The 57,671-nt window shown below is 41.4% G+C and carries 60 protein-coding genes and 3 pseudogenes (1 of these 63 running past the window's edge); 29 read left to right on the top strand and 34 right to left on the bottom strand.

Annotation, left to right across the window (positions count from 1 at the left end; genetic code table 11):
• The 17 genes and pseudogenes from HY035_10380 to HY035_10300 all read right to left on the bottom strand — a co-directional run.
• Positions 1 to 453, bottom strand: partial view of a methyltransferase domain-containing protein gene (locus HY035_10380; protein MBI3378783.1) — the 5' portion only. 501 nt of this gene lie to the left of the window's left edge; the window shows 453 of its 954 coding nt (coding positions 1-453); its start codon is at positions 451 to 453; its stop codon lies beyond the left edge, outside the window.
• Positions 450 to 1,736 (bottom strand): glycosyltransferase, encoded by a 1,287-nt coding sequence (locus tag HY035_10375; protein ID MBI3378782.1) that lies wholly within the window; start codon positions 1,734 to 1,736, stop codon positions 450 to 452. The genes HY035_10380 and HY035_10375 overlap by 4 nt, the downstream gene beginning before the upstream one ends.
• 131 nt (positions 1,737 to 1,867) lie before the next feature.
• Positions 1,868 to 2,239 carry a class I SAM-dependent methyltransferase gene (locus tag HY035_10370; GenBank protein MBI3378781.1) on the bottom strand — a complete coding sequence of 124 codons (372 nt, stop codon included), beginning with the start codon at positions 2,237 to 2,239 and terminating at the stop codon, positions 1,868 to 1,870.
• Positions 2,240 to 2,405: 166 nt separating this feature from the next.
• Positions 2,406 to 3,371: a class I SAM-dependent methyltransferase gene (locus HY035_10365; GenBank protein MBI3378780.1), complete on the bottom strand. Its 966-nt coding sequence runs from the start codon at positions 3,369 to 3,371 to the stop codon at positions 2,406 to 2,408.
• Positions 3,361 to 4,422, bottom strand: a complete 1,062-nt coding sequence (locus tag HY035_10360; protein ID MBI3378779.1) for a radical SAM protein — start codon at positions 4,420 to 4,422, stop codon at positions 3,361 to 3,363. The genes HY035_10365 and HY035_10360 overlap by 11 nt, the downstream gene beginning before the upstream one ends.
• Positions 4,423 to 4,448: 26 nt before the next feature.
• A complete protein-coding gene (locus HY035_10355; GenBank protein MBI3378778.1) occupies positions 4,449 to 5,393 on the bottom strand; it encodes a GNAT family N-acetyltransferase in 945 nt (314 codons plus the stop codon).
• Positions 5,390 to 6,682, bottom strand: a complete 1,293-nt coding sequence (locus HY035_10350) for an oligosaccharide flippase family protein (protein ID MBI3378777.1) — start codon at positions 6,680 to 6,682, stop codon at positions 5,390 to 5,392. Before HY035_10350 ends, HY035_10355 begins: the two co-directional genes overlap by 4 nt.
• Position 6,683: 1 nt before the next feature.
• Positions 6,684 to 7,838, bottom strand: a complete 1,155-nt coding sequence (locus HY035_10345) for a DegT/DnrJ/EryC1/StrS family aminotransferase (protein MBI3378776.1) — start codon at positions 7,836 to 7,838, stop codon at positions 6,684 to 6,686.
• A 146-nt stretch (positions 7,839 to 7,984) separates the two neighbouring features.
• Entirely contained in the window at positions 7,985 to 8,473 is a 489-nt protein-coding gene (locus HY035_10340; protein ID MBI3378775.1) for a hypothetical protein, read from the bottom strand.
• Between the two features lies 1 nt (position 8,474).
• On the bottom strand, positions 8,475 to 9,140 hold the full coding sequence (locus tag HY035_10335; protein ID MBI3378774.1) for a winged helix-turn-helix transcriptional regulator: 666 nt from the start codon (positions 9,138 to 9,140) through the stop codon (positions 8,475 to 8,477).
• A 175-nt stretch (positions 9,141 to 9,315) separates the two neighbouring features.
• Positions 9,316 to 10,713 (bottom strand): cobalamin B12-binding domain-containing protein, encoded by a 1,398-nt coding sequence (locus tag HY035_10330; protein MBI3378773.1) that lies wholly within the window; start codon positions 10,711 to 10,713, stop codon positions 9,316 to 9,318.
• 10 nt (positions 10,714 to 10,723) lie between these two features.
• Complete coding sequence (locus tag HY035_10325) at positions 10,724 to 11,749, bottom strand: glycosyltransferase family 2 protein (GenBank protein ID MBI3378772.1); 1,026 nt, start codon at positions 11,747 to 11,749, stop codon at positions 10,724 to 10,726.
• Positions 11,750 to 12,211: 462 nt separating this feature from the next.
• Positions 12,212 to 12,298 (bottom strand): annotated as a pseudogene (locus HY035_10320) (prepilin-type N-terminal cleavage/methylation domain-containing protein).
• 62 nt (positions 12,299 to 12,360) lie between these two features.
• The gene (locus HY035_10315) at positions 12,361 to 14,307 is read right to left on the bottom strand and encodes a tetratricopeptide repeat protein (protein MBI3378771.1); all 1,947 of its coding nucleotides are present in this window, start codon (positions 14,305 to 14,307) and stop codon (positions 12,361 to 12,363) included.
• Between the two features lie 625 nt (positions 14,308 to 14,932).
• Positions 14,933 to 15,025: pseudogene (locus tag HY035_10310) on the bottom strand (prepilin-type N-terminal cleavage/methylation domain-containing protein).
• Between the two features lie 587 nt (positions 15,026 to 15,612).
• Positions 15,613 to 15,702 (bottom strand): annotated as a pseudogene (locus HY035_10305) (prepilin-type N-terminal cleavage/methylation domain-containing protein).
• Between the two features lie 447 nt (positions 15,703 to 16,149).
• The gene (locus tag HY035_10300) at positions 16,150 to 16,713 is read right to left on the bottom strand and encodes a Uma2 family endonuclease (protein ID MBI3378770.1); all 564 of its coding nucleotides are present in this window, start codon (positions 16,711 to 16,713) and stop codon (positions 16,150 to 16,152) included.
• Between the two features lie 86 nt (positions 16,714 to 16,799).
• Here HY035_10300 and HY035_10295 point away from each other — a divergent pair, with 86 nt between their 5' ends.
• Together HY035_10295 and HY035_10290 are read left to right on the top strand one after the other, a co-directional pair.
• Positions 16,800 to 21,170 carry a CoA protein activase gene (locus HY035_10295; protein ID MBI3378769.1) on the top strand — a complete coding sequence of 1,457 codons (4,371 nt, stop codon included), beginning with the start codon at positions 16,800 to 16,802 and terminating at the stop codon, positions 21,168 to 21,170.
• A 4-nt stretch (positions 21,171 to 21,174) separates the two neighbouring features.
• Positions 21,175 to 21,273: an AURKAIP1/COX24 domain-containing protein gene (locus tag HY035_10290; GenBank protein MBI3378768.1), complete on the top strand. Its 99-nt coding sequence runs from the start codon at positions 21,175 to 21,177 to the stop codon at positions 21,271 to 21,273.
• 83 nt (positions 21,274 to 21,356) lie between these two features.
• Here HY035_10290 and HY035_10285 read toward each other — a convergent pair whose 3' ends face one another.
• Positions 21,357 to 22,172 (bottom strand): hypothetical protein, encoded by an 816-nt coding sequence (locus tag HY035_10285; protein MBI3378767.1) that lies wholly within the window; start codon positions 22,170 to 22,172, stop codon positions 21,357 to 21,359.
• A 156-nt stretch (positions 22,173 to 22,328) separates the two neighbouring features.
• Positions 22,329 to 23,321: a tryptophan--tRNA ligase gene (gene trpS, locus HY035_10280; protein MBI3378766.1), complete on the bottom strand. Its 993-nt coding sequence runs from the start codon at positions 23,319 to 23,321 to the stop codon at positions 22,329 to 22,331.
• A gap of 352 nt (positions 23,322 to 23,673) precedes the next feature.
• Between trpS and HY035_10275 the strand changes: the two genes are divergently transcribed.
• The 7 genes from HY035_10275 to glgX all read left to right on the top strand — a co-directional run bounded on the left by HY035_10275 (position 23,674) and on the right by glgX (position 31,754).
• Positions 23,674 to 25,947: a glycosyltransferase family 39 protein gene (locus tag HY035_10275; protein ID MBI3378765.1), complete on the top strand. Its 2,274-nt coding sequence runs from the start codon at positions 23,674 to 23,676 to the stop codon at positions 25,945 to 25,947.
• On the top strand, positions 25,947 to 26,894 hold the full coding sequence (locus tag HY035_10270) for a glycosyltransferase family 2 protein (protein MBI3378764.1): 948 nt from the start codon (positions 25,947 to 25,949) through the stop codon (positions 26,892 to 26,894). Before HY035_10275 ends, HY035_10270 begins: the two co-directional genes overlap by 1 nt.
• Positions 26,875 to 27,774: a flippase-like domain-containing protein gene (locus HY035_10265; GenBank protein ID MBI3378763.1), complete on the top strand. Its 900-nt coding sequence runs from the start codon at positions 26,875 to 26,877 to the stop codon at positions 27,772 to 27,774. The genes HY035_10270 and HY035_10265 overlap by 20 nt, the downstream gene beginning before the upstream one ends.
• A 20-nt stretch (positions 27,775 to 27,794) precedes the next feature.
• Positions 27,795 to 28,253 (top strand): MOSC domain-containing protein, encoded by a 459-nt coding sequence (locus HY035_10260; protein MBI3378762.1) that lies wholly within the window; start codon positions 27,795 to 27,797, stop codon positions 28,251 to 28,253.
• A gap of 63 nt (positions 28,254 to 28,316) precedes the next feature.
• Positions 28,317 to 28,802 carry a MogA/MoaB family molybdenum cofactor biosynthesis protein gene (locus HY035_10255; GenBank protein MBI3378761.1) on the top strand — a complete coding sequence of 162 codons (486 nt, stop codon included), beginning with the start codon at positions 28,317 to 28,319 and terminating at the stop codon, positions 28,800 to 28,802.
• A gap of 73 nt (positions 28,803 to 28,875) precedes the next feature.
• Positions 28,876 to 29,604: a sulfite exporter TauE/SafE family protein gene (locus tag HY035_10250; protein MBI3378760.1), complete on the top strand. Its 729-nt coding sequence runs from the start codon at positions 28,876 to 28,878 to the stop codon at positions 29,602 to 29,604.
• A gap of 14 nt (positions 29,605 to 29,618) precedes the next feature.
• Positions 29,619 to 31,754 (top strand): glycogen debranching protein GlgX, encoded by a 2,136-nt coding sequence (gene glgX / locus HY035_10245; protein ID MBI3378759.1) that lies wholly within the window; start codon positions 29,619 to 29,621, stop codon positions 31,752 to 31,754.
• Positions 31,755 to 32,088: 334 nt separating this feature from the next.
• Here the strand turns inward: glgX and HY035_10240 are convergent, their stop codons facing one another.
• Positions 32,089 to 32,676, bottom strand: a complete 588-nt coding sequence (locus tag HY035_10240; GenBank protein ID MBI3378758.1) for a peptidylprolyl isomerase — start codon at positions 32,674 to 32,676, stop codon at positions 32,089 to 32,091.
• Between the two features lie 247 nt (positions 32,677 to 32,923).
• Positions 32,924 to 33,538, bottom strand: a complete 615-nt coding sequence (locus tag HY035_10235) for a threonylcarbamoyl-AMP synthase (protein ID MBI3378757.1) — start codon at positions 33,536 to 33,538, stop codon at positions 32,924 to 32,926.
• Positions 33,539 to 33,738: 200 nt separating this feature from the next.
• Between HY035_10235 and HY035_10230 the strand changes: the two genes are divergently transcribed.
• From HY035_10230 to HY035_10220, 3 genes are all read left to right on the top strand, one after another.
• Positions 33,739 to 34,149, top strand: coding sequence for a pyridoxamine 5'-phosphate oxidase family protein (locus HY035_10230; GenBank protein MBI3378756.1), 411 nt, complete (start codon positions 33,739 to 33,741; stop codon positions 34,147 to 34,149).
• A gap of 130 nt (positions 34,150 to 34,279) precedes the next feature.
• Positions 34,280 to 34,522, top strand: coding sequence for a ribbon-helix-helix protein, CopG family (locus HY035_10225; GenBank protein ID MBI3378755.1), 243 nt, complete (start codon positions 34,280 to 34,282; stop codon positions 34,520 to 34,522).
• The gene (locus HY035_10220; GenBank protein MBI3378754.1) at positions 34,507 to 34,845 is read left to right on the top strand and encodes a type II toxin-antitoxin system PemK/MazF family toxin; all 339 of its coding nucleotides are present in this window, start codon (positions 34,507 to 34,509) and stop codon (positions 34,843 to 34,845) included. Before HY035_10225 ends, HY035_10220 begins: the two co-directional genes overlap by 16 nt.
• 38 nt (positions 34,846 to 34,883) lie before the next feature.
• Here HY035_10220 and hisD read toward each other — a convergent pair whose 3' ends face one another.
• A complete protein-coding gene (gene hisD, locus HY035_10215; GenBank protein MBI3378753.1) occupies positions 34,884 to 36,224 on the bottom strand; it encodes a histidinol dehydrogenase in 1,341 nt (446 codons plus the stop codon).
• 114 nt (positions 36,225 to 36,338) lie between these two features.
• Here hisD and HY035_10210 point away from each other — a divergent pair, with 114 nt between their 5' ends.
• Entirely contained in the window at positions 36,339 to 37,676 is a 1,338-nt protein-coding gene (locus HY035_10210; protein MBI3378752.1) for an HD domain-containing protein, read from the top strand.
• A 94-nt stretch (positions 37,677 to 37,770) separates the two neighbouring features.
• Positions 37,771 to 38,547, top strand: a complete 777-nt coding sequence (gene truA / locus HY035_10205) for a tRNA pseudouridine(38-40) synthase TruA (protein MBI3378751.1) — start codon at positions 37,771 to 37,773, stop codon at positions 38,545 to 38,547.
• 40 nt (positions 38,548 to 38,587) lie between these two features.
• On the opposite strand, the gene HY035_10200 is transcribed toward truA, so the two are convergent.
• The 7 genes from HY035_10200 to greB all read right to left on the bottom strand — a co-directional run bounded on the left by HY035_10200 (position 38,588) and on the right by greB (position 42,693).
• A complete protein-coding gene (locus HY035_10200) occupies positions 38,588 to 39,142 on the bottom strand; it encodes a TraR/DksA C4-type zinc finger protein (GenBank protein ID MBI3378750.1) in 555 nt (184 codons plus the stop codon).
• Positions 39,142 to 39,303, bottom strand: coding sequence for a hypothetical protein (locus HY035_10195; protein MBI3378749.1), 162 nt, complete (start codon positions 39,301 to 39,303; stop codon positions 39,142 to 39,144). Before HY035_10195 ends, HY035_10200 begins: the two co-directional genes overlap by 1 nt.
• Position 39,304: 1 nt before the next feature.
• A complete protein-coding gene (gene frr, locus HY035_10190; protein ID MBI3378748.1) occupies positions 39,305 to 39,862 on the bottom strand; it encodes a ribosome recycling factor in 558 nt (185 codons plus the stop codon).
• Positions 39,831 to 40,583 (bottom strand): UMP kinase, encoded by a 753-nt coding sequence (locus tag HY035_10185; protein ID MBI3378747.1) that lies wholly within the window; start codon positions 40,581 to 40,583, stop codon positions 39,831 to 39,833. The genes frr and HY035_10185 overlap by 32 nt, the downstream gene beginning before the upstream one ends.
• Before the next feature lie 6 nt (positions 40,584 to 40,589).
• Positions 40,590 to 41,189: a translation elongation factor Ts gene (gene tsf / locus HY035_10180; GenBank protein MBI3378746.1), complete on the bottom strand. Its 600-nt coding sequence runs from the start codon at positions 41,187 to 41,189 to the stop codon at positions 40,590 to 40,592.
• Positions 41,189 to 41,965, bottom strand: coding sequence for a 30S ribosomal protein S2 (gene rpsB / locus HY035_10175; GenBank protein ID MBI3378745.1), 777 nt, complete (start codon positions 41,963 to 41,965; stop codon positions 41,189 to 41,191). The genes tsf and rpsB overlap by 1 nt, the downstream gene beginning before the upstream one ends.
• Before the next feature lie 197 nt (positions 41,966 to 42,162).
• Positions 42,163 to 42,693, bottom strand: a complete 531-nt coding sequence (gene greB / locus HY035_10170) for a transcription elongation factor GreB (GenBank protein ID MBI3378744.1) — start codon at positions 42,691 to 42,693, stop codon at positions 42,163 to 42,165.
• Between the two features lie 175 nt (positions 42,694 to 42,868).
• On the opposite strand from greB, the gene HY035_10165 reads away from it, so the two are divergent.
• Positions 42,869 to 43,117, top strand: a complete 249-nt coding sequence (locus HY035_10165; GenBank protein ID MBI3378743.1) for a hypothetical protein — start codon at positions 42,869 to 42,871, stop codon at positions 43,115 to 43,117.
• A 9-nt stretch (positions 43,118 to 43,126) separates the two neighbouring features.
• Positions 43,127 to 43,420: a hypothetical protein gene (locus HY035_10160; protein MBI3378742.1), complete on the top strand. Its 294-nt coding sequence runs from the start codon at positions 43,127 to 43,129 to the stop codon at positions 43,418 to 43,420.
• On the opposite strand, the gene HY035_10155 is transcribed toward HY035_10160, so the two are convergent.
• Positions 43,417 to 43,539: a hypothetical protein gene (locus HY035_10155; GenBank protein ID MBI3378741.1), complete on the bottom strand. Its 123-nt coding sequence runs from the start codon at positions 43,537 to 43,539 to the stop codon at positions 43,417 to 43,419. The genes HY035_10160 and HY035_10155 overlap by 4 nt on opposite strands.
• 342 nt (positions 43,540 to 43,881) lie before the next feature.
• On the opposite strand from HY035_10155, the gene HY035_10150 reads away from it, so the two are divergent.
• The 8 genes from HY035_10150 to HY035_10115 all read left to right on the top strand — a co-directional run bounded on the left by HY035_10150 (position 43,882) and on the right by HY035_10115 (position 51,194).
• Positions 43,882 to 44,403: a hypothetical protein gene (locus tag HY035_10150; GenBank protein MBI3378740.1), complete on the top strand. Its 522-nt coding sequence runs from the start codon at positions 43,882 to 43,884 to the stop codon at positions 44,401 to 44,403.
• 57 nt (positions 44,404 to 44,460) lie between these two features.
• Complete coding sequence (locus HY035_10145) at positions 44,461 to 46,119, top strand: ATP-binding protein (protein ID MBI3378739.1); 1,659 nt, start codon at positions 44,461 to 44,463, stop codon at positions 46,117 to 46,119.
• Entirely contained in the window at positions 46,119 to 47,123 is a 1,005-nt protein-coding gene (locus HY035_10140; GenBank protein ID MBI3378738.1) for a hypothetical protein, read from the top strand. The genes HY035_10145 and HY035_10140 overlap by 1 nt, the downstream gene beginning before the upstream one ends.
• The gene (locus tag HY035_10135) at positions 47,124 to 48,233 is read left to right on the top strand and encodes a Fe-S oxidoreductase (GenBank protein ID MBI3378737.1); all 1,110 of its coding nucleotides are present in this window, start codon (positions 47,124 to 47,126) and stop codon (positions 48,231 to 48,233) included.
• A 76-nt stretch (positions 48,234 to 48,309) separates the two neighbouring features.
• Positions 48,310 to 48,546: a hypothetical protein gene (locus tag HY035_10130; GenBank protein ID MBI3378736.1), complete on the top strand. Its 237-nt coding sequence runs from the start codon at positions 48,310 to 48,312 to the stop codon at positions 48,544 to 48,546.
• 259 nt (positions 48,547 to 48,805) lie between these two features.
• A complete protein-coding gene (locus HY035_10125) occupies positions 48,806 to 49,030 on the top strand; it encodes a hypothetical protein (protein ID MBI3378735.1) in 225 nt (74 codons plus the stop codon).
• Positions 49,030 to 49,452 carry a hypothetical protein gene (locus HY035_10120; GenBank protein MBI3378734.1) on the top strand — a complete coding sequence of 141 codons (423 nt, stop codon included), beginning with the start codon at positions 49,030 to 49,032 and terminating at the stop codon, positions 49,450 to 49,452. Before HY035_10125 ends, HY035_10120 begins: the two co-directional genes overlap by 1 nt.
• 503 nt (positions 49,453 to 49,955) lie before the next feature.
• A complete protein-coding gene (locus HY035_10115; protein ID MBI3378733.1) occupies positions 49,956 to 51,194 on the top strand; it encodes a replication-associated recombination protein A in 1,239 nt (412 codons plus the stop codon).
• Here the strand turns inward: HY035_10115 and HY035_10110 are convergent.
• Both HY035_10110 and HY035_10105 read right to left on the bottom strand, forming a co-directional pair.
• Positions 51,191 to 51,523 carry a ferredoxin:thioredoxin reductase gene (locus HY035_10110; GenBank protein ID MBI3378732.1) on the bottom strand — a complete coding sequence of 111 codons (333 nt, stop codon included), beginning with the start codon at positions 51,521 to 51,523 and terminating at the stop codon, positions 51,191 to 51,193. The genes HY035_10115 and HY035_10110 overlap by 4 nt on opposite strands.
• 1 nt (position 51,524) lies before the next feature.
• Complete coding sequence (locus tag HY035_10105; protein MBI3378731.1) at positions 51,525 to 51,776, bottom strand: glutaredoxin family protein; 252 nt, start codon at positions 51,774 to 51,776, stop codon at positions 51,525 to 51,527.
• Between the two features lie 196 nt (positions 51,777 to 51,972).
• Here HY035_10105 and HY035_10100 point away from each other — a divergent pair, with 196 nt between their 5' ends.
• Both HY035_10100 and HY035_10095 read left to right on the top strand, forming a co-directional pair.
• Positions 51,973 to 52,599 (top strand): HD domain-containing protein, encoded by a 627-nt coding sequence (locus tag HY035_10100; protein MBI3378730.1) that lies wholly within the window; start codon positions 51,973 to 51,975, stop codon positions 52,597 to 52,599.
• Positions 52,600 to 52,631: 32 nt separating this feature from the next.
• Positions 52,632 to 52,901 (top strand): hypothetical protein, encoded by a 270-nt coding sequence (locus HY035_10095; protein ID MBI3378729.1) that lies wholly within the window; start codon positions 52,632 to 52,634, stop codon positions 52,899 to 52,901.
• An 8-nt stretch (positions 52,902 to 52,909) separates the two neighbouring features.
• On the opposite strand, the gene HY035_10090 is transcribed toward HY035_10095, so the two are convergent.
• Positions 52,910 to 53,251, bottom strand: coding sequence for a histidine triad nucleotide-binding protein (locus HY035_10090; GenBank protein MBI3378728.1), 342 nt, complete (start codon positions 53,249 to 53,251; stop codon positions 52,910 to 52,912).
• Between the two features lie 308 nt (positions 53,252 to 53,559).
• Between HY035_10090 and HY035_10085 the strand changes: the two genes are divergently transcribed.
• Complete coding sequence (locus HY035_10085; protein ID MBI3378727.1) at positions 53,560 to 54,699, top strand: alanine--glyoxylate aminotransferase family protein; 1,140 nt, start codon at positions 53,560 to 53,562, stop codon at positions 54,697 to 54,699.
• 262 nt (positions 54,700 to 54,961) lie between these two features.
• On the opposite strand, the gene HY035_10080 is transcribed toward HY035_10085, so the two are convergent.
• Positions 54,962 to 55,246 (bottom strand): rubrerythrin, encoded by a 285-nt coding sequence (locus HY035_10080; GenBank protein MBI3378726.1) that lies wholly within the window; start codon positions 55,244 to 55,246, stop codon positions 54,962 to 54,964.
• A gap of 354 nt (positions 55,247 to 55,600) precedes the next feature.
• Here HY035_10080 and HY035_10075 point away from each other — a divergent pair, with 354 nt between their 5' ends.
• Positions 55,601 to 56,602 (top strand): potassium channel protein, encoded by a 1,002-nt coding sequence (locus tag HY035_10075; protein ID MBI3378725.1) that lies wholly within the window; start codon positions 55,601 to 55,603, stop codon positions 56,600 to 56,602.
• A gap of 10 nt (positions 56,603 to 56,612) precedes the next feature.
• Positions 56,613 to 57,500: a hypothetical protein gene (locus HY035_10070; GenBank protein ID MBI3378724.1), complete on the top strand. Its 888-nt coding sequence runs from the start codon at positions 56,613 to 56,615 to the stop codon at positions 57,498 to 57,500.
• Positions 57,501 to 57,671: the final 171 nt, after the last annotated feature.

Here is a 57,671-nt window from a genome sequence, read left to right as displayed (position 1 = left end):
CTGTATGATATGAACATTTTCTCTTTCCCCGATGTTCTTATATGCCGCATCCACAGCAAAACTCAAATCAATGCCTATCACCTCCGCGCCCCAGCGAGAGGCAATGTCGGCAAACCTTCCTGCTCCGACACCGACATCAAGAACGAGTTTCCCCTTCAGGTCTTCAGGCTTCCACCCCGTTTTCCATAAAAAAGTCTTCTCTGATTCATCGGTATTGTTAAGAATATCCATCTGCACATCGTAGAACTTGTTCCACTCAAAGCTGAAACTGTCCACATACTTATCAGTGTCGACAAATCTTGGAATAAAACCTTTAATAGGGAATGCTAAATTACATGTTTTACATTCCAGATTGCCTTCTTGTATTTCCTCTTTTACAATAACAGCATCCTGTAACTCTATTTTTTGTTTGCATTGTGGACATGCAAGAATATCTAAAAGTCTTTTTTTCATAGGTATCTCTTTAACAATCCTTTTTTATAAATAACAACTCTAATGTAAACACCCTCTATAAATTTATAGATAAAGAATCCTAATGATATAAAAATAAAGACTCCATAAAAATATAATTTTCTTAACACCTTTTTTATAAAGCTGTACTTTGGCCTCATGGATATCTGGTACATATAAATATCTTCCAAACTTTTGATACTCTTTTCCAATATTAATCCGCACTTTTGAATTTCTTTCAATCCTTCATTCCCAATCCTCATAGCATAATCAGGGTTATTCAATAGGTAGTTTACTGAGTTAGCTATTTCTGGTGAATCTCCTGGTAGAATAAGGATTCCTGTTTCTCCACCTTTAAATATTTCACATATATCACCCACATTAGTAGCTACAATAGGTCGTGCCATAGCCATTGCTTCCAGCATGGTTTTGGTAATGCTCTCCCATTGAACAGAAGGAATAACAAGAATATCAATTATTGAAAAAATATTTGCTAAATCTGTTCTGAAGCCAGCAAAGACAACCTTATTTCTTACACCAATCTCTTCAGCCAAACTTTTCAGATACACCCTGTCAGCCCCATCTCCAACTATCAGAAAATTCGTATCAGGAAATTCTTTAAGGATTAAAGGAATCGCCTTTATAAAATAGGACTGCCCTTTGTGTTCATCCTGTAATCTTGCAACAACACCGACAATAGGAAAATTATTTAATATGCCAAGCTCTTTTCTCAATTGATGGATATCTTTTGAAGGTTTTAAAGATAATATATCTACCCCATCGTAAATAGTTATAATATTATCTGGAATAATCCCCTGTTGAACCATAGCAAAGCTTCGAGCGCCCTCGCTATCTGCGATATAAAGAGTAACAAATGGCCTGATTAGTCTGTCTAATAAAATATGCTCTTTGCCTTTCCATGTGTCCAATGCCTGTATAGCAACTATGATATTTGGAATTCCAACTAACCGCCCAAGTAAAACGCCAAAATATGTAGTGGGGTATCCAAAACAATGCACTATATCAAAATCATTTTTTTTAAGCGCTTTCAAAGCCCTCCAGTAAACTCTGAAATCAAATATCCGTCCAAAATTCCCAAAGGAGTAACGAATACCAGCATCCTTCAACTCATCTTCCAATGGGCCGCTACCAAAAAGGCAGAAAATCTCTACATCGAATCTTGTTTTGTCTACATGCTTTGCTATTTTAACAATATTCCTTTCAGTGCCACCGATGTTTAAGGAGCTACAGAAAAGAAGGATTTTTATCTTTTGATTATTTAACATTTACTTTTTACCTATAAAATAAACAACTGAAGGTATTTTATAATTCTGAGAATCCTTCACAAGAAAATAATCAAAGTATTTTATCCAAAAAATCAACCAACCAAAAACAAAATAAAAAATGTCTTTAAAACTCAGAAATTGGGAATAAAAGATAACAAAAATTCCCTAACAATCCATGCAGCAGCTGATGCAGGGCCTCCTCCTATGCCAGATTCTATTTTGGTAAATCCTCCTACCGACTCGCAGAGATAATCTAATCCTGTGGTTGTAAACCGATACATATCCATTTTTGTACCTGGTGCTGGATGGTAGCCTTGGATAAATGGTACGCCAATAAAAACCATTCCCTCTTTTTTAATTACTCGGTATATTTCTTTAATAATATACCATGGCCTATGGGTATGCTCCAGTACTCCAAATGAAACTACTCCATCAAAAGAATTATCTTTGAATGGAAGAAAATGAGCATCTCCGATCACGTTAACATTGGTAAAGGTCTTAATATCAAAACAAACTGCTCTTTTGTGAAGTTTTTGGGTACCGGCGCCTAAGTCTAAAAGTCTTGTATCATCGCCATTTTTTAAAAAAAATCATTTTTTCTTTTTTCAGCATATGGTCATAATAGGAGGAAGGATATTCGATAATCTTTTCTAATAACCTTCTTATCATTTAAGCCTTGCGGGCATATACAGTTATATCATGCTTACCGATTATTCGGCCTTTTATCTGGCATAAGAAATCGTATATTGGAATCAAAATAGGCTTAAGGGGTCTGAGAATTTTAATGACAAAATCTTTTATCCTAATTGATGTTTCAACTGATTGCCTGTTGGGCATTTTAGAATTATTGTATTTCACCAGAGTGCCATAATCCATTGGTGCAAAAAGCGGTATCCTCATATCAAATTTCAGAACCTTAAACCCTGAGCTCTCAAGATACATCTTCATGGTTTTAGGTGAAAAATAATAAAGATGTCCCGGTGGGGTAAATTGGACCCATTTTTCTTTCTCCTTTTTTGCAATCCTGTTATCAATGTTTACCGTGTTAAGACATAATATGCCATTAGTTTTTGTCACCATGGCAATAGACTTGAGAAAGGACATAGGATCTTTTACATGTTCAATTGCATCAAAAGAGAATACTGCATCAAAAAAACTATCTTCGTAAGGAGCAGACTCTATCGTCCCATAATGAAAGTGAACTAAAGGATTTTTCTTATGGTATTTGTAAGCCTTTGCAGAAACATCCAACCCGTACATTTTCCACTTGCTATGGTCAGCCAACCTGAATAAAGGGCCGTCGCCACAACCAACATCAAGCAAATTTCCACCCTTAACAAACATTTCAACATGTTCCATGTATGTTCTATAGCCAGCGAGCCCAGCCTCGGTTCGAAACTCATAATAATTGGCATTTAAAGAAGAGGGGAATTGAGATAGCCATTCTCGCGAGTTTAGGATAAAGTCATTAAAATATTTCAAACTTTCACCAGTTGGCTGCGGGTTGATGTATTTCAGATGACAATTGTTACATTCCACTAAAAAGAACACATCTCCTTTATATTCCTTGCTGTATAGCTTTGTATAATTATTGTTGTTACATAAATTACAATTCGTTTCTGCATCAAATTCCATATGATCTCTTTCTCTTTGTGTAGGCAATACACAGGGAATTCTCACTTTTCACGAGACTCCGGCCCCTGAAATTTACTTTTTCGCTTTTAAGAACATATCCACGCCAGTAATCACATCCTAAACAGGGTTTTTTATCTTTTATATCATTTCTTATATGTTTACGGCGAAGCCTGTTATATTGTTCAGAGTGCCAAATATCATATAAAGATTGCGTTGTAACATCACCCATCGTCAATATTCCAAAGTCGTCCGGCGGACATGTAGTCACCTGCCCGTCACAATATACAACCATCAATTGCCATAGATAATAGCAAGGCTTCTTTTTTCCTTTATCCAGTTGAAACGCATCTCTTGCGGATATCTGTCTTCCAATTCCGCCTTCTCTGTCTTCAAATACCCTTTGAAAATAGACTTGGTCCACTTTGTCAATCCATGTATCAATAAAATCTTCATATTCACTCTGATTTTCTTCCTGTATAACCATTGATGTTTGAATTATCGGAAATTGAGCGTTCAACTTTTTCTTTTTATCAATCAAGTAGTTAATATTTTCCTGAACACGATTGAAATCTGAATTTATTCTTATTTTGTCGTAAGTCCCTTGAGTAACAGCATCTATGCTAAAGGTAATACGGTCGAGTTGCATCTCAATAAGTGCATCCGCAATCTCCTTATTCAGAAGGCAGCCATTTGATATTAAGCTTGCATTTAATCCCTTCCCCTTTGAGTATCTAACCATATCCAGAACTTTCTTATGCATCAATGGCTCTCCAAGAAATGTCAACAAGACTGATGGTTGGGGATTGAACTGACTGATTTCATCAATGCATTTTTTGAAGAGATCAAAGTTCATATCCCCGAGTTTACGATTTAAATGGCGTCGTGGGCACATGACACAATTTAGGTTACAATTGTTCGTTATCTCAATATAAACCTCAGAAGGATATTCAGGAGTAACATTAATTAATAATTTTTCACGAATTATTTGCATAGTGTCTTTTCTAAATTTATTTGCTTGATATGTAATATACTTTTTGAATTTTAAAACCATTACTTCCTCTTTTGTTTACTTTTTTCTTAAGACTGTAATCCTTTAAACTTCCTTAGCATATTTAATAATTTTCCTTGAAAGTTATAAGCAAAATATTCATGTTTTTCTGCCCCAAAATTCTCCTTAAACTTCTCCACCCCTTCAATTCCTGCACTTGGAAGGAAATCAAAATATCTATACCCTTTTTCACATGCATCCTTTATCGCTTCAATCATAAGAAGGTTATTTGGTCTGAGCCTCCCATATTCGTACAAAAAGGCTCCTCCCCAGTAAACAACTATCTCATTAAAATATCCAAGTATTATACCTGCTATATCCTTTTCATTATGCCTTGCAAGCCAGAGATTTATCCTGTTGCTTCCTAAATTATAGAGATTTTCATAAAGCTTAAGAGGTTGACATTCTTTCAAACCCCAACGCTTAGCAGAATCAGAATACATTTCATCGTATATTCTGAAGTCATTAATAGTTTCTCCTAACCTGATTGTCACTCCTTCCTTCCTTGCCTTCCTTGCCTGATCCTTATCTTCATACTCAAACCATATGTACTCAAAGCCCTGAATGAGATCTAAAATATGTGTTGAATACTTATCCGCGATGTATTCCGCTGGATACTTAACTCGCGAAAGTGGATGGGGACAAATAGTCACGCCCATTGTGAGGCCGTTTGTAAGGTATTTTATTATTTTTTCCACTTTTATCTCTGAAATTTCTTCATTTGAAAAAAAACCTCCATAATTATGAAACGGCACAGAGAGATGTTGAGAAAAAATACCATACACTTTATTAGTCCTCACAAGAGGGCATAGCACTTTCTGCCCATCCTCAAATACAAATAGTTTTGTAACGTTCTTATAGTCATAGGTTTTTTCAACAACCTCTGCCCACTCAGGCGTTGCAAAAAAAGTCGCATCAGGACACTTCTCCAATATCTCTAACCATTCTTCTTTAGATAGCATTTTTATTTTCATCTTTTAAATACAGCTAATATTTCTCGATAAATCGTAAAGTCTGCACGTTTAGGAATAAAAAGACTCGATATGTCTCTGCTTATATATTTCCAGTACAAGAGCAGTCCGATAAAACTTGACAGTGCATACGTCATGGTCGTTGCAATAGCTGCACCTTTTGCTCCAAATCCTGATATAAGTAAAAGATTTAGTATAAGACTTAAAACAGCCATACCTGTTGCAATAAATGTGAGCGGTAAAAACCATCCCTTACGTACCCAGAGGGTTGAAAGTATCTTAGGGATTACAAACATCACCACTCCTGGCAGAAGTAAAATTAGAGGGGTTACAGATGGAAGAAACGCTTCTCCGCCATAAATCAAAACTATGTATTTTGAAAAAGCCGCCATAATCAGAGCGGCTAAAGCTGTTATAAGAAGTATTTGTCTTGTTGCTACTTGAATAAGCTCAACTGCTTCTTCCATGGTAGCATGTGCCATTTTTGGATAAAGCCCTATTTCCAGAGATATGGAAAAGAAAAAAATGATATTTGCAAGGCTAAATGCAACAGAGTAATAACCAACTTCAGATGGTACCGCATAATAATTGAGTATAAAAAAACTGGCCTGATTAAATATAAAAGTAGCTATTGCGCCTAAGTGAATCTTTGCTCCGTCTTTTATAAGGACACCAGCAAGTTTTTTATTAAAAGAAATTCCTCCTGCTCTTTTAATTGCCTTACAGAGAGAAAATACCCCCCCTAACACGATTCCACTTATTCCGGCAATTACTGCCTCCAATGCTGTAAATCTCCACAAAAAAATAAATATTAATATAAAAAAAAGATTCGAGAATGATGAAAGCTGATTAGATATGTTATATCCTTTAATGTCCATACTTCCTTGAAGTATCGAAGAAAAGTAATAAAGCATTAGATAAAAAGGGACTGAAATACCTGTAATTGTTAGATACTTTATCTCTATTCCCTTGTAAAGAGTTTCTCTGAAAAGGCCAACAGTAACAAAGAAAACAGACATAGATAAAACACTCATCGCGATTAAAATAATCAGTGCACTGCCAGAGAAGGTCTTTACACCATATTCCATTTTGCCCATGTGGTGCATTATGCTCAGTCCAAAAGTGAGATTGAATATAGTAAAAAAAAACGATGGATAAAGAAGTGCTATAGCGACTATTCCTTTATTAGAAGGTCCTAATGCTCTTGCTATAATTATCCCTGCAACAGTTGCGCATATAAAGCCTGAAATCTGAAATACAAGTGTATAGAAACTCTCTTTTGCGAGGTTCATTTTATAGATTTACAATGATAGCACTTACTGCCTCTATCACATCCTCCACATCCTCATCTGTCAGCTTTGCTGAAATAGGGAGAGAGACTGTCCTGTCTGAAATCCATTCTGCATTTGGAAAATCACCTCTTTTATAACCGTAAGTATTTTGATAATAAGGATGCAAGTGCAAAGCAATATAGTGCACGCCAATCCCAATATTTTGTTTTGTCATTTCATCTAAAAATTTATCTCTGGTAATTTTTAAGTTGTCTATATCAAGCAGTAGAGTATATAAATGATAAGCGTGACGAGTATTTGGTTCTACTGGTGCAGGGGTAAAAACTGGTAAATCCTTAAAGGCTTCATTGTATCTGTTCCATATTTTCTGCCTCCGTTTCCAATATTTCTCTATCCTGGGCAATTGGTGAATTCCAATCGCTGCCTGAATATCCATCATGTTATATTTAAATCCTGAATAAACCACTTGATAATGTTTGTATCCCTCATCACTGAATCTCCTCCATGCGTCTTTACTCATTCCGTGAAGCGCCAATATCTTAATTTTATTAGCGTAATCTTCATTATCTGTAATAACCATTCCCCCTTCCCCAGTCACAATATTTTTTGTGACATAAAAGCTAAAACAACCCAATTCTCCAAAAGTACCTGTCGTTTTACCTTTATACTCTGATTCTATAGCATGTGCGCAATCTTCTATTACTCTCATATTATGCCTTTTAGCAATATTCATTATGGCATCCATATTACCTGCCCGACCTGCAAAATGAACTGGAATTATAGCCTTTGTTTTTGAAGTAATCTTTCGCTCGATATCTTCTGGATCAATGTTCATCGTATCTTTTTCGCAGTCAGCAAAAATAGGAATTCCGCCTGTATGTATAACTGCGTTGGCTGTTGCTGCAAATGTCATTGCTGGAACAATAACTTCATCCCCGGGTTTTATTCCTATGACGAGCATAGAAAGGTGTAATGCAGATGTACAAGAGTTTAATGCTATGGCAAATCTCCTCCCCTTATACTCCTTGAACATTCCTTCAAACTTGTGAACTTTCGGTCCTGTACCGATCCAACCAGACTTCAAAGAGGCAACCACCTCGTCTATTTCTGGCTGTTCTATCATTGGACTTCCAAATACTAAAAACTTTTTTCTCATTGATTTCCCTTTAAAAAGTCCTTATTCTAAAATTCTTCATTGACATCTTTATCTTTGCAGGCTACCGCCATTCAGGGGGACATTCCCTTCCGTCAGAAAAAAATACATACTGATTGTTCATCGGCTACACACAACTGATGCCGTCTTTAAGCCATGACAAGAAACGTCTTATCTACAACAGCCCTTGCCTGATACTCAACTGCGCTCAGCAACAAAACCACACGCTCTTGTCCGTTCAACTCTTTTTCAAATATCCCTCTCAGCCCTGACAGAGGCCCGTCGTTTATGGACACACTGTCGCCGTATTTGAGTTGTGGGGGTTTTATGGTAACAATCCCGTCTTCCTCTTGATCCCTTATTACGTCAACAATCTCATCTGAAACAGGCCATGGCAAATCTCCACCGACAACCCTCTTGACTCCCCGCGTATACTTAATCATGTGTGAAGTAGTTTCGGGTTCAAATTTTACAAATATATAACAGGGGAAAAGCGGGCTGATTTTATTTCTATAAGCGCCTTGCACGTATTTTTTCTGTTTTAATCTTGGATTAAAGACCTCAATGCCTGCATTCTCAAGAGAACCTGCCACAACATCCTCTCTCTTTGGCTTTGTATATACAGCATACCACTGCATTTTATTTTCTCCCGGATTCATTATTCAAGGCATTAGGGCTTTTATACGTCAGCGTGAATATGCACTTCACTTTTTCCGGATAGATACCTTCTTCTATAAGCTTCCTATAAACCTCATCTCTCTTCATAAATGAACTCACAATCACAAAATCAGCATCGATCTCCTTTATCTTTTCAAGCGGCATTATTTTGTATTTGAAGAAATCTTTGCCCGCGCGCTCTATGTCAACAATCCCTGCAAACCTTATATCAAACTCCTGCAAGGAAAGATATGCTATCTCTGCAGACTCGTCTGCGCCTGCAAAAACAACGCTCTTCACGCCCTCTTTATACAGGTTGCTGAATAACTCCTTAAAATCTCTTCTGGCTTCCCTGTAGAGATTTGTGAAGTTCTGTAAATGGTGATATGTTAACCGCGTTTTTTCTGCAAAACCTTTCGATGTGAGATAGTAAGCATATCTTTTTGAAGGTATCGTCTTTATGGTTATATAGCCCTTTGAAACAAGATTTTTTATATATGAATTTACAAGACCGAGGGCTACGTTGAGTTTCTTGCTAAGGTCACGCTGCGACATGGGCTCCCATTTTGAGATTTCATCAAGGAGCAGGAGTGACTTATAAGTATCAGGAGTTTCGCTATTCCTGCCGTTCAAATCCTGAACGTTCATAATCTGAACTTATCACACAGACATCTGTTCTGTCAATAAGAAAATGCAGTTGAAAGGGGTATAGGAGACTGAAAAGTCTTTTGCAGTTCTAATCGGCTAATCGGACAACACCTTTGACATGCCATAATCAATTCTTAACGCGCATAATTCGGGCAGTTGCCTTATTTAAAAACATTTAATCCTCTTGCCTCTTGCCTGTCTTACTTCTCAAATACCACATGAAGAGCTTAAATCCTGCCATTGCCTTTCTGATGAAATCTTTCAAACTTGTTGCTTCTTTAATTCTCTCCATTATATACCATGGACTCATGTAAAACCTTCTGTGCGCCTCCCTCAGGATGCGGACTAATTTTTCCTCATCCCAGTTTTCATTTATTATAGCCGGCCTGTTAACGTCCTTGTCCATAGGGTTTTTTGCCTCAACTTCTTTATACCACCCCATTCTAACAGCATCATCATAGAGTTTTGTGCCCAGCACAGGTGACAGAACACTGAACTGCGCATACGCAGGTTTTATTTCCTTTGCAAAGCCTATTGTCCTCAGCTCATCGTCATACGTCTCAACGGGAATCCCTAAAACAAAATATGCCATAGGCCTTATGCCAGCCCTTTTTGTCAACTCAAATGCATTTCTTATCTGTTCAACTGTTGTGCCCTTATTCAGGTAATCAAGCCCTTTCTGATTCCCGCTCTCAACCCCATAGGCTATCATCGAACAGCCTGCTTTCTTCATCCATGCGAGAGCCTCTTTATCTGCCAGATTTACCCTGCCCTCGCACTTCCATTCAATCTTAAGTTCCCTGTCAATAATTCCCCGGCATATTTCCAGAACTCTTTTCTTATCAAGAGTGAATAAATCGTCATAAAAGATTATTGAGTCAATTCCGTAATCTCTTCTCACAAGTTCTATTTCGTCAAGGACATTTGCCGCGCTCCTCGCCCTCCACTTAGAGCCGAAAACAGCCTTATCACAGAACACACAATGGTACGGGCATCCTCTTGATGTAAACATTGTTGTAACTTTTCCTGATGACAATATATATCTGTATCTCTCATTCGGCAGCAAATGCCTTGCAGGAAAAGGCAGGCTGTCAAGCTCGCCTATTAAGGGAGAAGGCGGATTGCTGAAGTCTCTGGTAATAACCCCGGGGACATTGCTTATATCCTTATTGCGTTCCAACGCTTCTACCAGAAGCGGGAAACTGATTTCACCTTCGCCTTGTACCGCGTAATCTAAATCAGGACATTGCTCAAATACCTTAGCGCCAGCAACAGATACGTGAGGGCCGCCTATTATTACGTAACGCGCATATCTTCTTGCTATTTTTGCAACCCTGTATGCACTATCTATTACAGGCGTCATGCCTGTAATAGCAACAGCATCTGGAGAGAGTAACTTTACTCTTTCTTCAAGAGAATTAAAATCAAGCATCTCGGCAAAGGCATCCAGAACACAAACCTTGTGTCCCTTTCTTTCCAGCACAGCCGCGAGATACGCTATGCCCAGTGGAGGAACAACAATATCTTCCCTGGCAATATGTCTGGCTGGAGGCTGTATAAGAAGAACCTTCATAAATATACCATCATTCCTTTAACGCAATCTCCGCAGCGCTTATCCTGAACTTTTTTAGCCATAAAGCAAATTCTTTGGCGCCGGCATGTTTAATCCTGTTCATTCTCAGTCTTTTCCTTATCATCCCAGGCAATCCCAGCACTGCATCAAAATACGCTTTTATAAAAACACCGGCAAGCATTAAAAATGAATACTCCTCGGTAAACCTTCCTGCTGCTCCCTTTCCGGTCAGTGCGCCATAGAGCTGCAGTATCAATCTTAATACCGTATAAAAAGGACTAAGCAGTATATATCTCAACGGGAAATATTTTATTAAGACCCACAATCTGTTTCTTTCTACGAGATATGCCTTCAATGGTGAATATTTTCCGCTTGCAGCAGATGAATGGTGGCAGACGACGGACTTCGGCACATAAATGCACTTCCAGCCTGCAATCCTTGCTTTCATCCCTAAATCAGTATCGTCTCCATATGCAAAAAAATCAGGGTCAAAAAAACCGATAATATCCAGCATCTCTTTGCGATATATGGCCGCGCAGCCACTCGGGAAAAAAACTTCCTCTTCCTTATCATATTGTCCTTTATCCTTTTCTCCCTTGCCGCGCCCCCTGTTCAGGCCATCAGGATATATAAGATGGCCGGCTGTATCTATAATCTCACGGTCATCATAAAAAAGTATCTTGCTGGCCCACATGCCGAAGGTCCCATCGCACCTGCTAACCGCAGACATAAATTCCTCTATCCATCTCCTGTCCGCAACAGCATCATTGTTAAGAAGTGCAATAAACTCTCCTTTCGCATAATCTAATGCCAAATTATTCCCTCCGGCAAAACCAAGGTTGGTATTACTTTCAATGAGCTTAATCTTCGATGAATATTTTTCTTTTAATATTTCCAGAGAACTGTCGTTGGATGCATTGTCAACAACGATAATCTCCAGAGGCTCATAGGTCTGAGCAAGAACAGAATCGAGGCATTCTTCTATGTAATCTTTTCCATTATAATTAAGAATTATTACTGAGATTAATGAATCCATGACCATGTATTCTTGAAATCTCCATCTAAAAAACAGGGAATTTTTAAACGGGCTTAAGGATTAGAAGTTCCTGTTGTTATTACAGTCTATAGCAAACACATCACCTGCTACCCTTGTGCCATCAACGCCTGTGGCAACGGCAACAAAGCAAGGGGTTAGAGCAGCCGTAACCCCAGTATACGGGACAGCCACAGGAGGGACAAGCGCTACATTTTGTATTATTCTATAGCTAAAATTTGTCCCTGTTCCAGGACGAAAACCTCGCAGCTCATCAATATCTGCATCATTTGCTGTATCCTGAATTAAAGCAAGGTTAGCATCTCGAATAGCAGCAGTGCTTCCAGGACCTCCGAGATTCGCTGTGTATACCCCATTCTCAGCATAAAACTGCTCTTCAAGCAGTCTCAACGTCTCAAGGTTTGTATATGCCTCTGTCCTTGCGGCCCTTAGCTGCTGGCCGGTATAGGTTGGGATTGCTATCATTGCAAGGATGCCAATAATAGCTACCACAATCAAAAGCTCAATAAGAGTAAAACCTTTATTTTTCATGCTAACCTCCTGCTAACTTTATTTTGATTATAGACAAATTAATTGTTTTTTGCATCTTTACCTTAAGTTTTTTCGATTTTCTTTGCATATGCAATTGAAAGATTGGCACGAATATATGGCTCCTCTCTGATTTTTAACGCCTTCTCCAGCGTTTCAATTGCAAGGTCAAATCTGCCGGTCTTAATATACTGAACCCCAAGGTTATTATAAGGAGCAACCGCCGTAGGGTAAACCTTTATTGCTTCTTTAAATGCATCAATTGCATTTTCGGCCTGTCCCATTGCACTGTATGTCCTTCCAAGTTTATTGAGAACATCTAAGTGCAGTTGTTGGTTTAATTTTAAGGTTAATGCCTTTTTTAGATAAACAACTGCATCTTCATAATTCCCAAGCCTGTATTGAACATCGCCGAGATTAAAAAAAACAGATGTATAGTTCTTGTCTGCCTTCAGTGATTTTTCAAATTGCTCAATTGCCTTATCAAATTCCCCCTTGTTTTTTAATTCTACCCCAAGATTATTGTACGCCCTTGCGTTATTTGGCGCCTTTGCAATAACATCCTCCCATAGTGTTTGAGGGTCTTTCCAGACTGTATTTCTGTTATAAGCGCCTACGGATAATGCCAGCACAATGACAGCCATTAAAGCAGTTTTGAGACGCATATTAGAAAAAAGATAATCCACAGACAGCACAGCAGCAATAAAAAACCCTATAGAAGGAAGATATAAACGGTGCTCAACTATAACATCTCTTATCGGGATAATGGATGACTCAACAGATAGGGTTATGAAAAACCAGAAGATGCCGAAAGCAATTAGTCGGAAGTTCGGAGTAAGGAGTTCGGAGTTAAGAGCCTGTGAACTGTGAACTGTGAGCCGTGAACGATGAAAGAGATAAACCCCAATGCCAAAAATGGATAAAAGAAGCAGGAAGGATAGAAATACATTCGGTTCAAAGAAGGAATTGTAGATTGGGTAATCATAATCAAAGTTCTGGGTTATAGGTAAAACCAATAGCCTAAGATATGTCACGATAATCCTGAACTGAGTCAGGAGATAGTCTGTTCTGGTAATATTGACTGTTTCTCTTGACTGGATGTTTATATCCTGCGTAATGGTTTCCACCGGAGCTGTGAAATTCAGCATACTAAGGGGAATTATCAGAAGTGTAAACAAGATTGGCAAAAGGTAAAGAAATCTTCTTAAGTTGGAAGTCGCATATTGCGAAGCTGAGGTTTTATTGAAAAATGAGAATTCATAAAGGACTATTACAACAGGCAAAGTGAACGCTGTCTCCTTTGATTTCATTGCAAGAATGGCGGAAATGAGACTGGCGCAGTAGAGCAGTAGCGCAGTAGTTGTTTTACTTCTGCTCTGTTGCTCTGCTGCTCTACTGGTCTGCTGCTCTGCACTCAGCCTCCACTTGATATATATGACCAGCGAAAGCAGATAAAACATTGCTGCCATTGAGGCAGCTCTCTGAGCTATATATGTCACTGCCTGTGTCTGTATCGGATGGGCAATGAAAATAAAGGCCGACGCAAAGGCAACTAAATTAATCCCCCCTCGCCCCCCTTTACTAAAGGGGGGATGGGGGGATTTTTCAAAGGTTTGTATAATTTCTGAAAAGTAAGGCGTTTTATCTGAAAAGTAAGGCGTTTTAAAAGTAAGGACAACAAGATAATAAACCAATAGCGCATTTAAAATATGGATAGAATTATTTATAAGGTGATAGCTGAAAGGATTCAAGCCCCCGGCCGCATAATTAACAGCAAAACTAAGCGACGTAAGATACCTGTTACTTGATATTTTTTTAAATGATTCTGCAATGCTCCTTATTGAATCATTCTCTTTGATAGAGCTATGGTCATCAAAAACAAAAGGAGCATGGAGGATGTTTGAGTAAAGAACTGCTCCGAGTAAAATGATTCCTATCAGCCCTAAAAGAATAAGCTTCTTACTTTTTTTCTCTGAAAATAGAACCGTCCCCATTTCTTCACATTTCTTCACATTTCTTCACTTTCTTCATTTCTTATCTTTTCTTATACACTTGTCATTGCGAGAGACCGAAAGGAGCGTGGCAATCTCGCCTTTCAATAAAAGATTGCTTCGTCACGTTGCTCCTCGCAATGACACATTATTTAATGCGTTTGTATTAATCAGCGCTTATAACCTTTTCGTAAACAACACTACCCCCGCCAACCGTACCGGCTGCTGAGTCCATTAAATTCCTTGCAACAACAAATAACCGCTGAATCGTTGAATTAGCCGCAGGGGTATAGCAAACAGTTATCTGACCTGCTCTTGCAGCAGATTGACATGCTGTCATATCAGCCCTGCTGTCGCCGTCAAACCAGAGCGGCGTTCCACCTGCCCAGGGAGACACCTGATTTTTAATATTATTTTGCAGAGATATCCAATAATCTTGTATAAAACCATTGGCTGTAGTGCCAAAGGTATTATTATTAGCATCAGCGCTGCTTATTACACCATCGCCGTTCGTATCTATTTCATTAAAAGCACCCTGCACGCTTCCCGCCTTTTTGGCAGAGTTTATCCATGCCTGAAGTTCCGGGACAGACGCCTCGGCAACACGAATAGCAGCGCCTTTTCTTCCCCTTTCCTGCATACCAATGTAACCCGGAATCGCTATTGCGGCAAGAATACCGATAATTGCCACGACTATTAAGAGTTCAATTAATGTAAAACCAATATTTTTTTTAAGCATTATCAAATAGATCCTTGCGATAAAAAAGGGAGATGTCATAAATGACATCTCCCTTTTCAGCCTTCACAAAACTAATCCGAACTTATTGTTTTTCTGTAGATAGGCACACCACTTACAGTACCAAGTGTGCCATCTGTCATGTCCCTTACTACCACGAACAGGGTTCTAATTGTTCCATTAGCCGCAGGGGTATAGCAAATATTTATCTGACCTGCTAGTGCAGCATCTACACAGCCTTGTTCTGTTGCCGTATTTGCAACAACCGTATGCCAAAGTCCTGTTGAGCCTGACCATGGCGACTTCTGATTTTTTGCAGGCGCCGCAGCATTCTGTAAAGAAGTCCAATCAGCTTGGGTAGCGGTAATTGCAGTTCCATCAACTTGTAGAAAAAGGTTCGTGTTTAGATTATCATTCGATACATCGGAACTGCTGCTTATTGTGCCATCGCCGTTTGTGTCTATCTCAAAAAAGCCGCCCTGGGGACCGCCTCCCTTTTTAGCAGAGTTCATCCAGGCCTGAAGCTCCGGCACAGACGCCTCTGCAACACGAATAACCGCGCCTTTTCTTCCCCTTTCCTGCATACCAATGTAACCGGGGATTGCGACTGCGGCAAGGATACCGATGATTGCCACAACAATCAGAAGCTCAATAAGGGTAAAACCCTTCTGCTCCTTTATATTGTTTATTGCTTTATACATGTTTCCTCCTTTTTAGTGTCAGTGGTCAACGACCACCATTTCTACCTGTCTACTACCTGCAATCTACTACCTACTGTCTACTGCCTGCTATCTTTTCCCTCACCTCCTTACCTCCTTTAATTCGCATATATTTGCACCTAAATTGAGATATTCTTTGTTGTCATTGCGAGGCGGAGCCGAAGCAATCTCAATTTTCCAGCGAGATTGCCACGAACTCTTCGGGTTCTCGCAATGACAGGCAATTCAAAGCGTTTATAGTTCTATCTCTATTTTTCGCTATAACAACCATTTCATTTACTATAAGCAGTTTTCATGCCACTTCAAGCGCTTAAAATATTCAGTAACATCAGGCAGATAAAATGAAATCATGTATCTGCTTTCAAAATAACTGACAAAACTTGTCAGGCAAAAGCCGTATAATGGCAATTAGAAGGCCTTCTCCAACTCTACCCCGAACCCATCAAGGAGTTTTGACTTTACTCTATCTTTCTCCCGTGCCTGACTAAAGAGTTTGAATTCTCCATTGACATTCTCATAGACCTCAAGGCCCTTTTCCATAGGGTCAACTATCCAGTATTCCTTTACCCCTGATTTTTCGTATATGCGCTTTTTGTGTTTTAAATCATAATATGCGGTTGATGGGGACAGTATCTCTATCACCAGGTCAGGGGCGGCCTCTATCTTTTTTTCACCTATGATATTGAGCCTGTCCTTTGAGATAAAGATTATATCAGGCTGATAGGTCTCGGTCTCTGAGAGATAGACGTCCAGTGGGGCATAAAGCACCTCGCCAAGTTTTTTGTCCTCTACGAATTTGACCAACTCGTATCCAATTTTTCTTAATATAATCTGGTGATAAGGTACAGGTGAGGGCGTCATAATTAATTCTCCTCCTATTAGTTGATAGGGCGCACCTTCCGGCAGTTTTTCATAGTCTTCGTAGGTATATTGTTTTTTAGTCTGCTCTTTTTCTAACAGCGCCGTGGTCATCTAACACCTCCGTTTCTTCAAAATTAGTGAATTATGCTAAAATTATTACACATAAAACCTCTTATGTCAAAGGCGGGGATTTTTTCATGAGATTTATAGGTCTTGACGCAGGCTCTGTGAGTGTGAAATATGTGGTCCTTGATGAAAACGGCAACAAGCTCAGCAGCAGCTATGTAAGACACAAAGGGCATCCACTCAAAGTCGCGCTTGAACTGCTTAAATCAGCAGTCGGCAAAGAGCTGACAGCTAATAGCTATGAGCTAAACGCTGTTTTTTCCCTCTCCATCACCGGCTCCGCGGGCAGGCTTATCGCCTCTGTATTAGGCATTGAGCCTGTCAACGAGCTTGTTGCGCAGGCTTATGCAACCCGTAAACTTTCCCCTCATGTCAGGACCATCATAGAACTCGGCGGCGAGGACTCAAAACTTATCATGTTAGGAGAAAACGGCGTAAAAGAATTCTCTATGAATTCTGTATGCGCCGCAGGAACCGGCTCGTTCCTTGACCAGCAGGCTGAAAGGCTCCGCCTTACGATTGAAGAGTTCAGCGAACTCAGCCTCAAATCAAAGAAACCTCCGAGGATTGCAGGAAGATGCAGCGTATTTGCAAAATCAGACATGATCCATCTCCAGCAGATAGCAACTCCCATGGAGGACATCGTTGCCGGTTTATGCTTTGCTGTTGCCAGGAATTTTAAAGGCTCTGTTTTGCGCGGCAGGAAAATTGAAAAGCCTATTTCTTTTCAGGGCGGCGTTGCGGCAAATAAAGGCATGATAAGGGCGTTTAAAGAGGTGTTTGAACTTGATGAGCTTTTTGTCCCTCCTGATTTCAACCTGATAGGCGCATTAGGCGCTGCCTTAAAAGACATGAATGACAACAGGATAAACTTATTTGACATTAAGAGGCTTGAAGACTTCATAAAATCCGAGAAATCTTTAGAGACAGGATATACGCCTCTGATATTAAAAGATGATGACTTTTTTGAAAGACATCTGAAAGACAGTGAAGAGTTAAGAGTTATGAGTTATGAGTTAGGAGATAGAGGGGAAAATTCAAAATTCAAAATTCAAAACTCCGAAGTAATACCGGCTTATCTCGGCATTGACATCGGCTCCATAAGCACAAACCTTGCTGTCATAGATGAAAACTGCAACCTCCTCTCAAAGCGTTATCTTATGACTGCCGGACAGCCGATAGAAGCGGTAAAGCAGGGGCTGAAAGAGATAGGAGAAGAGGTCGGAGATAAGGTTGAGATAATTTGTGTGGGCACAACAGGTTCAGGCAGGTATATGATTGCCGATTACGTTGGCGCTGATATTGTAAAAAACGAGATTACTGCGCAGGCAACAGCAGCCGCATTCATTGACAGGAATGTAGATACGATATTTGAGATAGGAGGGCAGGATTCAAAATATATATCGCTCAGGGACGGCGTCATAGTTGATTTTGAAATGAACAAGGCATGCGCTGCAGGCACAGGTTCGTTTCTTGAGGAACAGGCTGAAAAACTCAGCATCTCAGTAAAGGATGACTTTGCATCTCTTGCCTTTTCCGCGGAAAATCCATGCCGCCTCGGCGAAAGATGCACGGTTTTTATGGAGAATTCTCTCATGTCAAACCTGCAGAGAGGCGCAGACAAAAATAACCTGCTGGCAGGCCTTGCATACTCAATCGTTCAGAATTACATAAACAGGGTCGTTGCAGGAAAGCCAATCGGCGAAAACATATTCTTTCAGGGAGGAGTGGCATTCAACAAATCCGTTGTTGCCGCATTTGAAAAATACCTTAACAGGAAAATAACTGTCCCTCCGAATCATGACGTTACAGGCGCAATCGGCATGGCGCTAATTGCGAGAGACTACATGAATAGAGCAGCAGAGCAACAGAGCAGCAGAGCAATAGGGCAGCAAGAGGCCACTGCTGCGCTACTGAGCTACTGCGCTACTGCTCCAACCAGTTTCAAGGGCTTTGAACTGTCAAAGCGTCCATATTCGGTTTCATCCTTTGAATGCAAGGGCTGTCCTAATGTCTGCGAAATAAACAGGATAAAGATCGAAGGCGAAGACGGTTACCTGTTTTATGGAGGCAGGTGCGAAAAGTATGACGTAAGAAAAAAGAAAACATCCTCGGAGATTCCTGACATCTTTGGATTCAGGGATGAGATATTGTGGAAAGAACACCTGCGATATAGTGAAGAGTTAAGAGTTAAGAGTTTAGAGTTAAATGATAAGGGAGGAGATTCAAAATTCAAAATTCAAAATTCAAAACACAAGATCGGTATCCCTTACATTTTCTATTTTCATGAATATCTGCCATTCTGGACAACTTTGTTATGGGAACTTGGGTTTGATGTCCTTGTGTCACCAAAAACGAACAGGCAGATAGTAAGCCTCGGGCTTGAATCCATACTTTCAGAGACGTGCTTCCCTGTGAAGGTTGCATACGGCCACATAAAACATCTCTTAAATGAAGGCGCTGATGCATTATTAATTCCAAGCTTCATAAACCTGAACACAGAGGAGGAATCACTTGAAAGAGGGTTTGCCTGTCCCTATACACAGACAATACCTTACTCCGCACGGGTTGCATTTCCTGATGCAGATATAGTTTCTCCTGTGGTGAATCTGAAGCGCGGCAGGAAATTCATGCTGAATGAACTCTCAAAGACATTTAAACCTTTCGGGGTAAAAAGTGTACGGATAAAAGAGGCTTTACCCCTTGCAGAAGAAGCACAGAATGCATTTCTCAGGTCCATACGGGAAAAGGGCGCTGAAGTTTTATCATCTATAAAAGATAAGACTATTGTAATTGTAGGACGCGACTACAATTCATTTGACAGAGGGATGAACCTTGAAATACCGAAAAAACTCGCGGACCTGAATGTCCTATCTATTCCGATGGATTTCCTCCCGCTGAATGATCATTCAATTGACTCTGAGTGGCCGAATATGTACTGGAGGTCAGGACAGAGGATACTGAAGGCTGCGATGGCTATAAGAGAGAACCCCCGTCTCTACCCGATTTATATAGGAAATTTTTCATGCGGGCCTGACTCATTCATATTGAAATATTTTAAGAGGGAACTGCAGGGCAAACCTTTTCTTCACATTGAGATAGACGAGCACAGCGCTGACGCAGGGGCAATAACAAGATGCGAGGCATTTCTTGACAGCATCAAACAAAGTGAAGAGTTAAGAGTTATGAGTTATGAGTTAAGAGATAAAAAAACTTCAGACTCCAAACCCCAAACTCCAAACTTAAGAAAGCGCACTGTTTACATTCCCATGATGTCTGACCATGCTTATGCGCTTGCCGCTGCATTTGAACGCTGCGGTGTGCCTGCAGAGGTATTGCCTGAATCAGACAAAGAAAGCACCGACATTGGCAGGAAGCATGTTTCAGGAAAAGAATGCTACCCGTGCGCTGTAACAACAGGCGATATGCTCAAACGGGTTCTTTCTTCTGATTTCAAACCAGCCGAATCTGCTTTTTTCATGCCTTCAGGCTCAGGCCCGTGCAGGTTCGGGCAGTATAATGTATTTCACAGAATGGCGCTTGAAGAACTCGGTTATCCTGATGTGCCGATATTCGCGCCAAATCAGGATGTTGAATTTTACAGAGACCTCGGCATAGTCGGCAAGGATTTCGCTCTCAGGTCATGGCAGGGGATAATTGCCATTGAACTGCTGACAAAATGCCTGCATGAGACCAGGCCCTATGAAAAAGAAGACGGCTCTGCAGGCTTCATTTACAGGGAATATCTCGGAAAGATATATTCCTCGCTGAGAGGAACCAACGGGAAAGTTGAAGGCCTTCTGAAAAATATGCGGAGGGATTTTCAAAATCTGCTCCCGGGCAGCTCGGGACAAAAAGACAGGAAACCTCTGATAGGAATCATAGGCGAGATATTTGTAAGAAGCAACAAGTTCTCAAATGAAGATATTGTAAGGAAAATAGAGACTCACGGCGGTGAGGCATGGCTTGCGCCTGTTGAGGAATGGATATATTATGTCAATCACACGGCTGCTCAAAAAGCCTTGCTAAAAAAAGAATGGTCTGATATTATGAGTACTCTTTTAAAGACTTTCTTTCAAAAAAGGGTAGAGCATAAATACGCAGGATACTTTTCAGGTTTCCTTAAAACACTGAAAGAACCGGAAACAAAGGAAATAATAAAAAAGGCGTCTCCATATCTGCACAGTTCTTTTGAAGGAGAGGCCATACTGAGCATAGGCAAGGCGGTGGACCTCATAGAGAGAGGCGCCTCAGGCATTGTAAATGCAATGCCCTTTGGATGCATGCCCGGCACAATAGTAACTGCGCTGATGCAGGGGCTGAACAGAAAGTACGGAATTCCTTGTATAAGCATCCCGTATGACGGGACTGAATCTCCGACAACAGAGATACAGCTTGAGGCATTTATGCATCAGGCAAAAGAAAATTTAATGAGGAGGTGATTTAGTGGGTAGTGTTGTTAAGTGGCGCAAAAAAAAGATGAGCAAGCACAAGCATAAAAAACTTCTCAAGAAGACAAAACATCAGAGAAGAGCTAATAAATAGAGGCGATAATTAAAGAGCCGGCCTTAAGGGGTTATCCTGAATTTAAAAGGCAGTTTACTGAGACGACAAAAAAAACTGAAGGGTTAATGGAACCTGCTCACCCTCACGCCTATGAACGGCATGGAGTTTATGTAGTCATAGAGCCTTACCTTCTTAACTTCTCCGCCTTTTTTCTTAAATCCGCCGGCATGGATTAGATATATTTCTTTTTGCTCTTCATTTTTGCTGACTGCTGACCGCTGACTGCTGACCTCTGTCTTTACTATCCCTATATGCCCAACTATCTCGCCGGCCTTTCTTTTTTCAACAGCCTTTATAAAAAATATAATATCCCCGCTTTTCAGAGGTAATGAACCTCCTTTTTTATTTAATAGCTCCAGCAGTTCCTTCTTTGAAATAATCTTTACCTTCTCTTTTCCCCCTTTTTTGCCCCCTTTTATCTCTGTAACCTTGCCCAGTTGTTCTGTTATCTCCTTCCCCCATCTGCCGCTGTCAAGCATATCTTCGCCGTATTGAAACCTGTCTGCATAATTAATTACATTTCCCTTGCTGTCAAGCCTTCCCTTTGTTATGAATCTTTTATCAAGGGCAATGTCTATTGCCTTTTCAGGCGTCAGACTCAATGCAAGCTCAACGGCCCTGAAACTCAGATACATGCAGTCCACACTCTCATCAGCAACAATCACTTTCCTGGTAACATATTCTCCGAGGGGATCGGGGTCGTAAGGAGTGCCGACAAACTTTTCTGCCCAGAGCGCAATTCGCTCGCCAACCGGCTTATTGGCGATTTCTTTCTGAAAGACAGCAATCTCGCTGTCAGACATGAAGGAATGGACAGGGATATGAGAGAGTAATATAAAAACAAATAGCACATTAAAAATGATTGTTTTGAGCGGCATCAGAGATTTTTTGGTAACAGTTCTTAGCGAAGTGAAGCGGCCATAGCCTTGACTGTCTGAGCCCGAAGGGTGAGTTTCAAGGATATAGCGGAGCGAGCTTAGAACTGTCGAAAAATATCGTAGCAAGCGAAAAGCAGTCATTTTTAAAACCTTCCTCTAACCAAGCCCCATTGCCTCGCGCACGCTAACCATCGTCTCCTCAGCCGCCTTCCTTGCCTTTTCAGTCCCCTTCTCTATTATCTCCCTCACAGCCTTTGGGTTTGCAATGAGTTCAGCGCGCTTCTGCCATATCGGCTCAAGCGCCTTAAAAATATTCTTTATAAGTATCTTTTTGCAATCAATGCACCCTATCCGAGCAGTCCTGCAGCCTTCGGCAACCTCCTCCTGCTCTTCTTTTGAGGAAAAAATCTTATGCAGATGAAAAACAGGCGAAAGTTCAGGAGCGCCTTTGTCCGTCCTTCTTTTCCTCGCAGGGTCAGTCATCATGGTCCTGAGTTTCTGTTCAGCCGCTTCAGGCGAGTCTGACAGGTATATCGCATTATCATAACTCTTTGACATCTTTCTTCCGTCAAGGCCGGGAACCTTTGGAAACTTTGTGAGCAGCGCCTTCGGTTCAGGGAAAACCTCTTTGTAAAGATAGTTAAACCTCCTGGCAATCTCTCTTGAAATCTCAAGGTGAGGAACCTGGTCAACTCCCACAGGCACATACTTAGCCTTGTAAATGATGATGTCCGCCGTCTGAAGCAGGGGGTATCCCAAAAAACCATAGGTGGATAAATCCCTGTCTTTCAGTTCCTGCTGTTTTTCTTTATATGTGGGAACCCTCTCAAGCCATCCAAGCGGCGTAATCATAGAAAGCAAAAGATGCAGTTCAGCGTGCTGAAGAAGCTTTGACTGAAGGAATATTGTGCACTTATCAGGGTCCAGCCCGGCTGCAAGGAAATTAATCAGAAGGTCGTTTGTTGATTCCTTAATCACAGAGGGCTTTTCATATCCCGTGGTAAGTCCGTGCCAATCTGCAATGAAATAAAAACAGTCGTATTTCTCCTGAAGCCTCACCCAGTTCTGGAGCGCTCCAATGAGATTGCCGAGATGAAGCCTGCCGCTCGCCTGCATACCGCTGAGAACTCTGTCCAATCCAGCCTCCATGTTCCGTGCCGTCATTCCCGCATGAGCGGGAATCCAGTACTTCAGTCAATAACTTTCTGCTCAGCAACGCCGTCTGGATTCCTGCTTCCGCAGGAATGACAGATACATCTAATTTATTCATTATTATTAATTTATCTGTGCCGGTATGTCAAGAATTGTCCCATTCCAAATCCCAATTTAGACTCTTTAACGCCCTACCTTGCCTGTCATTGCGAGCACCTGAAGGGTGCGTGGCAATCTCATTTCAAGAGACGGGATTGCTTCGTTTCACTCGCAATGACAACTTTCTAAATCGGGATTTTGCCTCTTCTCTCTGGAATAAAAAAAGATATTACATTTATAATATAACATCATGTTGGAAACTCTTCGTGAAATTGATGTATCGCTGTTTTATCTGATAAACAGACACCTGCAGAACATTATCTTTGACGTCTCTATGCCGATTATTACAAACAGGTACTATTTCATCATTCTGATTTTAATGGCATGGCTCATAATAAAAAATAAAAAAAAGGCTCTAATCCCGATAGTCCTGACAATCATATCTGTTGCGCTCTCTGACTGGACGGCAAATATATTAAAGCATCTCATCGGGAGAATACGCCCCTGCCATGCGTTAGAAGGTGCAAGGATGCTTGTAGGCTGCACTAATTCTTTTTCCATGCCTTCAAATCATGCCGCGAATTCATTCGCAATTATACTTGCCGTATCCTACATATCAGGGAAATGGATGCGATGGACGGCGCTGACAGTGGCTTTACTCGTAGGCTTCTCAAGGGTATATGTCGGTGTTCATTATCCGTCTGATGTGCTTGTCGGGGCATTGACAGGCATTGCAGTTTCTGTCCTTGTAATCAAGTTTTATGAATGGGCGTCTGTCAGATACAAGTTTAAACCCTATACCACCATGCTTCTAATCTCTCTGCTGGGACTGAGTCTTTTCCGCATTTACTACATCACATACGGCGTTATTGACTTAAGTCCTGACGAGGCGCATTACTGGGAATGGGCAAGAAGGCTTGATTTAAGCTACTACTCAAAGGGCCCGATGATTGCTTACCTCATAGCATTCGGCACAGCCATATTCGGAGACAATGTATTTGGTATACGGATAATGGCTGTCGTATTCTCCGCGCTGAGCAGCATCTTTATGTATCTGCTCGGCAAAAAACTTTTTGACGAGCGGGCAGGATTAGCAGCCGCAGTATTGATGCAGATTGTACCGCTTTATTCTGCATACGGAGTGCTTTTTACAATAGATTCGCCATTTATATTTTTCTGGGTATTGTCTCTCTATTTGTTTTGGAGAGCTATAAATCCTGAAATGTGGAATTCGGAATGCGGAATGCAGAATTCTAACTCCGAACTCCGAACTCCGAACTCCGAACTTAAAACTTGGCTTCTCCTCGGCATTTCCATTGGGTTTGGCCTTCTCACAAAATACACAATGGCATTCTTTTACATCTGCGCGTTACTCTTCCTCCTCGCCTCAAAGCAGCGCAGAAGGATTCTCCTTACAAAAGAGCCTTATATAAGCCTTGCTTTAAGTCTTATCATCTTCAGCCCTGTTATTATCTGGAACGCCGGGCATGACTGGGTCACTTTAAAACATACAGCAGGACAGGCGCATATCAGTGGTCAGTGGTCAGTGGTTAGTGATCACTGGTTAAAAAACTTCTCTGAATTCTTAGGCTCGCAGATCGGGGTCATTACACCAATAATTTTTGTACTTATAATGTATTCGTTATTTAAACTTAAAAATAAAACAATCATGCCACAAAGAGATACAAAGGAGAATGAAAATGTCATTGCGAGGAGCGGTAGCGACGAAGCAATCTCTAAAGACGAGATTCCTCGCTACGCTCGGAATGACAGGTTAAGTGGATTGTCAGATGAATACAGCGGGAATTTTCTGTTCTGGTTTTCTATCCCCATAATTGTCTTCTTCCTGCTGAAGAGTTTTCAGGGCAAGGTGCAGGCGAACTGGGCGCTGCCTGCTTATGCAGCCGGTTTTATCGCATTTTCTGCGGTGTTCATCAGCAGATGGGAAAGCATAAAAAAATGGATCAAATGGGCAGTAATCACCGGTATTTTCATCTCATTGACAATCACTGCAACTGCATATTATCCTGCGCTGCCTCTTAAACTGATACCCATCGCAATAGCCCACTATCCTGCCATCCTGCAACTGCTTCCTAAAATAGACCCGACTAAGTTGGATCCGACAGCCAGGACCAGGGGATGGGAAGAACTCGGCGTAGAGGTAAGCCGAGTATCTGATAGGCTCTCAAAAAAGGGGCCTTTCTTTATCATTTCCGACAAATATCAGGTATCAAGCGAGCTTGCCTTCTATGTAAAGGGACAGCCTGTCACATACTGCGTTAATCTTGGAAGAAGGATGAACCAGTATGACCTCTGGCCCGGTTTTGATACTCTCGTCAATTTTAATGCTGTTTTTGTTACAATAGACGATGTGCAAATGCCAGAAGCAGTCGGATCGGCATTTGACAGGTGTGAAAAGCGGTTCTTTACTGCTTTTAGCAAAGATAAAAAACTAAGAGACTATTCTATATTCACATGCTACAACTTTAAGGGGATGCTTCAAAAAGGGATAAATAGCTACTGATGAAAGTTTCTGTTGTAATACCTCTATATAACGAAGAGGAAAACATAGCCATCCTGCACCAGAGGCTTAAGGAGACGCTTGACCGTCTTGGATGCGACTATGAAATAATCTATATTGACGATGGAAGTACTGACAGAACATTAGCAGGACTTGAAGGAATTCAGGCAGAAGATAAGAAAGTCGTTGTGCTCAGCCTGAGAAGAAATTTCGGGCAGACAGCAGCCTTCGCAGCAGGCTTTGATTTCGCAAGAGGAGATATAGTAATCACAATGGACGGAGACCTCCAGAATGACCCTGTGGACATTCCTAAGCTTCTTGACTTGATAAAAGACAATGACCTGGTCAGCGGATGGCGGAAAAAAAGAAAGGACGCCTTCATTACAAGACGTCTGCCTTCAATACTTGCAAACTGGATAATAAGCAAGGTAACCGGTGTTAAACTGCACGACTACGGCTGCTCTCTCAAGGCCTACAGGAGAGAAGTTATCAAGAATTTGAAATTATATGGTGAGATGCACAGATTCATACCTGCAGTTGCAAGCTGGTACGGAGTCCGCATTGCAGAGGTAGAGACAACTCATTATCCGAGGCTCAGAGGGAAGTCTAAATACGGGCTGTCTCGGACCATGAAAGTAATCCTGGACCTTATAACCGTAAAATTCCTTCAGAGTTTCTCAACAAAGCCTCTGCAGTTCTTCGGCCCTATCGGATTATTCAGCAGCGCGGCAGGGGTTTTTATATCACTTTACCTCAGCATAGAAAAAATATTTATCGGAAAACCAATAGGAGGAAGGCCTCTGCTCCTTTTGGGAATTTTATTGATAATCGTAGGGATACAGTTAATCGGCATGGGGCTATTGGGTGAAATGCTCGTGAGGGTATACCACGAAAGCCAGAGAAAACCTATTTACGTCATCAAGAAAATCATTGGCGCGGAAACTGAATAAAATACTCCTGCTCGTCCTAAAGCTTGTTGTAAGCTCAAGCCTGCTTTATTTGGTCCTGTCAAAGGCAGGGGTGGAAAAGGTATTTGCAATCATTAAAACCATAAATCCCTTTGCTTTTATCAGCGTAATATTTATTTACATTTTTTCGCTGTATGTGTCATCAATACGGTGGAGGCTTCTGCTGCCGGAGGAATTTAAAGGAAAAAGACTCTTTTCTTTTTACTTGATAGGCTCATTTTTTAACACATTTCTTCCGGGCATTATCGGCGGAGATGCCGTGAAGACCTATTATCTTTACAAGGAGACAAATAAAGGCAGTCTCAGTTTTGCCTCTGTCTTCATGGACAGATATATAGGCTTTATCTCGCTGATGACTATAGCGCTTATATCTTTTGCAGCAGGATTTAAATATGTAAAGGGGTCTTTGATTGAATGGCTCCTGCCAACAATAGTCTTTTCCTTTCTTATCGGAAGCCTTGCAATATTCAGGCTCCGCCTCGGCAAAGGAATAAAAGCGCTTTCGGAGTTTTACGGTTATTTTAGCGAATACCGCAGTCAGAAGATGGTGCTCATAAAAACACTGATGCTCTCATGTGCTATTCAGGTAATGGCAATCTTATCCATGTATATAATTGCACGGGGACTTGGACCGCATATTTACCTTTCATATTTTTTTATCTTTTTCCCTATAATAGTAACAATCTCTACTCTGCCGATTTCTATCTCAGGAATCGGATTAAGGGAAGGGGCCTTTGTCCTTTTATTCGGCATGGCAGGCGTTAAACCTGAAATGGCAACAGCGATGTCGTTTGCATGGTTCTTATCCACTGCATCCGGAGGGCTTGTCGGACTTTTTGAATATTTAAGGCTAAAAACATGACAGGAAGGATGGTTTCTAAAATGACAGGGAAGGTTGTGGCAATTAACACGAGTGACAAAAAAGGCATGCGTAAAAAAACAATTAAAGAGGCTGTAATAAAAACAAATTACGGTATTGAGGGCGATGCTCATGCCTCATCTGAATGGCACAGGCAGGTAAGCCTTCTGGCGCTTGAAAGCATAAAAAAAATGCAGGCGCTTGGCTTGGATGTAAAACCCGGTGATTTTGCAGAAAACATAACAACCGAAGGCATCAATCTCCCTGAACTTCCCATAGGCACAAAAATGAAAATCGGCGAGGTTGAACTGGAGGTAAGTCAGATAGGCAAGGAGTGTCATACGCGCTGCGCCATATATTATCAGGCAGGTGACTGCGTTATGCCAAAGCAAGGCATATTTGTAAAAGTAAGTAAAGGCGGAAAAATCAAAGAAGGAGACAAAATTAGAGTTGAAAGTGAAAAGTTGAAAGTTGAAAGTTAGAATTAATGTGTTTTGTTTTATCTTAACTTTTAACTCTTAACTTTTAATTCTTAACTTTTTATCATGATAACTGTTGCGATACTAACATTAAGCGACAAGGGTTCAAGAGGAGAGAGAGAGGACTTGAGCGGCGCTGCTATTGCAGACATACTAAAAAGCATAGACGCGGTGGTTGCTCATTATGATATTCTGCCCGATGAAAAGAGTATGATAAAAGAAAAGCTTATTGAATATTCCGGCAAAGTTGACCTGATACTTACAACAGGCGGCACAGGTCTTTCACCAAGGGATGTTACGCCGGAGGCAACGCTTGAAGTAATCGAGAGGGAAATACCCGGCATTGCCGAGGCAGTCAGAATTGAGGGTTTGAAGAAAACAAAGAGGGCTATGCTTTCAAGGGCCGTGGCTGGTGTGAGGAGCAGGACATTGATAATAAATCTTCCTGGCAGTCCAAAGGCTGTAAAAGAGAATCTTGAAGTTATAATTGATATAATCCCTCATGCAATTGAGAAAATAAAAGGAGATACAAAAGAATGTGCAAACAAATGAAAGTTAAAAGTGAAGAGTTAAGAGTGAAAAGTTGTGGATTTTTAACTATTAACTTTAAACTATTAACTTATAACTGCTTATGAACGATGTGTCTTTTCCTTTGGCATTCATGGCAGGAGTGTTATCTTTTCTTTCGCCTTGCGTCCTGCCGCTCGTTCCTTCTTATGTCTCGTTTATAACAGGCATGTCCTTTGAGGACCTGACAGGAAGCGCAGACAGGAAGAGAGTGCGGAACCTTACAATCACAAACTCCCTTGTATTTATAGCGGGATTCTCCGCTGTATTCATTGCTCTGGGGGCATCATCATCTGCGGCAGGCCGGATTCTATTCCAGTATCAGGAGTGGATAAGGATTATCGGGGGAATACTCATTATAATCTTCGGCCTTTTCATAGCAGGTTTTCTTAAGCTCGATTTTTTGATGCGGGAAAGAAAGCTGCATCTTGGCGGCAAACCTGCCGGATACATCGGGACCTTTGCTATCGGCATGACATTTGCCGCAGGATGGACTCCGTGCATAGGCCCTATCCTCGGCTCAATCCTTCTTTTTGCTAGCGCAAAAGGCTCTGCTGTCTATGGAATCAAACTCCTTTCCGTATATTCGCTCGGACTTGCAGTGCCTTTCTTTATCTCGTCACTTGCCATAAACAGTTTCTTAAGTTATTCCAAAAAATTCCAGAAGTACATGCGGGCAATAATGATCATCAGCGGCATACTGCTGATTGCCTTCGGCATAATAATGCTCACTAACAGGCTGAAGGATATTGCAGGGCTTTTCCCCGACTTCGGGATAAAATTCTAAGCAGGTTTTGAGGGATGGAATCAAGATTGACGCCGAAGACAGATAAAGAAATCTCTTCCGGTAAACATTTTCCGCTCGGCGCAACCTTATATAACAGTGGTATCAATTTCGCAATCTATTCTCAACACGCAAGTGAAGTGTTTCTTCTTCTCTTCGACAGGCCTGATGGAGAGCCGACAGATATTATAAGGCTTGAAAACCGCACGAAGTATGTATGGTATGCATTCGTTCATGGGCTGAAGGCCGGGCAGTTGTATGGATATAAAATTAAAGGTGATTTCAATCCTTCGTACGGCATGAGATTTAATGAAAGCAAACTCCTGATAGATCCCTATGCGAAGGCATTGACAGGGAAGATCAGGGATATTGATAACCTGCTTTTGTCATATGATCCGAACTCTCCATATAAAGACCTCTCTTTAGACATGCGGGATAATACCCGTATAGTACCCAAGGCAGTTATAGTGGATGACAGTTTTGACTGGCAGGGTGACACTTCTCCTGACATTCCGCTTGAAAAATTGATTATTTATGAAGTGCATCTGAAGGGGTTTACGGCTCACGGGTCGTCCCGTGTTAAAAACCCCGGCACATATTCCGGATTTATAGAAAAAATTCCATATCTTAAAGACTTCGGAATAAATGCTGTTGAATTCCTTCCTCTTCAGGAGTTTTACGTTGATGACTTTCTTTTGAACAGGGGATTAACCAATTACTGGGGATATAATACAATAGGGTTTTTTGCCCCTGAATCGTCTTTCGGCACAAATAGTTTTCCGGGCTGCCAGGTTAATGAATTCAAAACACTTGTGCGCGAACTCCACAAGGCAGGCATCGAGGTGATAATGGATGTTGTCTATAACCATACAGGCGAAGGAAACGAGTTGGGGCCGACAATCTGCTTTAAGGGAATAGATAACCCGACTTACTATTGTCTGACCGGAACTCCATCAGATCCTTACCGCTATTACATGAATTACACCGGCTGCGGAAATAGTTTTAATCTCTCGAATACCCATGTAATAAGGTTTGTCATGGATTCGCTCAGGTACTGGGTTGAAAAGATGCATGTTGACGGTTTCAGGTTTGACCTTGCATCAGTGCTCGGCCGTGAAGAAGGAATGTTCCAGAAATCAGCATCTTTCTTCGATGCAATATCACAGGACCCTGTCTTAAACAGGATAAAATTGATTGCCGAGCCCTGGGATCTCGGAACATATCAGGTAGGAAATTTTCCTGTTGACTGGTGTGAGTGGAACGGGAGGTTCAGGGATACAATGAGGAAATTCGGGAAGGGTGATATCGGCCAGATAAGGGATTTGGGCTGGAGATTGACAGGTTCTTCCGACCTCTACGGAGACGACGGCAGGTCTGCATACAACAGCATAAATTTTATAACCTGCCATGACGGATTTACGCTGTATGACCTTGTCTCATACAATTACAAACACAATGAAGCAAATCTCGAAAACAACTGCGACGGCACAAATGACAACAATTCATGGAACTGCGGGGTTGAAGGAGAGAGCGGAGATGGCAATATCATCAGCCTCAGGAAACAGCTCGTAAAAAATTATGCATGTCATCTTCTTTTTTCATCAGGCACGCCTATGATTTTGGGAGGAGATGAATTCATGAGGACTCAGAATGGCAATAACAATGCATACTGTCAGGACAATGATATAAGCTGGTTCAACTGGGATTATTTAATTAAAAATGCCGGCATCCTTGATTTCTTTAAGAAGGTCATTGCATTCACAAAGAAATATACGATACTTCAGAGGAGAAAATTCTTTCTTGGAAAAGATCTGGATGCGGATAACATTCCTGATATCTCATGGTTCGGGAAAGACCTCAACAGGCTGTCATGGGATGACACTGAGCTTCGCACAATCTGCTATCAGCTTGACGGGGGCGAAGAAAAATCAGAGATGGGCGATTACCAGTTGTTTATTATCCTTAATGCTGATTTCAATCTGCAATCAGTTAAAATACCCATGCTTAATGACGGGAAGAAATGGCACAGGGCAATTGATACAAGCCTTAAAAGCGGAGATGACTTTCTCGCTGCGGGCAGGGAGATATTGATAGAACCTTCAGACTGCTATTTTGCCAATGCGAGAAGCACTGTCGTGCTGATTGGGAAGTAGATAATGTCTTGGTTGTTGCGCATGTCTTATGAAAAGCCTGCCTGATAATGTCTGATTAAACTTGATACTTGCTACAGGGTTTCCTTATTTACGTTCAAGAGACAACGATTCAACCAAAGAAATCCGAATCCTAACAACAGCTTCAACCTGACTTGCTCAGTCGCCGGCGCTCCTTCACTCTCCGGTGATTCTGGCATGCGGAACAAATCTTTATCCTCGCCGTGATGCATCTCCATCGAGAACCGGACTATTGGAAAGAAATAACATCACAAGGCAAAATGAACAGTTAAAGCTGACGATGAGGCTGCCGCAGCTTAATCACAGCAGTCTTAAATTATTTCTCCACAATCTTTACCTTTATCTCAATCCTATCATTGGGATGGTCCCTGCCGTCCCTCGGCTGGTTAACAATCTTATCCACGATTTCTATTCCTGAAACTACTTCGCCGAACACAGTATACTGGCCGTCAAGAAATGGCGTATTTGCAACACAGATGAAGAACTGTGAGCCTGCGCTGTCAGGGTCCGAAGCCCGAGCAGCAGAAAGAGTTCCCTTTTTGTGAGGCTTTGTGTTGAACTCGGCCTTTATTTTATATCCGGGGCCGCCCATGCCATGCTTTGATTTGTCAGGGTCTTTTGTATTAGGGTCTCCTCCCTGAATCATAAAGCCGGGAATAACGCGGTGGAAGGTTGTGCCGTCGTAAAACCCTTTTTTAGCAAGCTCAATAAAATTCTTCACATGGTTTGGCGCAACATCGGGGAAAAATCTGAGTTCTATATTTCCGAATTTTGTCTCGATTATGGCCCTTGTTTCAGTTGGTTTTTTAGGAGTGAGTTCCGGCGCAGGGGCTGCCAATCTGCTGACTCTTTTCTCAGAAGCAGGCTCAGCAGTCTGAGATTCAATTGGTTTTTGTTTTGGCATTGATGCGGAAGGAGTCTTAACTTTCTTCTTTTCTTGAGACGGCGCCGGCGGTGGCGTTTCTGCGGGCTTCTGTTCAGGAGCCTGAGCCGGCGCAGGAGCAGACACCTTTGGCTTCTCAGCTTTTTTGCAGCCTATTGCAAATGCTAAAATGACAGATAATGATAATATCAGAAGTGTAATCTTCTTCATTAGAACCCCCTGTAAACTTATTGCTGAAACTTTGATGACTATTATACCAAATGATTTTTCATATTTCTAACAGGTGACGCGGTATTACTCCTTCACGAACTATTTTTATCTTTTTCTCTGTGACATCCGCAATTGTTGAAGGCAGTCCTCCCGGAGTCCTGCCTCCGTCTATTACCATATCTATTTCTCCACCAAAATATCTTATGACTGAATCAGCATCCTCAGCAGGCGGCATTCCTGATGGATTCGCGCTCGTTGCTGTTATTGGAAATCCTGCCTCTCTTACGAGATAAAGCGCTGCTGATTCTCCGGGAATCCTGACCGCAACCCTGCCCGTGTCAGCAGTAAGATATGATGACAAACCCTCCTTTGCCTTCAGGAGCAGCGTTAACGGCCCGGGCCAGAACTTATCCATGAGTGATTCTGCAATCTCATTCACAGATGCAGCAATCATCGGCAGATACGCCCTGCTTCCTATAATCAATGGCATCGGTTTTTCTTCAGGCCTTTTCTTTAAATCATATAACTTCCTGAGCGACGCCTCTTTATCAAACTTTACCCCGAGGCCATAAAATGTCTCTGTCGGAAAGGCGACGATACCGCCGTTGTTGAGAATTTCCACAGCCATTTTAAGAACATCTCTTAGATTTTTATCGTTAATTTTTATGAGCATAGATTTTTAACTCCCTTACCACATTTCCCGCTATTTTCGCTTTTGTCCATATTACCACAAAAGACGAAACAGCGGAAATGTTCTGCCTTGATTTTATGAGTTTTTTCTATTTGAAAAATCCTTCGAATGTGATATAGTTTAGACAGTTTCAGAAAAATACGACAGTTCGCATAGTAATTGTTAGACTGAGGAAAAATGATATGACAAAAACCGAAATAGTCGATTTCATTAACCGCAATCCTGTATTCTCACTTGCAACCTGCATTAACAATATCCCCCATGTCAGAAACATGTTGGCTATAAAAGTGAGTGAATCAGAAGTAATTTTTAACGTAAAAAGATATAAACCTGTTTATCAGCAATTAACAACAAATCCCAATGTGGAATTATGTTTTTACAATAAGGATGCAGGGACACAGCTAAGAATTTTTGGTAAAGCTATTGAAGTTTTCAACACCCCCTTGGTTGAAGAAGTTTTGTTGAAGCATCCTGATTTACAGGCTCAAATTACAAAATATGGGAAAGAGGTAATTTCGTTGTTTGCTGTTGAAAACTGGAAAGCAACCTTATGGAATAGTAAAAACAAAGAACAAACTTTGGAAATAAAATGAAGGTATACAAAGAGGCCTAACAAAACATTTCAGCCGATGCCACCAGCAGCGCGGCTGAATTTCATGCGTTATGCTGCAAAAACAATTGACAAAACCGTTGGTATGATATAAGGTAATACTTGAGGTATTTATGGGCAAAGCAAAAATTGCAATCACATTAGACGAACAATACATTGATCAGTTAGACAGATTCGTTAGTAAACATATTTTCCAGAATAGAAGTCAAGCTATTCAGGAGGCTGTGGAGGAAAAACTTGAACGGATAAAACGAACCCGTTTGGCAAAAGAATGCACAAAACTTGACCCGTCCTTTGAAAAGGCAATAGCAGAAGAAGGATTGTCCGAGGATTTGAGCCAATGGCCCGAATACTAAGGGGTGACGTTAGATGGGCTGATTTAAATCCGGTTCGGGGCCATGAGCAAGCAGGCTTACGGCCCGTTTTAATTTTAAGCCACGATATTTTTAATGAACGTTCAGGGACGGTTATCGCCGTGGCTCTAACCAGTCAGCACCAGAAAGCAGGCTATCCTCTTACGCTTGAATTGAAAAGTGTAAATTTACCAAAACAGTCATGGGTAAAAATAAGTCAAATTCGTACTCTCTCTGTTGAGAGGATCGGAAAAATAATTGGAAGGGTTTCTCCTGAAGAAATAGAACAGGTTATTGAAGGTCTAAATGAGATAATAGGGGCATAACAAGTCACTTGTGCGGCTGGCTGATGCCAACCGCTGATTCAGCTCGTTATCTTCTTCTTTCCTGTCCTTACCCTTATCGTATTCCCATGCGCCTGAAGCCCTTCTATATCCGCAATGGTTTCCACTGTCTTTGCGAGTTTCATAAACCCATCTCGTGTAAATGATAAGAGGCTTGAGCGCTTGATAAAATCGTAAACTCCAAGAGGAGAAAAAAATCTTGCGGTGCCTCCGGTTGGAAGTGTATGATTCGGCCCTGCCGAATAATCTCCGAGAGTCTCCGGAGTCCATCTGCCAAAAAATATTGCGCCGGCATTCTTAATCTCCGGAAGGAGAGCAGCAGGCCTTCCGGTCATAATCTCAAGGTGTTCAGGAGCAACATCATTTGAAAGTTTTACAGCATGGGCAATATCTCTAACAATGATAACGGCTCCGTAATTCTTAAGAGATTTGCTTGCAATAGCTCTTCTTTTAAGCCTTGCCATCTGCCTTGCAATCTCCTCACTGACATCCCCTGCAAGAATCTCTGAATCTGTAATCAATACTGAGGATGCAAGCTCATCATGCTCTGCCTGACTCAATAAATCCGCTGCAATAAATGCGGGGTTTGCAGAGGCATCCGCTATTATCAGAATCTCACTCGGGCCTGCAATCATATCAATATCCACCTCTCCGAAAACCATTCTCTTTGCCGCAGCCACATATATATTGCCCGGCCCCACAATCTTATCAACTCTTTTTATTGTCTGAGTTCCATAAGCCATTGCCCCGACTGCCTGCGCTCCGCCAATCCTGTATGCCTCTTTAATCCCCAGCATCTCTATCGCTGCCATCACATACGGGTTTATTTCTCCCTGCGGCGTTGGCACACAAACCGCAATTTCCCTTACACCCGCAACCTGCGCAGGTATTACATTCATCAGAACACTTGAGGGATATGATGCCTTGCCACCGGGCACATAAACACCAACTCTTTCTATCGGGCGTATAATCTGGCCGAGAAGGGTCTGGGAAAAAGCAGGCTTAGTATTTTTATCTATAGGAAGTTTCCTGTATTCTGAATCCCTGGCCATCCATGACTCTTCCTTCTGCATCTCATGGAATCTGCGTATCCTCTCGGCGGAAAATTCAAGAGCCTGAACAATATTTCTGTCAGCCTTACCCGCGGATTTTGATATCTCAGACGGCCTGAATAGAAGGGAATTTGCATCCGCATAATCAAATTTTCTTGTGTACCGCAGAACAGCCGCATCCCCGTTCTTCTTCACATCGGAAAGAATGGAATTCACCACCCTTACTATTGCAGAAGCGCCTCCCGAAGCGCGCCTCCTCAAAATGTTGAGAAATATATCGATATCCTTCGCCTTCTTTATGATTCTCATGTGGATAATTTTAGCTTTTTGCTCCTGATTATTCAAGAACTTTCAGAGGTGCATTATAATCAGCATAAAAAATATTGACATCTATTCTCAATAAGTATAATATGAGAACTAATAATGACAGGCATCACAGAAAATAAAAAATCTGTTGTAGAAGCCGTAAGGCATCAGATAAAGATTCTGAATGGGATAGTACTGCTCGTTGTCTATGCCCTTTTATTTCTTATTGTAAGATTCATGTACTTATTCCTTGATTACATATCCACGCCGTCTCTGGTGACTATCCTGACAATCGTTGCAGGACTCGTAATCATGGGCATGTACATTGCTAACATCGCTTCAAACAAGGCTATTAGAACAATAGATGACTATACTGACAAATTAAATACGCTTCTGACCACCACAAAAGATATACGGGAAATAGTGTACGGGGACTTACTGCTTGAAAGTATTATGGAAAACGCAGTGAAAATTACAGGAGCGAATGCAGGTTCAATTATGCTTATTGAAAAAGACAGGCTTGTATTTCAGATTGCAAAAGGCAGCATAAACGCTAATATTACGGGGCTTTCAATTCCAAAGTCTGAGGGAATTGCAGGATGGGTTGCTGAAAATGGCAGCAATGTCAGGATTGAGGACGCAAAGAATGATAGCAGATTTGACCCCGAGGTTGATGCAATAACAGGCTCAGGGATAAAGTCTCTGCTCTGTGTGCCTCTGAAAGTAAAGGCGGGGACCATCGGCATACTGGAACTCATCAACAAACAGAACGGGGTCTTCACTCAGGAAGATGAAGAGCTGCTGTCGTATTTTGCCGACCAGGCTGCCATATCCATTGCCAGAACACAATTTATGGAAGACCAGAGAAATTATGAAATCCATCTCACAGACATTCTTGTTGATACAATGGACACTCACATCCATGAAAAAGCCGGACACTCAAAGAGGGTTGCAAAATACAGCCTCATAATAGCGGATGAACTAAATATGTCAGAGAATGATAAGCGAAAATTATACAAGGCGTGCCTGCTTCATGACATCGGCTTCCTGAAAATAAAACTAAAAGATGTGACGTCAAAAGAGCAGTATAAGGCACATTCACAGCTTGGCTATGAAATGCTGCGGCTGATAAATTTTTATGCTGATATTGCCCCCATTGTTCTACACCACCACGAGCGGTATGAAGGCAATGGATACCCCAATGAACTGATAGGCGATGCCATACCCGTTGAATCAAGGATAATTGCCATTGCAGAAGCATTTGACGCAATGACCAGCAGGGATTCATATAAATATGTCGGGAAAATGCTTGACAAGGCAGAGCATTCCCCTGCTGCCGGCTTTCATCATGCAATTGAAGAACTTAAAAAGAATGCCGGCACACAGTTTGATCCCAACCTCGTAGACATTTTTGTAAATAACATTGACGAGTCATTTCTTGAAGAGGCTTACTGAGATTATCACGCTTCAATCTGTCAGCCTGTCAATTACTCTCAAATGCTTTTTTCAACTCCAAACTAAAAATAAACCTGCATAGAAATTTAGAGGCGTGAAGAATATAAAACTGCTCATAGAATACGACGGGACAAATTATCACGGCTGGCAAGTGCAGAAAGGCCACGCCACATTGCAGGAAATAATAGAGGACAGGCTGTTCAGGATAACAGGGGAAGATGCAGCTCTTATCAGCGCTTCAAGAACTGATGCGGGCGTTCATGCCATTGGCCAGGTTGCCTCGTTTAAAACAAGCTCGCATCTTGAACCAATGACTCTGCAGAGGGCTCTCAATGCAACTCTTCCTGAAGACATAAGAATTCTTAATGCTGAAGAAGCAGAAGATACATTTCATCCGCGATACGACGCTCTCGGCAAAAGCTACTTTTACATTATAGCGAATACAAATTTTTCATCTGCGTTTCTTTACAGGTATGCATGGAGAGTGCCGTACAGTCTTGACCTTGATGAGATGAAAAAAGCCGGCGATTCACTTCTTGGCAGGCATGATTTTTCGGCATTCAGGGGAGCAGGATGCGGCGCAAAGAGCACAGCAAGAGAAATAACCTCTCTGAGTATTGAAAAAATCAGCAGCATTGATTTTATGACCGCAAAGATTAACGGAAATTTTATAAAAATAAAAGTGGAAGCAACTGCATTTCTCAGGCATATGGTCAGAAATATCGTTGGAACGCTTGTTGAAATCGGCAGGGGGGAGATGACCCTGATTTCCGTATCAGAAGCGCTTAAACTAAAAGACAGGAAAAAAACCGGGCCTACAGCGCCTGCGCACAGCCTTTTTCTTGAAAAGGTAAGTTATCCTGATACATAATGCAAGATAGTCTTCACCCTGCATCGTGTATCTTACAGCCTTATCGTATCGGCGGTTCTTTCTCTATCGCCTCTAACTGCTCTATCTTTTCCTGACAGTCCCTGCAATAAATTGAGAATGGAAGAACCTTCAGCCTCTCTTCGCTTATCTTGCCGCCGCAGTCCTCGCAGATTCCATAAGTTCCCTCTTGAAGCTTTCCAAGCGCTGCATCTATCTTTACCATTACTTTTCTGTGGTTGCTGAGCTGCCTCAGGCTTATATCCTCTGAAAGGTCCACAACAGACCAGTCGCCGTCATCAAGGGCCGTGTCAACAAGCTGCCTTGTTTCGCCTTTTATGTATTTGGATATCTCAATCTTTGCTTCTTTAACAATCTGCTCTCTTTTTTGAATCAGAAGTTTTCTTAATGCCTCTGCCTTCTTTGATGACACGCTTGCCTTCTTTGCCTTTACAGGCTTCTTAACCTTAGCAGATGGTTTGGACGCTTTTTTCTTTGCAGTTTTTTTCTGTTCAGGCTTTAAAATCTTCTTCTGCCGTTTATTGGTTTTTTTAAGATTCTTTTTCGCCGTATTCTTTGAACGTTTTTTTGCAGCCATTATTTTACCTCTTCCGGTTTTTCTGTGGTTTCAGCCTTATCTTCCTCTTTAAAAACCTCTATAATACTTCTCACGTTTACCCCTGACTGTTGAAGAGCCTTCTGAATATCAGGCAATTTCGCATCAACGACTTTAAGCACAAAGTTGCTGTTAACAGCCATCTTACACCTCCATTATTTCCTTTTCTTTATGCGCCAGCGCCTCATCTATTTTTTTAACATAAGAATCCGTGAATTTCTGAATTTCATCGAGTGATTTCTTTGTATCATCCTCGCTCAGGTGCTTTTCTTTCTCAAGTTTTTTTATTTCATCGTTAACATCTCTTCTTATATTTCTTACGGCAACTTTAGCATCTTCGGAATTTTTTCTTACAACTTTAACGAGCTGTTTCCTGCGCTCTTCCGTAAGCGACGGGATATTGATTCTTATGACCTTTCCGTCGTTTGTCGGCGTCAGTCCCAGGTCGGATTTCATTATAGCCTTTTCTATATCGGAGATTACCTTCTGATCCCAAGGCTGGATTGCTATCTGGCGGCTTTCCGGCACACTTAATGATGCAAGCTGCTGAAGCGGAGTCGGCGTTCCGTAACAATCAACTTTTATTCCGTCAAGGAGCGCGAGAGACGCCCGGCCTGTTCTCACAGAAGCGAACTCTTTCTTGAGCGCTTCTATGGAGTGGTCCATTTTCTCAACGGCCTTTCTTTTTAGCTCTTTCTCCATTGTGTCCTCCTACGATGGTGCCTATCTTTTTGCCTCCGGCAACATTTTTGATATTGTCTTTTCCCCTAAGGTTAAATACCACAATCGGGAGGTTGTTGTCCATACATAATGAGATAGCAGTTGAATCCATAACGCTGAGCCCTTTTTTGAGAACATCCATATAACTTATAGTGTCGTATTTTTTTGCATTTGGGTCTTTTACAGGGTCGGCAGAATATACCCCGTCAACCTTTGTTGCTTTGATTATTACCTCAGCTCCTATTTCCATGGCCCTTAAAGCAGCAGCGGTGTCTGTCGTAAAATAAGGATTGCCGGTGCCTGCCGCAAATATGACAACGCGGTCCTTTTCAAGATGACGCATTGCCTTGCGCCTTATGTAAGGCTCGGCGAGCTCTCTCATATCTATGGCTGACTGCACCCTTGTGGGGACCTTGTTTTTTTCAAGTGAATTCTGCAGGGCCAGGGCGTTTATGACAGTTGCGAGCATTCCCATATAATCTGCCGAGGCGCGCTCCATGCCTTTCACGCTTGCTTCCACGCCCCTAAATATATTGCCGCCGCCTATCACTACCGCGACCTCAACGCCCATATTCACAACCTTCTTAATCTCTTTGGCTATAAAATCCACTGCAGCGGAATCTATGCCAAAGCCTTTGGTTCCCATCAGGGCTTCACCGCTCAGCTTCAGTAGTATTCTTTTATACTTCAACGAAGACTTCATTTCTGTCTATTGTTTTTCGCCAAGTTGGAATCTGACAAACCGCCTTATCACAATATTTTCTCCGAGTTTTGCTATCTTCTCAGTGACAATATCTTTTATCTTCAGTTTCTGTTCCGGGTCTTTTACAAAGGCCTGCTCAAGCAGACACATATCGCCGAAAAACTTATCCAGCTTGCCCTCAACTATCTTCGCTACAACCTGAGGAGGCTTGTTTGCTACCTGAGCCTTGTATATATCTTTCTCTCTTTCTATGATATCCTGCGGCACATCTTCATGTGAGAGGTAAGAAGGATTTGCAGCGGCTATATGCAGGGCAATATCCTTAACAAGCCCCTTGAAATCATCTGTTTTCGCAACAAAATCCGTCTCGCAGTTTACCTCCAGAAGAACGCCTATTTTGTCCATATGTATATATGAACTAACAAGCCCTTCTGATGCGCTCCTGATAGCTTTTTTTGCAGCAGTGGCAAGGCCTTTCTGTCTGAGACAATCTATTGCTTTCTCAAAATCATCCTTGCTTTCGGTAAGCGCCTTTTTGCACTCCATCATGCCTGCGCCTGTTTTCTCCCTTAGTTCTTTTACCCTGTCGGCTGAAATAGTCGTCATCATTTTGTATCCTTCACCTCTGCTTCAGCCTGCTCCTCCTGATGCACTTTTTCCTCTACCGCAGCTTTTTCTGTTTCTTCAGCCCTGCTCTTTGACAATGTCTCCCTGCCTTCAAGCATTGCGTCTGCCATTTTCGCAGATAGAAGTTTTATTGCCCTGATAGCATCATCATTGCCGGGGATAACATGGTCAATCTCATCAGGATCACAGTTTGTGTCAACAACACCGACTACCGGGATGGAAAGCTTTCTCGCTTCTGCTACGGCAATGCGCTCTTTTTTGGGGTCTATAACAAATACGGCAGAAGGGATACTCGTCATCTCTTTTATGCCGCTGAGGTTTTTTTCAAGTTTGCCTCGCTCCTTTTCAAGTTCAGCGACCTCCTTCTTGGGAAGAAGATCATATGTGCCGTCTGCCTTCATGGCCTCTATCTGCTTTAGTCTTTCTATGCTCTTTTTTATTGTTAAAAAATTGGTGAGCATACCGCCGAGCCACCGCTGATTTACAAAGAAAACCCCTGCCCTCTTTGCCTCTTCGTATACAGCATCCTGCGCCTGTTTCTTTGTGCCGACGAAAAGAACGGTTCCGTTGCCGGCGGCAACCTTTTTAACAAAATTATACGCATCCTCAAGCCCCTTCATAGTTTTCTGAAGGTCAATGATGTAGATGCCGTTCCTCTCCCCGAAGATATATTTTTTCATCTTGGGGTTCCAACGCTTCACCTGATGCCCGAAATGGACACCGGCTTCAAGAAGTTCTTTCATTGTTGCTACCATTTTTATCCTCCTCCGGTTTTTCCTCCGCCTTTTCCCCTATACCCATACGGGACCACATAGGAGAAAGTTGATGGCGTGTGTTTTTACCCTGTTAGAAAGAATATTTTTCTGACGGGTATTACGAGGTATCAGCCTAACATAAAAGGCTTTTTTTTTCAAGAGGAAATGCAACAGATAATAACAACCGTCCTTCAGCGCTATTGCACTTTTGAACTTTTGCTCTTTTTGGCGCTATGGTAACGTATGGATGTCACAACAAAAACAGCATTACCATTAGGCCTTCTCACAACAACTTCGTCTCCCTCTGTCCTGTTTAACAATGCTTGGGCCATAGGTGAATCAATACTTATAAAATCCTTCTCAGGATCAAATTCATCAGGGCCTACAATACGATACCGGTTCACGTTCCCGTCTGTATCCTCAATTTCAACCCATGCGCCAAAAAATACCTTTGAAGTGTCTTTTGGTATCCTGTCCACTACAATCAACTCGCTCAATCTCTTTGCAAGAAAACGGATACGGGAATCAATCTGCCTTAACTGTTTTTTACCATAAATATACTCTGCATTCTCAGAACGATCCCCCATGGCAGCAGCTTCAGCAACAGCCCGGGTAACCTGTGGACGCTTAACCTTCCACAGATATGACAGCTCCCCGCTTAAACGCTTTTGCCCCTGAGGTGTAATATATGGTGCGATTTTTGTTTTACTCTGAGATGGCTTTTTCATACCTTGTCCGGCTTATTATACCTGAATCAAGCCATCGCTTCCGTTCTTTCACGGAGTAACGCACCTCCGCCTCAGCGGATTAGCAGAGGAGAAGAGGCGAGCTGATTTTTGGGGGTGGATGTATTGGATATTGTGGTATAATAATTTAAGCAACGAGCTTTGAAAGGAGAACATTATGCCGACTGCTTTGAAACAAGAATCCGAGCTTATTAAAGTAAAGCAATACCTAACCGACAGAAAAGGCTATAAGGTTGCTGCTGTTATTGATATGGATGAGTTCAACAGATTAGCAATCTTATTGGAAACCATTCCGCCTTCCGAGAGATGGCTTTATAAAAATAAAGCTGCGCTCAAAAGTGTCCACAAAGGATTAAAAGAAGCCGCTCAAGGCAAGATTTCAAAGCTCTATATAAAAGAGTTATAGGGTCAACTCTTGTTTGATATATTTCTGACCGATGAGGCAAGGGAGCAGTTAAACAGACCCAAGGCTGACAAGGGACTTTCAAAAAGATACAAGGCCGTAAAGAAAGCACTCCTGTTTCTATCTCAAAATCCGAGACATCCAGGGCTTAAGACGCACGAATTCACTTCGCTCAAAGGCCCTAACGGAGAAAAAATATTTGAGGCATATGCTGAACAGTCCACTCCTTCTGCATACAGAATCTTCTGGTATTATGGTCCCGGAAACAAACAGATAACCATTATAGCCGTAACACCCCATCCTTAAAATATCTGATATCTCCCCTTCCCTTTAAACTTTAGAATTCCTTTGTCTCTCAAAATCTGCAACTGCTGGCGAATTTTGGGGGGGCGGAGGGGGGCAAGATATAGACATAAATAGCTTATTTATGATCTAATACCATAGCAATTTAATCGGAGGGATTTCTGGAAAATATCAGAATTTTAAAATCTCCGTGGCGATCTGACTTTATCAGACTCATAAAAGAATCGCGAAAGAGTATTCAACTCGCAAGTCCTTATATCAAAAAAAGTGTTTCCTCATTAATTGTTGAACATGCAAACTCAAGCGTTAATATTGATTATCTGAACAGCTTTAAGCTCTCAAACTTTTATAGAGGAGCATCAGACCTTGAAGCTCTGGAAATCCTTCATAAACGAGATGCGACTATCAAAAGTTACCACCAGTTACATGCAAAAGTCTTTATTTTCGATAAAAGAAAATCTGTTGTGACCTCAGGCAATCTGACCTCAGGGGGATTACTCAATAATTATGAGTATGGTCTTTTAATCAATGATGAAGAACTCACAGCTAAAATAGCTGAAGATTACAGGAAAGTTTTTAAAGATACTGAAGCAACAGGAATAATCACAGCTGAAATCATTAGCAAAGCTTACAATATACTGCAATCTGTACCGAAAGAAAAGAAACCTAAATTTGAGTTAAAAGACAAAGACCTTTTTAAAAAAGTTACGGAAGAAGACATAGAAGTTGATAGATATGAGGGCGGCATCGAATCCATTCAGAACAATTTATCGGGATGGGTAAAAGATGTGTTTACTGTGCTGAATGAGATTGATTCCGATGTTTTCAGGTTAAATGCAGTTTATAAATATGAAGAGAGATTAAAAACCTTGCATCCGCGCAATACAAAGATTCAAGAGAAAAGCAGGCAACAGTTGCAGAAGTTGAGGGATTTGGGCTTATTACAGTTTGTAGATAGAGGAGTTTATAGAAAATTATGGAAATAAGATTTAATTTGCTTTATTATTTACTAACCTTAAAATATCTATAAGAATGGAATAAAAATGGCTCTAAGAATTACAAAACATGATATTGGGGCAGAAGTTATATCTATCCTAACAAAAGGTATATACCCGGACCCCCGTGATGCTCTTCGTGAGTATATTCAAAATGGTGTTGACGCTAACGCTCAGAATATTGAGATAAAGATAAGAACAGATTCCATTGCGATCGAAGATGATGGCTTTGGTATGGATAAAGAAACTTTAGAAAAGGCTATTCGAGTTGGTATTTCTGATAAAAATCCTTCCGTAGATGTCGGATTTAGGGGTATTGGCATTTACAGCTCATTTCATCTATGTAAGCGACTTGATATTTATTCAAAACCTAAGAACAATTCATCAGCACCATCTCTTTTATCTTTTGATTTTCATTCTATGAGAAATAAATTAAACGACCAACAATCTGCTCGTTTAGCTGGCAAAATAACTAATGACAACCTGATAGACTTACAATCTTTACTTCAAGATAATATCACTCTATCTAAATTGGAGGGATCTGATTATAAAAAAATAGGAACACGTATTGAAATGGTCGGGCTTGAGCCAATTTTTTTTAAATCACTTTCAAAATTCGAGGAGGTTGCCGATTATCTTCAACAAGTTGTTCCCCTTCATTTCAATAGTGATAAATTTAGATGGGCAAATAAAATTGAGGACAGAATAACTACAATATGTAAGCAGCATAACGCGGAATTTAAATTAATTAATTTAACCCTACAGGTTCATGGTAGAATCGAAAAGCTATACAGACCGTACGCAGATGAGCAATTTAAGGGATATCCTAATGAGCCTTTTTTCAAGGAAGTTAAAAATAAAGAAATTTTTTTCGGCGTAACGTGGGGTTGTCTTAATCCAGCAAGGAAAAAAATTGGAGAGAAAGCTTTACGGGGCTTCTTAATAAAAAAACAGGGGTTTGCAATTGGTGATAGAGCAGACGTTGGTAAATATTTTGGCAGAACTACTTTTTTTGACCGCTATATAGGAGAAGTTATCGTCGTACATCGTGATTTATTACCCAATGCTGCCAGAAGTGATTTTGAAATTTCTCCATTAAGCTCCCTTTTTTACGAAGGCTTAAACAATGTGGCGAGTTATTACAACAATAAAGCAAATGAATATCAAGAGTACACTAAAGGCGACGAGCAGTTAGATACCGCTATTGAAAAGCTGAAAGAACTATATGCGAATGTTGGATATTTTGCAGAACATCCAGAGCATTTGGTGGATATGATTGTTGAAATAAGAACGTATTATGATCAAATTAAAGGAAGATTAAACAGAAAAGCCATTAGGTCGGATAGGATAAACGACGCTGAAAGTTTTGTTAAGAGCGCGCGGACGCTTGAAAAGAAGATACAGGAATTAATAAATCAGAAAAGACAAAAAACAAAGATATTAAAATTCAAAAAATTACCAGAAATAGCTATGTTAGATGAGATTAAAAAACTGCCATCCACAAGAAAATCAGTCAAAGAAAAGGAACCGGAGAATTTACTCGAAGTGTTTGAATCTCTCGACTTACCAATGAATGATCAATTAAGAACAGTGCTTGAATTAATTGATGAAAGATATATACAAGGAACTTCTGTAAATAAAGAAGACTATATAGATAATTTAAAGAAATTGCAGTCAGAAATAGAGGATTTATTTAGCGAAGAATAATGGGAGATTATAAAGACAATCCAGCTAAAGGCATAATAAGAACTGAATGGGGCAAAAAACTCGTCTCATTTATCTACTCTACTCTAAAATATAAACTTCTTTACCTTGGGCTTCCTGGAGTCGATTTATCTGATATTACAGAATGGCTTGATTATATCGATCAAATTATAGCTTTTCAATGTAGAGATTATCCCAACCCATCGTCAAGCAGCCAGCCACGAAGCAAAGTTGTAGCAATAGAAAATAAATTGAAGGATTTGGAAAGAAAAGGTTTGATTAAAACATTTAGTCTATATGACGGATATATAGAGGAAGTAGTATTGCGGGGTCGTGATATATCTGGCAATATTTTTTCGCAAAATGATGTGGTAACAATCTATAATCTCGATTTTTGCAATGAAATAACGTCGCCGCTACTTATTGTTGATGACAAGGGGAATACGCAGCGTGTCTATAAATCTCACGCGATAAAGAAATTATTAGAGATTCAAAGAGATATTACAGCAAGCTCGCACTCTAAAAAATTTATAATGTTTCTAACTGTTCATGCTTCACACCGAGACAAAGAAATGCAAATATTTCAAAATCAACCAGAATCGAAATATTTAAAAGATTATTTTCATAAAATTAAGCGATTAACACAGGAAGAAAAGCAAATAAGGTTCTTAAAGTCGTACATTTTAGACATCATAAGACGTAATTATGAGCACTGTAATTTTTCCTGTTATCTTTTACCAGCAATTTATTACAAAGGCACTGGTGATCATCGTCTTGTCACTTTCACAATCGCTGGGGCTTTAGACACTAGTATTAGAACTTACCATATACAAAAACCCGAAGAATTTCTAAGAACTCCTTTTCTAACAGTAGAAAAAAAGAGGCTGATATCATATTCTAACTCCTCAATTGAGGATCTGCCAGTAAACACTGTTGATCCTACTGACATAATTAAAAACACGAAACATTTTGCAACGTTATGGCAAAATCAAAAGATGGGGAACTAATTGTTGAAGACCAACATTCTTCTTGTCGAGCCGAATTTCCCTATCCCAGCCAAGAGCAAGAATCACTGCAATTTTTTACCTATTGGCCTTTTAAAAATTGCTGCTTATCACAGGAAACAAGGAGACAAAGTCGAGTTGCACAGAGGCAATTATCAAGCAAAGTCATATCCTGATGAAATAAAGGTTACGTCTCTGTTTACCTATTGGTCAGCGCATGTATGGGATAGCGTTAATTTCTACAGAACTTTATATCCAAAGGCAAGAATTCAAGTGGGTGGCATATATGCTTCTTTAATGCCTGAACATGCCAAGCAGTCTGGATGCGATGACGTACAGGTTGGGCTTTATCGAAACGGTATAGCAGAGAAATATGAACCAGCTTACGATATGATAGATGTTGATTATCAGATAGTACATGCTTCACGAGGGTGCTTCAGGAAATGTAATTTTTGCGGCACATGGAAAATAGAACCATGGGTCACTTATAAAACATCTATCAAAAATGAAATCAAAAAGAAGAGGCTTGTTTTTTATGACAACAACTTGATAGCAAACCCTCACATCAAAACCATTCTTTCGGAAATCGCCGAATATAAATTACCTGATAAGAGTAAAGTTCATTGTGAGAGTCAAAGCGGATTGGATGGCAGGCTCCTTATCAAAGACCCTGAAATTGCTTTTTTTTTAAAAAAAGCGCGTTTTCTTCATCCCCGCATAGCATGGGATGGCCCATACAGTCTTTGGCCTAAAATTAAAGAACAAATTCAGGTCTTAAAAAATGCAGGCTATTCTACTAATGACATTTTTATCTTTATGCTTTTTAATCATAACTTTTCGTATGAAGAAATGCGGTTAAAACTTGAGGCTTGTAGGAGATGGCGTGTCAGAGTAATCGATTGTCGATTCAGACCGTTAGATAGTATCACTGATGGCTATAAACCTCGGGCTAAAGACCAATCAAGTGAAGAATATTATATTCACAAGGGTTGGACTGACAAACAAGTCAGAACTTTTAGACGAGCTGTCAGAAGACAGAATATTGCAGTCCTTTTGAACCTGCCAAATGGTAGATATATTGATGGCGTAGAAAAAGAATATATCCCTACCTAAAGCTTTTTTCTCGTGAGACGTATAGCCTCTGGACAAACCCCGCCATTTTGATCAATGATTAAGAAAAGGAGGTTACATGAAAAAAGGATTAAAAACTTTTATCTTTTATGAAATTGGCTCATCATGCCGGACTGAATTTCTCATGAAAGGCAAAGAATTTCAAAGCACAGAGGATGCAGTTGTCATCGGAATTGCAAAAGGTATAACCGCAAAGAACGCATTAAAAAACTTGAAACATGAATCCCCATGGCTTAAAAACTATAAATTCGACAGCCTCGCTGCGCGGGAGACAGGAAAAGTTATTTTCATATAAGCACAACTGCTCTCCTCGGCGAGTTGCTGAGACGACAAAGCAACCGGCTTTTGGGTCAAGAAATCAAAGCTCTATAACTTCCTCCTCATCATGCACGAGCATTTGTTTGTGTTTCAGAAAAAATAGCGCGGAAGTTCCATAGCCCGGAAGCGCGGAAGATTAGAAGTGCAAAGTCATAGAATTAAAACAGCAAATATGTTCCTGAAATGATTCTGCAACTGTGTTATAATTTCGTTAAGAAACCTAAAAGGAGGAAAAGATGCCTAAGGTTGCCTTTGAAATCCCTGCCGATATTAAGGATATTCTTACAAAGCATACAGAGATAGACTGGGATAAAATTATCAGTGATACGCTTTGGAATTATGCGAAAAAAATAAAACTGCTGGAGTCCATCACATCTAAAAGCAGTCTCACGGATAAGGATGTTGAAGTTCTGGACCACGAGATAAAGACGGCCTTATCCAAAAAATACCAGAATGCCTGATGAAATTAGTCATTGACACCGGCATTCTCATCGCAGCGCTCCTTAAAGATTCCGCGACAAGAGAAATCCTGCTTTTCTCAGCCATAGATTTTCTGCTGCCTGAATATGCCATTGAGGAAATCGAAAGACATAAAGACAATATTTCTATCCGAAGCGGCTTAAGCAAAGAAGATATTGAGATAGTATTATCCTTGATTATAGAAAATGTAACAATTATTCCAGCCTCTAAGTTGAAACCATATGCGGGAAAGGCTCATAAGATTATAGGCAGTATTGATCCTTTTGATGTCCCATTTGTCGCCCTTGCTTTATCAACTGAAAATGACGGCATCTGGTCGAATGATAAGCATTTTAATAACCTTCAGGACATAAAAATATGGAAGACATCAGATGTCTTTGACTACCTTAAAAGTCAAACCTGACGGCATTAGTTTTACATCCCTCTCGCATATAAAGTCATGGAGCGCTTCCTGAACGCGGGATTCATACTATCCGACTCGGCGGATTATCCTGACGAGAATGAGCAATAGTTCGCCATATCCTGTCTGATAGTTAAATGATATAATTAAACAAATGGAACTATGCCCCGTATGCCAAGAACCAGCAGACAAGTGCCTGTGCTGTCCTGAATGAGGGCATGTCTGCCTCCTGGATATGGGGGAGCCATACTGTCCTGTGTGCAAGCCTGAGTCAAAAAAGATGCTGGAGGCGACTATTGAGAGCATTAAAAAAATCAGCGTCAAGCATTAAGCTGATAGTGCTGAAAAACCACACATTTTAATGTCATTGCGAGGAGCGGTAGCGACGTGGCAATCTCTAACATATTGATAAACCCGCCAGAGGCGGGTTTATATAAAAGCGAGATTGCTTCGCTTCGCTCGCAATGACACTTTTTCAGGGGTCAAGTTATGGAAGGATTTAATATATGAGCCTCTTTAATCAACATGAAAATATAAAAGACCCTCTTGCATACAGGATGGCTCCGAAGACATTGGATGAGTACGCGGGGCAAGAGCATATCATTGGAAAGGGAAAACTCCTGAGAAGGGCAATAGAGGCTGACAGGATAACATCACTTATTCTTTACGGCCCGCCCGGCACAGGCAAAACAGCTCTGGCGCAGGTTATTGCCAATAAGACAAATGCCCGATTTGAGTGGCTGAATGCAGCGACAGTCGGGCTTGATGAGCTGAGACGGGTTATCAAAAAGGCAAGGGACGAAAAAAAGGCAGGCACAAGGACCATACTTTTTCTTGATGAGATTCACAGATTCAACAAGCTCCAGCAGGATGCGCTTCTCCCTGATGTGGAAGAAGGGAATATCACACTCATAGCGGCAACAGTAGAAAACCCGTTCTTCTATGTAAACTCTGCCCTTCTTTCAAGGAGCCAGGTGTTTGAGCTGAAACCCCTTTTAACAGAAGATATTCTTAAAATCCTGAACCGTGCATTGACAGATAAGGAAAGAGGCGTTGGGAATTTAAACATCTCTCCTGAGAAAGGAAGCCTCGATCATATCGCAAAAATGGCAGACGGAGATGCAAGAAAGGCGCTCTCAGCGCTTGAGATAGCTGCCCTCACAACACAGCCCGGTGAAAACGGAAAGATGATAATCACAAAAGAGATTGCAGAGGAATCCATCCAGAAAAAGGCGATAGTGTATGACAAAAAAGGCGGCCAGCACTATGACACAATATCTGCATTCATAAAAAGCATGAGAGGCTCTGACCCTGATGCGGCGATATATTACCTTGCAAAGATGCTCTATGCAGGCGAAGACCCGCGCTTTATAGCCAGGCGCGTAGTCATCTGCGCTGCGGAAGATGTAGGGCTTAAAGATCCGATGGCATTGGTTCTTGCAATAGCGGCATTAAAGGCAGTTGAGTTTGTAGGAATGCCTGAGGCGCGCATCCCCTTGGCAGAGGCGGTTATCTACATAGCCAATGCGCCCAAAGGCAATTCCGCTTACATGGCAATAGAGGAGGCGATGAAAGACATCGCAGAGGAAGAGACAATGGAAGTCCCCGGCCATTTAAAAGGCAGTAATTATTCCGGCGCAAAGAAACTCGGGCATGGGACAGGATATAAATATCCCCATGATTATCCTGAAGGCAAAATCGAGCAGGAATATCTGAAGAAGAAAAAGAAATACTACAAGCCTTAAGAAACAGCCTGCCCCTTACGCCTTCTTTCAGGAACATACGTGCGGGCAATATTGTCTTCGTTCCAGTCTTTTGAAACATAGAGATTGCAGTAACAGCTTCCGTATTCTATTACATCAGGCTCGCGGTATACGCACGGGCAGATGATGTCTTTGTCTTTTTCATAATCACCTGATGCCAGCCTGCAAGGGCATGACATATAGCCGTAACGGCCTTTATTTATGAGCAGGCCTTTAAGAAGGTCAAAGGCTGCCTCCCTATCCTTATTGAAGAAATAACCGAGAGGCTCCTGCAGCTTTTTCAGCATTTCATAGAGCTGCTGCGCATCCATTTCAGAGTCCCAGCGCCTTCCTGATTTCCTGCTCTTTAAATCCTATTATGACCTTATCTCCAATGATAATCGTAGGGAAAGAACAGTCAGGATTAAAACGCTTCACTTCTTCGATAATAGCCTGACGCTCAACGCCGCTCAGGAGGTCAACATCTGCAAATTCGTATTTTATTGAACATTCGTCAAGAAGCCTCTTTGTTGCTTTGCAGTGGCCGCAGGTGCTCAGGGTATAAATCTTGATATGGGGGTTCATGCCTCCGCCTTTCTTGCTTGTAGAAACATGATATCATGAATTATATGTCTGCGCAATTTTTTCACTTTTTCACTTTGAGATTCCGGCCCACTTACAGCTCTGCGTCTGTCACTCTCTGCAATGTAAATGATAAGTCTCCGCAAAAATGTTAGAATATACAACATTGTGCTATAATTCTGTTTCCGGAGGATTACTGATGGCTGGCTTAAAACTTCTTTGTCCTGTTTACACCCTTGACAATAAGTTGCTGCTTCCTGCAGGCAGTGTGCTGTCAGAAGAGACATTAAATGCTCTTGTCTCTTCAAATAGGTACCCTGATTATCAGGAGTGTTCACTCATAGGGTACGGCTCAATTAAAGAAGATATGCTCCAGTTTCTAACAGAGCCTCCTTATGATGTGATTTTTGCGGGTGAAAAAGAGATTAGCGCTATCCTGAAAGTCACGGAGAAGATTAAGCTTATTCTTCCCCTCTTGCAATCTCTGGATTATTTCAAGCAGCATGACCCCTATACCTATCGGCACATTTTAATGGTATTCGCCCTCTCAACGCTTATATCAAAGGATTTCCTGTCCGACCATGAGGATCGGCTCAAGGGGATTGCATCAGGGCCAACCCACGACATCGGCAAAATCTGCACCCCGCTAAATATTCTTAGAAAGACAAAACCTGTTACCCAAGCTGAATTAAACAATCTGAAACATCATTCAATCGCCGGTTATGTGCTGCTCAGCTATTATCTCAGAGATACGGGGCATCTTTTTGCCAGAGTGGCAAGAGATCACCATGAAAAAAAAGACGGATCGGGTTTCCGGCCGGGATAAGGCTTGAAGACCTGATTGTTGAGATTATTGCAGTGAGCGATGTCTATGACGCCCTCATTTCACCCAGGCCCTATCGCCATGTTTCTTACGAAAACAGGGCAGCATGTGAAGAGTTAACCGCAATGGCAGAGAAAGGCAAAATAAAAGTGGAAGTTGTTCAGGCTCTTATTGCACACGACAGAAAATCTAAACCTCACCACAGCGAGTGTGTTCTCTCAAAAGAAAAGAGAAGCTCTCCTCCACCCGTAAACTTTTACGGTGTTATCGATGAAAAAGCAGATGCTTGCAGTTCTTTGAAATGAAAAGGTTTTTACCCGGGAGGCCAGCGCATCTGCCTTCCGCCGAGAATATGAAGGTGGATATGAAATACGGTCTGTCCTGATTCGGGATTGCAGTTCATGACAAGCCTGAAACCCCTTTCAGCAATGCCCTTATCCCTTGCAAGCTTATTTGCAACCTGAAACAAATGGCCTAATAGTCCGTTATCTTCCTTATTAATATCAAGATTGGTTGAGATGTGTTTTTTCGGTATGACTAAGGTATGCACAGGCGCCTGAGGATTAATGTCCTCAAAGGCTAAGACATACTCATCCTCGTAAATTATTTTTGCGGGTATTGTCTTATTTATAATCTTGCAGAATATACATTCCATAAACCCTCCGTACTGCTTTTGTTAATTATAACATCCAACGCAGCAGAGGGCTGGGGCTGGATTGCGGCAAGATTCACGGATCTGTCAGAATAGGGGCTGAAGTCTCCGCAAAGCGGAGCGGATAGCCCCGCATATGTAGGTGTAAAAACTTGCTATATTGTACTAACACTGCAATCTTGCAAATGGTAGTTTAATATTGCCGAAAAACAGTCGCAGCCTCTTGAAAAATTGTGTTCCGACACTGTTCTTGACTCTGATAATACTTAAAGTTTAAACTATTCATCCACTTAAACTTAAGGAGGTTTTTCATGTTAAAACGTTACCTGTTAGCGCCGGGGCCTACCCCTGTGCCTTCAGAGGCATTGCTTGCCATGGCAATGCCGATTATACATCACCGTTCGCCTGATTTCATCCCTGTGCTTGATGCCGCAAAAAATGGCCTGAAGTGGCTTTACCAGACAAAAAACGATGTGCTTATCCTATGCTCCACAGGAACAGGCGGCATGGTAGGCGCTGTTAATAATTTTTTCAGCCCCGGAGACAAGGTTCTTACTGTAAACGGCGGTAAATTCGGCGAGCGATGGACCAAGATATGCAAGGCATACGGGCTTCAGGCAGAAGAGATTATTGTTGAGTGGGGATATGCGGTAAAACCTGAGACTATCGAGGCAAAATTAAAAAATGACCCGTCCATCAAAGGAGTGTTTGTACAGGCATCAGAAACATCAACAGGTGTTTATCATGATATAGAGGCGCTTGCCAAGGTTGTAAAAAAATATGAAAACACAATCCTTATTGTTGACGCCATATCAGCAATTGTGGCCCATGACCTCAGGATGGACGAATGGGGGATAGATGTAATGATAGGCGGCTCGCAGAAGGGCGTGATGCTTCCGCCGGGGCTTGCATTCGTAGGCATAAGTGAAAAGGCATGGAAGTTCTCGGAAAAATCAAAATGCCCGAGATTCTATTTTAATTTTAAAAAAGAGCGGGAAAATCTCGCAAAGAACCAGACAAACTTTACATCTCCGGTTACTCTGATTATAGGATTAAACGAAAGCATTAAACTGCTCCGGGCAGAAGGGCTTGAGAATGTATTCAAGCGGCATGAAAGGCTTGCAAATGCTACAAGGGCGGCTGTTAAGGCGCTGGGACTTGAACTTTATCCCAAGGAATCTCCGAGCAATTCAGTGACTGCGGTATGCGCTCCGGCAGGCATTGACGGACAGGAGATTTATAAGAACCTAAGAGAGAAATACGGGATAACGGCAGCAGGCGGACAGGACCATGTCAAGGGAAAGATATTCAGGATTGCTCATCTCGGCTATGCCGACACCTTTGATGTGATTACTGCGATTGCAGGCGTGGAAATGGTGTTGAAAGGAATGGGGCATCCGGTAAAACTCGGAGCGGGCGTTGCCGCGGCAGAAGAACTGCTGATGAAGTAAAAGGCGGTTTACTTTATATCTTCGGCATGCATATGTGATGGGAGGCTGTGCCTGTTTTTCGGCAATATTAAACTGCCTTTGTAAAAGTATAAATGTTAGTGCAATATATTTTGTTCTTCACATCTGTTATGCGGGGCTATCCGCTCCATTTCATTGCGACTTCAGCCCCTATTCTGACTGACCCGTGAATCTTGCCTTAATCCAGACACAGCCTCCTTATACATGCCTGACAAACATTTTATTAACTGTATTCCCCCTGTTTTTACTTCCCTGTCAGCTCCTCAACCTCTTCCTTCCCTTTTTTCAGCTCTGCAACCTGCTCTTTGTCTTCACGCAAAAGCAATTCCTGAAATTCGCCCACATGGGTTTTTTCTTCCCGTGCAATATCAAGAAAAACCTTTTTAATATCAGCCCTGTCTGTCATTGCGGCAAGCTGTTCGTAAAGGCTGATTGCGTCCAGCTCTGCTATCATTCCCACGCGCAGTATTTCCTTAACCACATCGCTCTTTGTAACCTTACCGATATCTACCGGTATGCTTGACATCATAGCTTCTACCTCCCATTATTAATTTAGGTTTAACTTGTAATTCCCTATAGTCTTGCTACAGGGTCTCCTTTTGTGTCATTGCGAGCGTAGCGTGGCAATCTTTCTTTGAGATTGCTTCGTCAGTCGTCTACGACTTCCTCGCAATGACAGGCTATTTGTTCAAATTTTGATGCCCTGCGGTCTCTGCCGCAGGGTTCTTCATTCTATTTATATTTTACCATTCTGATTCCTGAAATCCAGCAATTAAATAACGGCAACAAAAATTAAGCCTAAAAAAATTACATTAAATCACACATAAGTGAAGATTAGATGATAAAATAGTAAATATTATTCGGAAGGGAGGGCTGCCGGACCTTGAGAGGGCTTAGAAAAAGGCTGATATTCGCTCTGATATTTATAACCTGTGTGGTGATTGCCGGTTCTGCAGGATATATGCTCATAGAAGGGTGGAGCTGCCTTGATTCTCTTTACATGACAATTATAACCATTGCAAGCGTCGGCTACAAGGAAATCCATGACCTCTCGCCTAATGGAAGAATTTTTACTATTATCCTTATAATAAGCGGTGTAGGCAGTGTGACTTACGCTCTTACCACAATCGCAAAGATTGTAGTAGAGGGTGAAATCCAGGAAATATTCGGGAGGAAAAGATTGGGAAAAAAAATTAAAGAATTAAAAGACCATTACATTGTCTGCGGCTACGGAAGAATGGGCAGGATAATCTGCAGGGAACTGAAAGAGAAGGACATAAATTTTGTTGTGATTGAAAAAGAGCCCGACACATTTGAAAGCGGAGAAGAGACCCTTATACTCAAAGGAGATGCAACAAAGGATGAGAATTTAAAAGAGGCTGGAATAGAAAAGGCAAAGGGGCTTATATCTGTTCTGCCGACCGACGCTGAAAACCTTTTTGTGGTTCTTAGCGCCAGAGAATTAAACCCTAAACTCTTTGTCGTTGCACGGGCAGGGGAGGAAGGCTCAGAGCAGAAATTGCTCAGGGCAGGCGCTGACAGGGTTGTTTCGCCGTATCATATCGGAGGACTCAGGATAGCGCATACGGTGTTAAAGCCTGCTGTTGTAGATTTTATAGAATTCGCAACAAAAAGCGGCAACATTGACCTTCAGATGGAGGAAATAACAGTCCAGAACAACTCTAAACTGGCAGGGCTGACGCTTGATGAATGCGGTATCGGCAGGGATTTGGGCATCATAGTTGTGGCGATTAAAAATGCAAGCGGCGATATGAAGTTCAATCCAACTTTCAGGACTGCCATTAAAGCCGGCGATACTTTGATAGCCCTTGGTGAAATACCGAAACTTAAAACACTCGAAGACATGGCAACGGCTAAGGGATAGCTCTCTTACAGTGCGCAAAATCAGAAATGTTATAGACTCGCTTGTTAAGTGCGTTGAAGAAGCAAAAGGCTTTATTCTCGCTGCTGTTCTCATAGTTGCGGTACTTGGAGCGGTTGTCGGACATAAATATTACCGCTACACACAAGACGACCCTCAGTACTGCGCTTCATGCCACCTTATGAGAGAGGCATTTCTGGAATGGCAGAAAGGGAAGCACCGCGATATCGTCTGCCAGACATGTCATCATCTAAGCATTCTTGAACAGAATCAACTGCTTGTTACTTATGTGGTAAAAAGCGGCAGCAAACAGTTCTCCCAGACACACGGCAGGGAAAAACCCTGGCAGGAGTGCAGGAAATGCCATATGAGCGAGGTGTCTCAGGGCTCTGTAACCCTGAAAAAATCTTACGGCCATGCCAGGCATGTGTTTATGCAGGGGACTGAATGTAAGATATGTCATAAAGGCACTGTGCATGACTTCCATCCAAACGAAAACGCCTGCCAGAATTGCCACAAAGATAAAGGGGTTCACGGCATAGGCATGGAAGCCTTCTCATGCCTTAAATGCCACTCTTTCTCAGAAAAGACGCCCTCTATGATTCCGAAGGACAGATGCGTCAAATGTCATACCGGGGTTTCTGTGAGGGCGCCAATGTCTAACCTGCTCTGTCATCAGTGTCACAAACCGCACGGAAAAATAAATCCGACATCTGCCACCTGCATCAGTGAGTGCCATCGCAATGAGACCTCTGTAGGACGGCATGGACTTCATATGAAACAGGGATTAAACTGTCTTGATTGCCATAAACCTCATTCATGGATTGTTGGGATTGAGAGGGCAAAATCTTTATGCAACAAATGCCATACATTCAAAGACCCGAAACTTTTTATTTACTAATTATATGGATAAGTTTCAGTTATAATAAGCATACAGGGGCGCTAAATGAATATTTATAAACTTAGAAGCCTGGACCATAAAAGACAATTCAGTCTCCTGCTGATTCTTATTTATATCATCTCTCTTCCCGTAATCTCTACTATCACATACTTTGTCCTGCGGCAGAATGCA

The organism is Nitrospirota bacterium, assembly GCA_016195565.1.
Classification (GTDB): Bacteria; Nitrospirota; Thermodesulfovibrionia; order Thermodesulfovibrionales; family UBA1546; genus UBA1546.
This window is presented reverse-complemented; position numbering and strand designations above follow the sequence as displayed.

Bases quoted from the DNA above. Each gene is read 5' to 3' on its own strand.
- HY035_10375 (MBI3378782.1), bottom strand. From the start codon at position 1,736: ATGTTAAATAATCAAAAGATAAAAATCCTTCTTTTCTGTAGCTCCTTA.
- HY035_10365 (MBI3378780.1), bottom strand. From the start codon at position 3,371: ATGGAATTTGATGCAGAAACGAATTGTAATTTATGTAACAACAATAAT.
- HY035_10360 (MBI3378779.1), bottom strand. From the start codon at position 4,422: ATGGTTTTAAAATTCAAAAAGTATATTACATATCAAGCAAATAAATTT.
- HY035_10355 (MBI3378778.1), bottom strand. From the start codon at position 5,393: ATGAAAATAAAAATGCTATCTAAAGAAGAATGGTTAGAGATATTGGAG.
- HY035_10350 (MBI3378777.1), bottom strand. From the start codon at position 6,682: ATGAACCTCGCAAAAGAGAGTTTCTATACACTTGTATTTCAGATTTCA.
- HY035_10345 (MBI3378776.1), bottom strand. From the start codon at position 7,838: ATGAGAAAAAAGTTTTTAGTATTTGGAAGTCCAATGATAGAACAGCCA.
- HY035_10340 (MBI3378775.1), bottom strand. From the start codon at position 8,473: ATGCAGTGGTATGCTGTATATACAAAGCCAAAGAGAGAGGATGTTGTG.
- HY035_10335 (MBI3378774.1), bottom strand. From the start codon at position 9,140: ATGAACGTTCAGGATTTGAACGGCAGGAATAGCGAAACTCCTGATACT.
- HY035_10330 (MBI3378773.1), bottom strand. From the start codon at position 10,713: ATGAAGGTTCTTCTTATACAGCCTCCAGCCAGACATATTGCCAGGGAA.
- HY035_10325 (MBI3378772.1), bottom strand. From the start codon at position 11,749: ATGGATTCATTAATCTCAGTAATAATTCTTAATTATAATGGAAAAGAT.
- HY035_10300 (MBI3378770.1), bottom strand. From the start codon at position 16,713: ATGACCACGGCGCTGTTAGAAAAAGAGCAGACTAAAAAACAATATACC.
- HY035_10295 (MBI3378769.1), top strand. From the start codon at position 16,800: ATGAGATTTATAGGTCTTGACGCAGGCTCTGTGAGTGTGAAATATGTG.
- HY035_10285 (MBI3378767.1), bottom strand. From the start codon at position 22,172: ATGCCGCTCAAAACAATCATTTTTAATGTGCTATTTGTTTTTATATTA.
- trpS (MBI3378766.1), bottom strand. From the start codon at position 23,321: ATGGAGGCTGGATTGGACAGAGTTCTCAGCGGTATGCAGGCGAGCGGC.
- HY035_10275 (MBI3378765.1), top strand. From the start codon at position 23,674: ATGTTGGAAACTCTTCGTGAAATTGATGTATCGCTGTTTTATCTGATA.
- HY035_10270 (MBI3378764.1), top strand. From the start codon at position 25,947: ATGAAAGTTTCTGTTGTAATACCTCTATATAACGAAGAGGAAAACATA.
- HY035_10260 (MBI3378762.1), top strand. From the start codon at position 27,795: ATGACAGGGAAGGTTGTGGCAATTAACACGAGTGACAAAAAAGGCATG.
- HY035_10255 (MBI3378761.1), top strand. From the start codon at position 28,317: ATGATAACTGTTGCGATACTAACATTAAGCGACAAGGGTTCAAGAGGA.
- glgX (MBI3378759.1), top strand. From the start codon at position 29,619: ATGGAATCAAGATTGACGCCGAAGACAGATAAAGAAATCTCTTCCGGT.
- HY035_10240 (MBI3378758.1), bottom strand. From the start codon at position 32,676: ATGCCAAAACAAAAACCAATTGAATCTCAGACTGCTGAGCCTGCTTCT.
- HY035_10235 (MBI3378757.1), bottom strand. From the start codon at position 33,538: ATGCTCATAAAAATTAACGATAAAAATCTAAGAGATGTTCTTAAAATG.
- HY035_10230 (MBI3378756.1), top strand. From the start codon at position 33,739: ATGACAAAAACCGAAATAGTCGATTTCATTAACCGCAATCCTGTATTC.
- HY035_10225 (MBI3378755.1), top strand. From the start codon at position 34,280: ATGGGCAAAGCAAAAATTGCAATCACATTAGACGAACAATACATTGAT.
- HY035_10220 (MBI3378754.1), top strand. From the start codon at position 34,507: ATGGCCCGAATACTAAGGGGTGACGTTAGATGGGCTGATTTAAATCCG.
- hisD (MBI3378753.1), bottom strand. From the start codon at position 36,224: ATGAGAATCATAAAGAAGGCGAAGGATATCGATATATTTCTCAACATT.
- HY035_10210 (MBI3378752.1), top strand. From the start codon at position 36,339: ATGACAGGCATCACAGAAAATAAAAAATCTGTTGTAGAAGCCGTAAGG.
- HY035_10200 (MBI3378750.1), bottom strand. From the start codon at position 39,142: ATGGCTGCAAAAAAACGTTCAAAGAATACGGCGAAAAAGAATCTTAAA.
- HY035_10195 (MBI3378749.1), bottom strand. From the start codon at position 39,303: ATGGCTGTTAACAGCAACTTTGTGCTTAAAGTCGTTGATGCGAAATTG.
- frr (MBI3378748.1), bottom strand. From the start codon at position 39,862: ATGGAGAAAGAGCTAAAAAGAAAGGCCGTTGAGAAAATGGACCACTCC.
- HY035_10185 (MBI3378747.1), bottom strand. From the start codon at position 40,583: ATGAAGTCTTCGTTGAAGTATAAAAGAATACTACTGAAGCTGAGCGGT.
- tsf (MBI3378746.1), bottom strand. From the start codon at position 41,189: ATGACGACTATTTCAGCCGACAGGGTAAAAGAACTAAGGGAGAAAACA.
- rpsB (MBI3378745.1), bottom strand. From the start codon at position 41,965: ATGGTAGCAACAATGAAAGAACTTCTTGAAGCCGGTGTCCATTTCGGG.
- greB (MBI3378744.1), bottom strand. From the start codon at position 42,693: ATGAAAAAGCCATCTCAGAGTAAAACAAAAATCGCACCATATATTACA.
- HY035_10165 (MBI3378743.1), top strand. From the start codon at position 42,869: ATGCCGACTGCTTTGAAACAAGAATCCGAGCTTATTAAAGTAAAGCAA.
- HY035_10145 (MBI3378739.1), top strand. From the start codon at position 44,461: ATGGCTCTAAGAATTACAAAACATGATATTGGGGCAGAAGTTATATCT.
- HY035_10140 (MBI3378738.1), top strand. From the start codon at position 46,119: ATGGGAGATTATAAAGACAATCCAGCTAAAGGCATAATAAGAACTGAA.
- HY035_10130 (MBI3378736.1), top strand. From the start codon at position 48,310: ATGAAAAAAGGATTAAAAACTTTTATCTTTTATGAAATTGGCTCATCA.
- HY035_10125 (MBI3378735.1), top strand. From the start codon at position 48,806: ATGCCTAAGGTTGCCTTTGAAATCCCTGCCGATATTAAGGATATTCTT.
- HY035_10120 (MBI3378734.1), top strand. From the start codon at position 49,030: ATGAAATTAGTCATTGACACCGGCATTCTCATCGCAGCGCTCCTTAAA.
- HY035_10115 (MBI3378733.1), top strand. From the start codon at position 49,956: ATGAGCCTCTTTAATCAACATGAAAATATAAAAGACCCTCTTGCATAC.
- HY035_10110 (MBI3378732.1), bottom strand. From the start codon at position 51,523: ATGGATGCGCAGCAGCTCTATGAAATGCTGAAAAAGCTGCAGGAGCCT.
- HY035_10105 (MBI3378731.1), bottom strand. From the start codon at position 51,776: ATGAACCCCCATATCAAGATTTATACCCTGAGCACCTGCGGCCACTGC.
- HY035_10100 (MBI3378730.1), top strand. From the start codon at position 51,973: ATGGCTGGCTTAAAACTTCTTTGTCCTGTTTACACCCTTGACAATAAG.
- HY035_10090 (MBI3378728.1), bottom strand. From the start codon at position 53,251: ATGGAATGTATATTCTGCAAGATTATAAATAAGACAATACCCGCAAAA.
- HY035_10085 (MBI3378727.1), top strand. From the start codon at position 53,560: ATGTTAAAACGTTACCTGTTAGCGCCGGGGCCTACCCCTGTGCCTTCA.
- HY035_10080 (MBI3378726.1), bottom strand. From the start codon at position 55,246: ATGATGTCAAGCATACCGGTAGATATCGGTAAGGTTACAAAGAGCGAT.